Source organism: Nocardia sp. A7, assembly GCF_046549215.1.
Lineage (GTDB): Bacteria > Actinomycetota > Actinomycetes > Mycobacteriales > Mycobacteriaceae > Nocardia.
Genome location: NZ_JAJPWE010000003.1, coordinates 170492 through 227054 on the forward strand (window position 1 = coordinate 170492; position 56563 = coordinate 227054).

The 56563-nt window shown below is 68.3% G+C and carries 55 protein-coding genes and 1 riboswitch (2 of these 56 cut by a window edge); of the genes, 20 read left to right on the forward strand and 35 right to left on the reverse strand.

The features are described from left to right. From ACLJPD_RS18880 to glpK (ACLJPD_RS18895), 4 genes are all read right to left on the reverse strand, one after another. Positions 1-428: the 5' portion of a type II toxin-antitoxin system VapC family toxin gene (locus ACLJPD_RS18880; protein WP_410873672.1), read on the reverse strand. Its footprint begins 19 nt before the window's first position; the window shows 428 of its 447 coding nt (coding positions 1-428); it begins with the start codon at positions 426-428; its stop codon lies off the left edge, out of view. Beyond that, the gene (locus ACLJPD_RS18885; protein ID WP_410873674.1) at positions 425-739 is read right to left on the reverse strand and encodes a type II toxin-antitoxin system Phd/YefM family antitoxin; all 315 of its coding nucleotides are present in this window, start codon (positions 737-739) and stop codon (positions 425-427) included. The genes ACLJPD_RS18880 and ACLJPD_RS18885 overlap by 4 nt, the downstream gene beginning before the upstream one ends. Before the next feature lie 175 nt (positions 740-914). Then, on the reverse strand, positions 915-2594 hold the full coding sequence (locus ACLJPD_RS18890) for a glycerol-3-phosphate dehydrogenase/oxidase (protein WP_410873676.1): 1680 nt from the start codon (positions 2592-2594) through the stop codon (positions 915-917). 32 nt (positions 2595-2626) lie between these two features. Further along, positions 2627-4129 (reverse strand): glycerol kinase GlpK, encoded by a 1503-nt coding sequence (glpK, locus tag ACLJPD_RS18895; protein WP_410873678.1) that lies wholly within the window; start codon positions 4127-4129, stop codon positions 2627-2629. A 132-nt stretch (positions 4130-4261) separates the two neighbouring features. Here glpK (ACLJPD_RS18895) and ACLJPD_RS18900 point away from each other — a divergent pair, with 132 nt between their 5' ends. Together ACLJPD_RS18900 and glpK (ACLJPD_RS18905) are read left to right on the forward strand one after the other, a co-directional pair. Next, a complete protein-coding gene (locus ACLJPD_RS18900) occupies positions 4262-5014 on the forward strand; it encodes an IclR family transcriptional regulator (RefSeq protein WP_410873679.1) in 753 nt (250 codons plus the stop codon). A 31-nt stretch (positions 5015-5045) separates the two neighbouring features. Next, positions 5046-6536 carry a glycerol kinase GlpK gene (gene glpK, locus ACLJPD_RS18905; protein ID WP_410873681.1) on the forward strand — a complete coding sequence of 497 codons (1491 nt, stop codon included), beginning with the start codon at positions 5046-5048 and terminating at the stop codon, positions 6534-6536. A gap of 31 nt (positions 6537-6567) precedes the next feature. Here the strand turns inward: glpK (ACLJPD_RS18905) and ACLJPD_RS18910 are convergent, their stop codons facing one another. From ACLJPD_RS18910 to ACLJPD_RS18925, 4 genes are all read right to left on the reverse strand, one after another. Beyond that, positions 6568-6879, reverse strand: a complete 312-nt coding sequence (locus tag ACLJPD_RS18910; RefSeq protein ID WP_410873683.1) for a hypothetical protein — start codon at positions 6877-6879, stop codon at positions 6568-6570. Beyond that, positions 6849-7448 (reverse strand): hypothetical protein, encoded by a 600-nt coding sequence (locus ACLJPD_RS18915; RefSeq protein ID WP_410873685.1) that lies wholly within the window; start codon positions 7446-7448, stop codon positions 6849-6851. Before ACLJPD_RS18915 ends, ACLJPD_RS18910 begins: the two co-directional genes overlap by 31 nt. Positions 7449-7478: 30 nt before the next feature. Next, positions 7479-8693: an MFS transporter gene (locus tag ACLJPD_RS18920; RefSeq protein ID WP_410874489.1), complete on the reverse strand. Its 1215-nt coding sequence runs from the start codon at positions 8691-8693 to the stop codon at positions 7479-7481. Between the two features lie 177 nt (positions 8694-8870). Next, on the reverse strand, positions 8871-10088 hold the full coding sequence (locus ACLJPD_RS18925) for an NADP-dependent isocitrate dehydrogenase (RefSeq protein WP_410873687.1): 1218 nt from the start codon (positions 10086-10088) through the stop codon (positions 8871-8873). Between the two features lie 450 nt (positions 10089-10538). Then, positions 10539-10649, forward strand: a riboswitch (SAM riboswitch). A gap of 82 nt (positions 10650-10731) precedes the next feature. Between ACLJPD_RS18925 and ACLJPD_RS18930 the strand changes: the two genes are divergently transcribed. Next, on the forward strand, positions 10732-12048 hold the full coding sequence (locus ACLJPD_RS18930) for a bifunctional o-acetylhomoserine/o-acetylserine sulfhydrylase (RefSeq protein ID WP_410873689.1): 1317 nt from the start codon (positions 10732-10734) through the stop codon (positions 12046-12048). Beyond that, the gene (locus ACLJPD_RS18935) at positions 12045-13190 is read left to right on the forward strand and encodes a homoserine O-acetyltransferase (RefSeq protein WP_410873691.1); all 1146 of its coding nucleotides are present in this window, start codon (positions 12045-12047) and stop codon (positions 13188-13190) included. Before ACLJPD_RS18930 ends, ACLJPD_RS18935 begins: the two co-directional genes overlap by 4 nt. Before the next feature lie 3 nt (positions 13191-13193). Here the strand turns inward: ACLJPD_RS18935 and ACLJPD_RS18940 are convergent, their stop codons facing one another. After that, positions 13194-13721, reverse strand: a complete 528-nt coding sequence (locus ACLJPD_RS18940) for a TetR/AcrR family transcriptional regulator (protein ID WP_410873693.1) — start codon at positions 13719-13721, stop codon at positions 13194-13196. A gap of 69 nt (positions 13722-13790) precedes the next feature. On the opposite strand from ACLJPD_RS18940, the gene ACLJPD_RS18945 reads away from it, so the two are divergent. Next, the gene (locus ACLJPD_RS18945) at positions 13791-14747 is read left to right on the forward strand and encodes an oxygenase MpaB family protein (protein WP_410874491.1); all 957 of its coding nucleotides are present in this window, start codon (positions 13791-13793) and stop codon (positions 14745-14747) included. A 60-nt stretch (positions 14748-14807) separates the two neighbouring features. Here ACLJPD_RS18945 and ACLJPD_RS18950 read toward each other — a convergent pair whose 3' ends face one another. Further along, positions 14808-15134 (reverse strand): DUF3017 domain-containing protein, encoded by a 327-nt coding sequence (locus ACLJPD_RS18950; protein WP_235569656.1) that lies wholly within the window; start codon positions 15132-15134, stop codon positions 14808-14810. A gap of 46 nt (positions 15135-15180) precedes the next feature. On the opposite strand from ACLJPD_RS18950, the gene ACLJPD_RS18955 reads away from it, so the two are divergent. Then, entirely contained in the window at positions 15181-15663 is a 483-nt protein-coding gene (locus ACLJPD_RS18955) for a tRNA (cytidine(34)-2'-O)-methyltransferase (RefSeq protein WP_410873695.1), read from the forward strand. A 27-nt stretch (positions 15664-15690) separates the two neighbouring features. Here ACLJPD_RS18955 and ACLJPD_RS18960 read toward each other — a convergent pair whose 3' ends face one another. The 3 genes from ACLJPD_RS18960 to ACLJPD_RS18970 form a co-directional block, all read right to left on the reverse strand. Next, positions 15691-16638: a DUF4349 domain-containing protein gene (locus ACLJPD_RS18960; RefSeq protein ID WP_410873697.1), complete on the reverse strand. Its 948-nt coding sequence runs from the start codon at positions 16636-16638 to the stop codon at positions 15691-15693. A gap of 71 nt (positions 16639-16709) precedes the next feature. Further along, on the reverse strand, positions 16710-20177 hold the full coding sequence (locus ACLJPD_RS18965) for an error-prone DNA polymerase (protein ID WP_410873699.1): 3468 nt from the start codon (positions 20175-20177) through the stop codon (positions 16710-16712). A gap of 57 nt (positions 20178-20234) precedes the next feature. Next, on the reverse strand, positions 20235-20690 hold the full coding sequence (locus ACLJPD_RS18970) for a hypothetical protein (protein ID WP_410873700.1): 456 nt from the start codon (positions 20688-20690) through the stop codon (positions 20235-20237). Positions 20691-20822: 132 nt separating this feature from the next. On the opposite strand from ACLJPD_RS18970, the gene ACLJPD_RS18975 reads away from it, so the two are divergent. After that, on the forward strand, positions 20823-21776 hold the full coding sequence (locus tag ACLJPD_RS18975) for an SDR family NAD(P)-dependent oxidoreductase (RefSeq protein WP_410873702.1): 954 nt from the start codon (positions 20823-20825) through the stop codon (positions 21774-21776). Between the two features lie 30 nt (positions 21777-21806). Here the strand turns inward: ACLJPD_RS18975 and ACLJPD_RS18980 are convergent, their stop codons facing one another. From ACLJPD_RS18980 to ACLJPD_RS18990, 3 genes are all read right to left on the reverse strand, one after another. Next, a complete protein-coding gene (locus ACLJPD_RS18980; protein ID WP_410874492.1) occupies positions 21807-22712 on the reverse strand; it encodes a sucrase ferredoxin in 906 nt (301 codons plus the stop codon). A gap of 132 nt (positions 22713-22844) precedes the next feature. After that, positions 22845-24416, reverse strand: coding sequence for a DNA polymerase Y family protein (locus ACLJPD_RS18985; RefSeq protein WP_410873704.1), 1572 nt, complete (start codon positions 24414-24416; stop codon positions 22845-22847). A gap of 101 nt (positions 24417-24517) precedes the next feature. Then, complete coding sequence (locus ACLJPD_RS18990) at positions 24518-25258, reverse strand: hypothetical protein (protein WP_410873706.1); 741 nt, start codon at positions 25256-25258, stop codon at positions 24518-24520. A gap of 265 nt (positions 25259-25523) precedes the next feature. On the opposite strand from ACLJPD_RS18990, the gene ACLJPD_RS18995 reads away from it, so the two are divergent. Then, a complete protein-coding gene (locus ACLJPD_RS18995) occupies positions 25524-26657 on the forward strand; it encodes a serine/threonine-protein kinase (protein ID WP_410873708.1) in 1134 nt (377 codons plus the stop codon). A gap of 9 nt (positions 26658-26666) precedes the next feature. On the opposite strand, the gene ACLJPD_RS19000 is transcribed toward ACLJPD_RS18995, so the two are convergent. Both ACLJPD_RS19000 and ACLJPD_RS19005 read right to left on the reverse strand, forming a co-directional pair. After that, positions 26667-27302 carry a response regulator gene (locus ACLJPD_RS19000; RefSeq protein ID WP_410874494.1) on the reverse strand — a complete coding sequence of 212 codons (636 nt, stop codon included), beginning with the start codon at positions 27300-27302 and terminating at the stop codon, positions 26667-26669. A gap of 110 nt (positions 27303-27412) precedes the next feature. Then, on the reverse strand, positions 27413-28783 hold the full coding sequence (locus ACLJPD_RS19005; protein ID WP_410874495.1) for a PspC domain-containing protein: 1371 nt from the start codon (positions 28781-28783) through the stop codon (positions 27413-27415). Positions 28784-29497: 714 nt separating this feature from the next. Between ACLJPD_RS19005 and ACLJPD_RS19010 the strand changes: the two genes are divergently transcribed. The 4 genes from ACLJPD_RS19010 (at position 29498) to ACLJPD_RS19025 (ending at position 31821) form a co-directional block, all read left to right on the forward strand. Next, complete coding sequence (locus ACLJPD_RS19010) at positions 29498-29644, forward strand: hypothetical protein (protein WP_410873710.1); 147 nt, start codon at positions 29498-29500, stop codon at positions 29642-29644. A gap of 74 nt (positions 29645-29718) precedes the next feature. Then, on the forward strand, positions 29719-31398 hold the full coding sequence (locus tag ACLJPD_RS19015; RefSeq protein ID WP_410873712.1) for a PspC domain-containing protein: 1680 nt from the start codon (positions 29719-29721) through the stop codon (positions 31396-31398). After that, a complete protein-coding gene (locus tag ACLJPD_RS19020) occupies positions 31391-31600 on the forward strand; it encodes a hypothetical protein (protein WP_410873714.1) in 210 nt (69 codons plus the stop codon). Before ACLJPD_RS19015 ends, ACLJPD_RS19020 begins: the two co-directional genes overlap by 8 nt. An 83-nt stretch (positions 31601-31683) precedes the next feature. After that, positions 31684-31821, forward strand: coding sequence for a hypothetical protein (locus tag ACLJPD_RS19025; RefSeq protein ID WP_410873716.1), 138 nt, complete (start codon positions 31684-31686; stop codon positions 31819-31821). A 4-nt stretch (positions 31822-31825) separates the two neighbouring features. On the opposite strand, the gene guaA is transcribed toward ACLJPD_RS19025, so the two are convergent. After that, positions 31826-33394 carry a glutamine-hydrolyzing GMP synthase gene (gene guaA / locus ACLJPD_RS19030; RefSeq protein WP_410873718.1) on the reverse strand — a complete coding sequence of 523 codons (1569 nt, stop codon included), beginning with the start codon at positions 33392-33394 and terminating at the stop codon, positions 31826-31828. Positions 33395-33525: 131 nt separating this feature from the next. Between guaA and ACLJPD_RS19035 the strand changes: the two genes are divergently transcribed. After that, positions 33526-34326 (forward strand): alpha/beta fold hydrolase, encoded by an 801-nt coding sequence (locus tag ACLJPD_RS19035; RefSeq protein ID WP_410873720.1) that lies wholly within the window; start codon positions 33526-33528, stop codon positions 34324-34326. 11 nt (positions 34327-34337) lie between these two features. Here the strand turns inward: ACLJPD_RS19035 and ACLJPD_RS19040 are convergent, their stop codons facing one another. Next, on the reverse strand, positions 34338-35492 hold the full coding sequence (locus ACLJPD_RS19040) for a GuaB3 family IMP dehydrogenase-related protein (protein WP_410873721.1): 1155 nt from the start codon (positions 35490-35492) through the stop codon (positions 34338-34340). Positions 35493-35760: 268 nt separating this feature from the next. Beyond that, positions 35761-37305 (reverse strand): IMP dehydrogenase, encoded by a 1545-nt coding sequence (guaB, locus tag ACLJPD_RS19045; protein WP_410873723.1) that lies wholly within the window; start codon positions 37303-37305, stop codon positions 35761-35763. Between the two features lie 220 nt (positions 37306-37525). Here guaB and ACLJPD_RS19050 point away from each other — a divergent pair, with 220 nt between their 5' ends. Further along, the gene (locus ACLJPD_RS19050; RefSeq protein ID WP_022567296.1) at positions 37526-37939 is read left to right on the forward strand and encodes a DUF5319 domain-containing protein; all 414 of its coding nucleotides are present in this window, start codon (positions 37526-37528) and stop codon (positions 37937-37939) included. A gap of 157 nt (positions 37940-38096) precedes the next feature. Here ACLJPD_RS19050 and ACLJPD_RS19055 read toward each other — a convergent pair whose 3' ends face one another. From ACLJPD_RS19055 to ACLJPD_RS19065, 3 genes are all read right to left on the reverse strand, one after another. Next, complete coding sequence (locus ACLJPD_RS19055) at positions 38097-39191, reverse strand: anti-sigma-D factor RsdA (RefSeq protein ID WP_410873726.1); 1095 nt, start codon at positions 39189-39191, stop codon at positions 38097-38099. Then, complete coding sequence (locus tag ACLJPD_RS19060; protein ID WP_378921924.1) at positions 39184-39762, reverse strand: sigma-70 family RNA polymerase sigma factor; 579 nt, start codon at positions 39760-39762, stop codon at positions 39184-39186. Before ACLJPD_RS19060 ends, ACLJPD_RS19055 begins: the two co-directional genes overlap by 8 nt. Before the next feature lie 157 nt (positions 39763-39919). Further along, positions 39920-40753: a hypothetical protein gene (locus ACLJPD_RS19065; protein ID WP_410873728.1), complete on the reverse strand. Its 834-nt coding sequence runs from the start codon at positions 40751-40753 to the stop codon at positions 39920-39922. A gap of 621 nt (positions 40754-41374) precedes the next feature. Here ACLJPD_RS19065 and ACLJPD_RS19070 point away from each other — a divergent pair. From ACLJPD_RS19070 to ACLJPD_RS19080, 3 genes are all read left to right on the forward strand, one after another. Continuing rightward, positions 41375-41668, forward strand: coding sequence for a WhiB family transcriptional regulator (locus ACLJPD_RS19070; RefSeq protein ID WP_379241531.1), 294 nt, complete (start codon positions 41375-41377; stop codon positions 41666-41668). A 149-nt stretch (positions 41669-41817) separates the two neighbouring features. Then, positions 41818-42435, forward strand: a complete 618-nt coding sequence (locus ACLJPD_RS19075; protein WP_410873731.1) for a sigma-70 family RNA polymerase sigma factor — start codon at positions 41818-41820, stop codon at positions 42433-42435. Between the two features lies 1 nt (position 42436). After that, positions 42437-42688 (forward strand): RskA family anti-sigma factor, encoded by a 252-nt coding sequence (locus tag ACLJPD_RS19080; RefSeq protein ID WP_410873733.1) that lies wholly within the window; start codon positions 42437-42439, stop codon positions 42686-42688. 62 nt (positions 42689-42750) lie between these two features. On the opposite strand, the gene groL is transcribed toward ACLJPD_RS19080, so the two are convergent. Together groL and groES are read right to left on the reverse strand one after the other, a co-directional pair. Continuing rightward, positions 42751-44361: a chaperonin GroEL gene (groL, locus tag ACLJPD_RS19085; RefSeq protein WP_410873735.1), complete on the reverse strand. Its 1611-nt coding sequence runs from the start codon at positions 44359-44361 to the stop codon at positions 42751-42753. Between the two features lie 83 nt (positions 44362-44444). Beyond that, positions 44445-44744 (reverse strand): co-chaperone GroES, encoded by a 300-nt coding sequence (groES, locus tag ACLJPD_RS19090; RefSeq protein WP_056818214.1) that lies wholly within the window; start codon positions 44742-44744, stop codon positions 44445-44447. A 374-nt stretch (positions 44745-45118) separates the two neighbouring features. Here groES and ACLJPD_RS19095 point away from each other — a divergent pair, with 374 nt between their 5' ends. Beyond that, positions 45119-46633: an Hsp70 family protein gene (locus tag ACLJPD_RS19095; RefSeq protein WP_410873737.1), complete on the forward strand. Its 1515-nt coding sequence runs from the start codon at positions 45119-45121 to the stop codon at positions 46631-46633. A gap of 31 nt (positions 46634-46664) precedes the next feature. Here the strand turns inward: ACLJPD_RS19095 and tsaD are convergent, their stop codons facing one another. The 7 genes from tsaD to ACLJPD_RS19130 form a co-directional block, all read right to left on the reverse strand. Beyond that, positions 46665-47711, reverse strand: a complete 1047-nt coding sequence (tsaD, locus tag ACLJPD_RS19100) for a tRNA (adenosine(37)-N6)-threonylcarbamoyltransferase complex transferase subunit TsaD (RefSeq protein ID WP_410873738.1) — start codon at positions 47709-47711, stop codon at positions 46665-46667. Next, positions 47708-48202: a ribosomal protein S18-alanine N-acetyltransferase gene (gene rimI, locus ACLJPD_RS19105; RefSeq protein WP_387216822.1), complete on the reverse strand. Its 495-nt coding sequence runs from the start codon at positions 48200-48202 to the stop codon at positions 47708-47710. Before rimI ends, tsaD begins: the two co-directional genes overlap by 4 nt. Positions 48203-48231: 29 nt before the next feature. Next, positions 48232-48924 (reverse strand): tRNA (adenosine(37)-N6)-threonylcarbamoyltransferase complex dimerization subunit type 1 TsaB, encoded by a 693-nt coding sequence (gene tsaB, locus ACLJPD_RS19110; protein WP_410873740.1) that lies wholly within the window; start codon positions 48922-48924, stop codon positions 48232-48234. Between the two features lie 65 nt (positions 48925-48989). Next, a complete protein-coding gene (tsaE, locus tag ACLJPD_RS19115) occupies positions 48990-49439 on the reverse strand; it encodes a tRNA (adenosine(37)-N6)-threonylcarbamoyltransferase complex ATPase subunit type 1 TsaE (protein WP_410873742.1) in 450 nt (149 codons plus the stop codon). Continuing rightward, complete coding sequence (locus tag ACLJPD_RS19120; protein ID WP_410873743.1) at positions 49432-50505, reverse strand: alpha/beta fold hydrolase; 1074 nt, start codon at positions 50503-50505, stop codon at positions 49432-49434. The genes tsaE and ACLJPD_RS19120 overlap by 8 nt, the downstream gene beginning before the upstream one ends. Then, the gene (gene alr / locus ACLJPD_RS19125; protein WP_410873744.1) at positions 50502-51629 is read right to left on the reverse strand and encodes an alanine racemase; all 1128 of its coding nucleotides are present in this window, start codon (positions 51627-51629) and stop codon (positions 50502-50504) included. Before alr ends, ACLJPD_RS19120 begins: the two co-directional genes overlap by 4 nt. Positions 51630-51699: 70 nt before the next feature. Next, positions 51700-53154 carry a bifunctional ADP-dependent NAD(P)H-hydrate dehydratase/NAD(P)H-hydrate epimerase gene (locus tag ACLJPD_RS19130; protein ID WP_410873745.1) on the reverse strand — a complete coding sequence of 485 codons (1455 nt, stop codon included), beginning with the start codon at positions 53152-53154 and terminating at the stop codon, positions 51700-51702. A gap of 70 nt (positions 53155-53224) precedes the next feature. Between ACLJPD_RS19130 and ACLJPD_RS19135 the strand changes: the two genes are divergently transcribed. Further along, the gene (locus tag ACLJPD_RS19135; RefSeq protein WP_410873746.1) at positions 53225-53650 is read left to right on the forward strand and encodes a cupredoxin family copper-binding protein; all 426 of its coding nucleotides are present in this window, start codon (positions 53225-53227) and stop codon (positions 53648-53650) included. 33 nt (positions 53651-53683) lie between these two features. Here the strand turns inward: ACLJPD_RS19135 and glmS are convergent, their stop codons facing one another. After that, positions 53684-55564 (reverse strand): glutamine--fructose-6-phosphate transaminase (isomerizing), encoded by a 1881-nt coding sequence (glmS, locus tag ACLJPD_RS19140; protein WP_410873748.1) that lies wholly within the window; start codon positions 55562-55564, stop codon positions 53684-53686. 36 nt (positions 55565-55600) lie between these two features. On the opposite strand from glmS, the gene ACLJPD_RS19145 reads away from it, so the two are divergent. After that, positions 55601-56455 carry a dienelactone hydrolase family protein gene (locus ACLJPD_RS19145; RefSeq protein WP_410873749.1) on the forward strand — a complete coding sequence of 285 codons (855 nt, stop codon included), beginning with the start codon at positions 55601-55603 and terminating at the stop codon, positions 56453-56455. 51 nt (positions 56456-56506) lie between these two features. Here the strand turns inward: ACLJPD_RS19145 and ACLJPD_RS19150 are convergent, their stop codons facing one another. Continuing rightward, positions 56507-56563: the 3' end of a serine/threonine-protein kinase gene (locus ACLJPD_RS19150; protein ID WP_410873750.1), read on the reverse strand. It continues 1515 nt past the right edge of the window; 57 of the gene's 1572 nt are visible here — the last part of the coding sequence; its start codon lies beyond the right edge, outside the window; it ends in the stop codon at positions 56507-56509.

The following is a 56563-nucleotide window of genomic DNA, read 5'->3' on the forward strand; positions in this document are numbered from 1 at the left end:
CCTGCCATGGAACCGATCGGGTGCGTCACGGGCATCACAGCCAGCAGGTCGCTCAGACCGGCGAAGTCCTGGGGATTGACAGTGAACAACGGGAGCCGGTTGACCGAAGCGATCGAGGCGATCATCAGGTCGATCCGGCGAGGTCGCGGGTTGCGGCCGCTTGCCAGAACCGCCGCCACAACGTGCCCGAATCGGCGCGCTGCCCTGGTATCGAAGGGGATCGGCTCGAACAATGCCTCGGCATTCTGCACCCGTTCGATCCGACGAGCTCGTTCGCCCGGATCTGCGGCGTAATGCGGTCCGGCGGCGAGTTCGGCCATCGTCACCGCACTGATCATGATCTCGTCCGGCAACTCCGCCGGGTCCAGTTCATCGAGGAGGATCACCACATTCGTATCGACGATGCCTCTGACCGTAGCGGCGGTCACTCGGAGCCGTCTCCTGCGAACTCACCGCGTCGGTAGGCCCGGTCATAGGGGTCGTAGAGCGAGTCGTCGACCAGATCATCAGCCTGCGGTCGCGTGTCGGGAGCCGACAAGCCGGCAAAGGCGGCGATCACCTCCGCACGCGGCACTGCCGCTCGGCGGTGCGCGTTTCTATGCGGAACGAGGTCCGCGACGGGCGCACCGTCGACGGTGATCGTGTAGGACTGCCCGGCCCGAACCTCGCGCAGCACCCGGCTAGCGTCGTTTCGAAGTTCGCGCTGCGGAATCTCGGGCAGCTCTGCGGGGACGGCCATGTTGCTAGGTTACGCCCTGAGCTACGGAGGCGCTACGGTAGTCCTACACCGCGTTGCGGGCACCACCTATGCCTTGATCCGCCCGCGATCGTGCCATCTCCGAGCTGATTCGCCGACCGCACTGCCGTGGCGTTTCGTTCGCTCGCGTGAAAACCCGCGGCGCTGTTGGCGGAGGTCAGCGGGCCGCGACCAGCCTGGCGGCGTTGGCGGCGGCGTCGTCGCCCGCCGCGTTGGCGGCGAGCTCCGCGTGGACTCGGTCGTAATAGCGGTTGATCTCGGTGTCGGTGGTCTCCTCGTTCCAGCCGAGCAGGGGCGCGATCAGGCGGGCGACCTCCGGTGCGGCGGCGAGGCCGCGGTCGGCGATCTCGATGGAGATGCGGGTGCGGCGGGTGAGGATGTCGTCGAGGTGCAGGGCGCCCTCGTGGGTGACGGCGTAGACGATCTCGGCGGCGATGTAGTTCGAGGCTCCCGGAATCGGGTGGCGCAGGGCGGGGTCAGCGGCGATGAGGCCGAAGATGTCGGTGCTCAGCGAGCCGTAGCGGCCGAGCAGGTGTTCGACGACGTCGACGGGCAGTCGCTGCGACACCGCCAGGGTGTTCACTTCGGCGAGCATGTCGAAGTAGCCTTTCGCGCCGGCGATGGGCAGCTGCGCGGTCGACGAGGCGGGGATGTCGCCGCCGAGGCGGGCGACGGCGGCGTCGACAACATCGGCGGCCATCACCCGGTAGGTCGTGTACTTACCCCCGGCGATCACGAACAGGCCCGGCGCGGGTTCGGCGACGGCGTGCTCGCGCGAGAGCTTCGCGGTCTCCTTCGTCGCGCCGGTCATCAGCGGGCGAAGGCCCGCGTAGGTGCCGACGATGTCGGCCCTGCTCAGCGGCTCGCGCAGCAGCGAGTTGACGTGGTCGAGGATGTATTGCACGTCGGCGGCGGTAGCGGTCGGGTGGTTCTTGTCCAGTGCCCACGCGGTGTCGGTGGTGCCGATGATCCAGTGCTCGGCCCACGGGATCACGAACAGGACCGACTTCTCGGTGCGCATGATCATGCCGGTGTGCAGGTTCAGCCGCTCGCGCGGCACGAGGATGTGCACGCCCTTCGACATCTGGACGTGGAAGGGGAAGTCGACGCCGGTCATCTTGATCATGTCGTCGGTCCACACGCCGGTCGCGCTGATCACGGTGCGCGCCCGAATCGTATGTGTGCGAACGGTTTCCAGGTCTTCCACGCGCGCACCGACGACCTTCTCGCCGTCACGTTCCAGGCCGATCACCTTGGTGCGGGTCAGTACCGTGGCACCGTGTTCGGCGGCGGTCCTGGCGACCATCATCGTGTGGCGGGCATCGTCGACCTGCGCGTCGTAATAGCGGATGGCGCCGGTCATCGCGTCGTCGCGCAGTCCGGGCGCCAGTTCCAGTGCGCCGGAACGGGTCAGGTGCTTGTGCATCGGGACCGTGCGCGCGCCGCCGAGCGTGTCGTAGAGGGCGATGCCTGCGCCGATGTAGGCGCGCTCCCACACGCGGTGCCGCAGCGGGAACAGGAACGGCACCGGGTGCACCAGGTGCGGTGCGAGCGTATTCAGCAGCAGCCCACGCTCTTTGAGTGCCTCCCGGACCAACGCGAAGTCCAGCTGCTCCAGGTAACGAAGGCCGCCGTGGATCAGCTTGGACGAGCGGCTCGAGGTGCCCGCGGCGAAATCGCGTGCTTCGACCAGGGTGACGGACAGACCGCGCGACGCGGCGTCGAGCGCGGCACCGGCGCCGGTGACGCCACCACCGATGACCAGCACATCGACCTCGGCGGTGTCGAGCGTGCCGACAGCCTGCTCACGGTAGGTGGGGTCCAGTCGCACAGACACGATGATCTCCTTCTCGAAAGTAGTGGCGTGACTCAGATTTCGGCCCAGTCGAGGGTGCGCTCGACGGCTTTGAGCCAGCGACGGTAGCCGTGTTCGCGTTGCTCATCGGACCAGCTCGGGTACCAGCGGACGTCTTCGGACCAGTTGTCGAGCAGTTCGTCGGTGCCACTCCAGAAGCCGACGGCCAGTCCGGCGGCGTAGGCGGCGCCGAGCGCGGTGGTCTCGGCGACGACCGGTCGCGACACCGGGACGCCGAGCAGGTCGGCTTGGATCTGCATGGCCAGCTGGTTCACGGTGACGCCGCCGTCCACCCGCAGCGTCGCCAGTCGCACCCCGGCGTCGCGCTGCATGGCCTCGACCACGTCGCGGGTCTGGTAGGCGATGGATTCCAGTGTGGCCCTGGCCAAGTGGGCGTTGTTGCTGTAGCGCGACAGGCCGACGACCGCGCCACGCGCATCGGGTCGCCAGTACGGCGCGAACAGACCGGAGAAGGCGGGCACGAAGTACACGCCACCGGAATCCTGCACCTGACCTGCGAGATCTTCGATCTGCGCGGCGCCCGCGATGATGCCCATCTGGTCACGTAACCACTGCACCGCGGAGCCGGTGACCGCGATCGAACCCTCCAGCGCGTAGGCGGGCTTGTCGCCGCCGAACTGATACGCGACGGTGGTGATCAGCCCGTGGTTCGAACGCACGATCTCCGTGCCGGTGTTGAGCATCAGGAAATTGCCTGTGCCGTAAGTATTTTTGGCCTCGCCGGGCTGAAAGCACACCTGCCCGACGCCGGCGGCCTGCTGATCGCCGAGCACGCCCGCGATGGGCACCGAACCTTTGAAGGGGCCGTCGGGTTCGGTCGTCCCGAACAGTTCCGGGTTCGCCGATGGCGCGATGGTGGGCAGCATGGCGCGCGGGATGTCGAAGATCGCGAGGAGTTCGTCGTCCCAGGCGAGGGTTTCGAGATCCATCAGCATGGTGCGCGAGGCATTGGTCGGGTCGGTGACGTGCACACCACCGGTGAGATTCCAGATCAGCCAGCTGTCGAGGGTCCCGAACAGGGCCTCACCACGCTCGGCATCGGCGCGCACGCCCGCGATGTTGTCCAGGATCCACTTCAGCTTGCCGCCGGAGAAGTACGGCGCGGGCGGCAGGCCGGTCTTCTCGCGGATGAGCGCGCTGTGTCCGGCGGCGTCGAGGTCGGCGATGATGCGGTCGGTGCGGGTGTCCTGCCAGACGATGGCGTTGCCGTAGGGGCGGCCGGTGCGGCGGTTCCACACGACGGTGGTCTCGCGCTGGTTGGTGACGCCGATGGCGGCGAGGTCGTCGGCCGTGAGATCGGCGAGCGAGAGGGCGGTCTTGACGACGGTGCGGGTGCGTTCCCAGATCTCGTCCGGATCGTGCTCGACCCAGCCCGGGCGCGGCATGATCTGCGAGTGTTCGAGCTGATGGCGGGCCACGACGGTGCCGTGGTGGTCGAAGACCATGAATCGCGTCGAGGTGGTGCCCTGGTCGATCGCGCCCACGTACCGGTTCATGTGTCGTCCTTCCCGGACCTCAGCATCGAGTCCGCCGTCGGGCACCTCGGCCCGAAACCCACGCTAGGAACGCGCGGACGCGGACACCACACGCACCGTTCGACAATGCTGAACGGTGGTAGGTTCGGGGCCATGCCTGGCCCGATCCAGTCGATCGAACGCGCCGCCGCCGTGCTGCGTCTGCTCGCGCGCGGATCGGGACCGCTGGGTGTCGGCGAGATCGCCGCCGCGCTCGACCTGGCCAAACCCACCGCGCACGGCATCCTGCGAACGCTGCTCGGGGTCGGGTTCGTCGGCCAGGACGCGCGCACCGGCAAGTACCTGCTCGGCCCCGCCATCGGCGAACTCGGGACCGATCGGCTCGATGTGAACGAATTGCGTTCGCGGGCGATCCACCGGGCCGACGCACTCGCCTCGCGTTCGGGGGAATCGGTCCGCATCGCGGTAGCGAGGGAACACGCGATCACGGTGATCCACCACGTCTTCCGGCCTGACAACAGCGCACAGTCACTGGCGGTCGGCGAGATACTCCCCGCTCATGCGACCGCGCTGGGCAAGGTGCTACTGGCCTACGACGCCGCTGCGGAAGCCGTTGCGCTGCAAGGCTTCACCCGAAGAACGATCACCGACCGCGCCGGGCTCGACCGTGCGATCGCCGTGGTTCGGCGGCAAGGGTGGGCTGATGAGGTCGAGGAGCATCGCGCGGGCGAAGCGGGGGTCGCCGCGCCCATTCGAGCCAGAGGTGGGCTCGTCGTCGCGGCCATCGGTATCACCGGGCCGACAGATCGGTTGTGCGACAACCGTTTACAGGTGCGTCCGGCCGCGATCGAACAGGTGCGCGCCGCCGCGCTCGCCGTGCACCGTGATCTGACGGCAGCACAATGAACCGGGTACGCGCCGACAACGGGAGCAGACGATGACGCAACGTTTCGTGCTCGCCATCGATCAGGGCACCACCTCGAGCCGCTGCATCGTCTTCGACCAGCACGCACGCCTGGTGGGAATGGCGCAACGGACCCATCGCCAGCATTACCCCAGGTCGGGGTGGGTGGAGCAGGACGCGCTCGAGATCTGGCGGACGGTCGAGCGGATCGTGCCCGCGGCGCTGCGCGATGCCGGGATCACCGTCGAGCAGGTGGCCGCGATCGGGATCGCCAATCAGCGCGAGACCACCGTGGTGTGGGATCGGCACACCGGGTTGCCGGTGCGGCTGGCCATCGTCTGGCAGGACGTACGCACCGAAGAGTTGGTCGATCGAATGAAGGAATTGCCTGGAGCACAGCGCATTCCCGAGTTGAGCGGGCTGCCATTGGCCACCTACTTCGCCGCACCACGCCTGCGCTGGCTGCTCGACGATGTCGACGGCCTGCGGGCCCGCGCCGAACGCGGCGACGTCCTGTTCGGCACCATGGAATCCTGGCTCATCTGGAACCTCACCGGCGAGCACGTCACCGACGTCACCAACGCGGGCCGCACCCTGCTGATGAACCTCGCCACCCGCCAGTGGGACGCGGAACTGTTGCGGTTCTTCGACATTCCGCCCGCCATGCTCCCCCGCATCGAACCGTCGACCGGCGATTTCGGCACCGCCCGTACCGTCGTCCCCGGCGTGCGGATCGGTGCCGCCCTCGGCGACCAGCACGCGGCCCTGTTCGGCCAAACCTGCTTCGCCCCAGGCGAAACCGAATGCACCTACGGCACCGGCGGCTTTCTCATGATGAACACCGGCACCGAACTGATCCGCTCCCGACACGGCCTGCTCACCACCATCGGCTACCAGGTCGGCCCCGAACCGGTCTACGCCCTGGAAGGCCCGATCGCGGTCACCGGTTCGCTGGTCCAATGGCTGCGCGACATCGTCGGCCTGATCGCCACCGCCCCCGAAATCGAAACTCTCGCGAACACAGTCGACGACAACGGCGGCTGCTACCTGGTTCCCGCCTTCTCCGGCCTCTACGCCCCCCACTGGCGCAGCGACGCCCGAGGCCTGCTCATCGGCCTGACCTCCTACGTCACCAAAGGCCACCTGGCCCGCGCCGTCCTGGAGGCCACCGCCTGGCAGACCCGCGATGTGGTGGCAGCCATGAACGCCGACGCGGGCCTACAAGCTCAATCCCTGCGCGTAGCGGGCGGCATGGCCTCCAACAACCTGCTCATGCAAATAATCGCCGACGTCCTCGACACCCCCGTGATGCGCCCGCTGGTCACCGAAACCGTCTCCCTCGGCGCCGCCTACGCGGCAGGACTGGCCGTCGGCTACTGGCCCGACCTCCAAGGGCTACGCCGCAATTGGAAGGTAGCCGCTCAATGGACACCCTCCGCGAACCGCCGAATCCGCGACGACGAATACGAACGCTGGCAACGAGCCGTCCAACTCAGCGTCGGCTGGGCCCGCCCGGCCGACTAGAACCGCCGAGGAAGCGGTGGCTGGATACGTGTCAGCTGAAGAGCTCGTCGGTGCGAGTGGCGGTTACGGCTTGCGTCAACCATGCGTCGAGCTGACCGAGATCGGTACACGCAGCAAGCTGAGTGCGCTGTGCCGCAGACAACTCGAGTCCACGAGCGGTCAGAACCGTGAGCACCGCACGAGCTGCTTGCTCGGCGCGCCCTTCTTCTCGGCCTTCCTCTCGACCCTTGGCCACGTACTTGGTGGCAATGCGGCCGCGGTATTCAGGAGTGCTCTTCATCAGTTCCTCCAAACGTCGGCTAGCCGCGAGGGTCAACGCGTCGTCGACCAGATCCAGATACATTTCACACGTTCGTCGTCGATTTTCATCAGCCCGGCCAGGAAAGCTGGCAGGACCTCATCCATATAGGGGCCCGCCCCATGCGCGATCGCGGACAGCGTTGCCCGTTCAGGACAACAGCGAGCCTCGTCGGGATCGGTCACCAGAGGAAAGCGATCGGGACCGAGAACCAACGGATGTATCACCGAACCGCAGGGGCCCAGTTCGATCGGCTTCGCCGCCCATTCAGCGACTTGCCTGCTCGGCGTCACGACAAGCAGCACGGCTGGGCAGCCCAACCGGGATCGCAATGTCGCCACATAGACCGGCCATTTCCATCGCCGATCATCCTTCTTGTTCAGCTGCACCTCGACGCACACACCGAGAATGGGCTGATTACGATCGTCATGCGTACTCAGTGCCAGGTCCCCGCGGTATTCCTTGGGTCCCATGTCAGTGAAGTCGCACGGCTCGGCGCGCATCTCGGCCACGTCTGGTAGTGGCACGTCGAACTTCTCGACCAGCAGTGTCGGTGCCAGGGAGACCGCCGTGCGGAATAGATCAAGCAAACCTTCGTGTAGGTAGCTCGGCATGCGCTGCACCGTATGGGGGGTGCAGCGGGATCACGAATTCGGTTGCGGCGTGGCGGGGGAAACGCGGCGGGCGAGCCAAACCGTAACGGTGAACAGGAGGACGCCGGCTACGGCGAGGATCGCGCCGATCATGGCCGGGGCGGTGTAGCCCATGCCCGCGGCGATGACGAGGCCGCCCAGCCAGGCTCCCGCGGCGTTGGCCATGTTCAAGGCGGCGTGGTTGAGGGCGGCGGCGAGGGTTTGGGCGTCGGCGGCTACGTCCATCAGGCGGGTTTGGAGGCCGGGGGCCAGGGCGGCGCCGGCGGCTCCGACGAGGAAGGCGCCGATCGCGGCGGTGATGGGGTTGTGGGCGGCCAGGACGAAGCCGGCGAGGATGACGACCATCGCGATCATGGCGACGAAGATCGAGCGGTCCACGCCGCGGTCGGCGAGGATGCCGCCGCCGATATTGCCGGCGATCATGCCGAGGCCGAACAGAGCGAGCACGATCGGGACCGCGCCGATGGGCATGCCGGCGACGTCGGTCATGGTGGTGGCGATGTAGGTGTAGACGGCGAACATGCCGCCGAAGCCGATCGCGCCGACAGCCAGGGTGAGCAGTACCTGCGGACGGCGCAGCGCACCGAGTTCGGTCATCGGGTTGGTGATCTTCATGCTGGTCAGGGCGGGTACGTAGCGCCAAAGGGCGGCTACCGTCGCCATCCCGATCACGGCGACGACCACATAGGCGTCCCGCCAGCCGAAGTGCTGACCGAGCCAGGTCGCGCCCGGCACACCGACCACATTCGCCACGCTGAGCCCGAGCATCACCGCCGCCACGGCCTTGGCCCGCTGCCCAACCGGCGCGAGCGTGGCGGCGGCCAGCGAAGCGACACCGAAGTACGCGCCGTGCGGAAGCCCGGACACGAAGCGGGCGAGCACCAGCGTGCCGAAGGTCGGCGCGAGCACGGTCCCGATATTGCCGACGGTGAACGCGACCATCAACACGATGAGCAACTTCTTGCGCGCCACCCGCGCACACAACGCGGCGATCAGCGGCGCCCCGACAACGACCCCCAGCGCGTACGCCGACACCGCATGCCCGGCCGACGGCTCGGAGATATCGAAGGCCCGCGCGATATCGGGCAGCAACCCCATGGTCACGAACTCGGTGGTCCCGATCCCGAATCCACCCAGCGCCAACGCGAGCATCGCCGGGACATGCCAGCTGGTGCGTGGCTCGTCGAGGCGATCAGGGGCTGCAATGGAAGAAGTCACGCTTCCATGCAACGGGCACAGGTACCCATCCGCTACCCGAGCAGAGCGTGAGATAGCCCACCGAGGGGAACAACCGCCGGGTACATACGCAAAAGCGCTCGCATCGGATTCGATGCGAGCGCTTTCATAGCCAGGCAGGTTCGCGGTTGCGACCCCAGAGCTATCTCACTTCAGTGCGCGAGCCAGGTTCATGTCGAGCGCGCCGAGGAATTCCTCGGTGCTCAGGTAACCCTGGTCGCCGCCGACGAGCGCGGCGAGGTCCTTCGTCATCTGACCGCCCTCGACGGTCTTGATGACCACATCCTCGAGCGCCTGCGCGAAACCGATTACCTCGGGGGTGTTGTCCAGCTTGCCGCGGTGTTCGAGGCCACGGGTCCAGGCGAAGATCGACGCGATCGGGTTGGTCGAGGTCGGCTTGCCCTGCTGGTGCTGGCGGTAGTGCCGGGTGACCGTGCCGTGCGCGGCCTCGGCCTCACAGGTCTTGCCGTCCGGGGTGAGCAGCACCGAGGTCATCAGGCCGAGCGAACCGAAGCCCTGGGCCACGGTGTCGGACTGCACGTCGCCGTCGTAGTTCTTGCAGGCCCAGACGTAACCGCCCTCCCATTTCATGGAGGAGGCGACCATGTCGTCGATCAGGCGGTGCTCGTAGGTGAGGCCCGCCGCGTCGAACTCGGCCTTGAACTCGGCGTCGAAGACTTCCTGGAAGGTGTCTTTGAACATGCCGTCGTAGGCCTTGAGAATGGTGTTCTTCGTGGAGAGGTACACCGGGTAGTTCTGCTGCAGGCCGTAGTTGAACGAGGCCCGCGCGAAGTCTTCGATCGACTTCTTGAAGTTGTACATACCCATGACGACGCCGCCGTCTTCGGGCATCTTCACGACCTCGTGGATGATCGGCTCGCTGCCGTCCTCCGGGGTGAAGGTCAGCGTGACGGTGCCCGCCTCGTAGACCTTGAAGTCGGTGGCGCGATACTGGTCGCCGAAGGCGTGACGGCCGATGATGATCGGCTTGGTCCAGCCGGGCACCAGGCGGGGCACGTTGGAGATGATGATCGGCGCGCGGAAGATGGTGCCACCCAGAATGTTTCGGATGGTGCCGTTGGGCGAGCGCCACATCTTCTTGAGACCGAATTCCTTCACCCGATCTTCGTCCGGGGTGATGGTGGCGCACTTGACGCCGACGCCGTGCTTCTTGATGGCATTGGCCGCGTCGACGGTGACCTGGTCGTCAGTCTTGTCGCGGTACTCGATGCCGAGGTCGTAGTACTCGAGATTCACGTCGAGATAGGGATGAACCAGCTTGTCCTTGATGAACTGCCAGATGATCCGGGTCATCTCGTCGCCGTCGAGTTCTACAACGGTGCCTTCAACCTTGATCTTGGACATGGATCTTCGTGTCCTCCTCGGTGGGTGCCCTTATTGCACGGCTAGGCGAACACGCTTGTGAGCGGACCCCAGCAGTTCCAACAGACAACGTATATGCCCCGCGTTGTCTGCGGGACGTGTGGTGCAAACAAGACGAGCGTACTGCTGTCCCCCACCTCACCGCGACGGCAGGCCCCACTGTGCGGGACTGATCGGAGCTATCCCGCCGCTCCTGCCCCGCGGCACCCAATCGGGCCCTGACCGGCTACTGAGCAGTAACACGGCGGCGCTCGCACCCCCACAACGGCGGCGCGGGCCCGGACGACCAGTTCAGACCGCGACCGGATCACGACACATCCGCGACGCGCGACGACACGCCGAGGCCTGCCACACCGCCGACGGAGTGATCTTCGGCGGGAAATGCGGGGGAAGTTTCCGCGGGAGAGAGATCTCCGGTTAACATGACGACAAGGTCATGAGTACCAGCGCCAAGCCCCGGCTCGCTGGTCGGCAACCCTCCAGCTGCGGTGGGGTGCTCCGGGTGATGACCGGGCTCTCGAAAGTCGAGAGCAAGCGCGCATTGCAGGAGGCCCCCATGTGTTGTTACCCGTCGATCCGACCCAGTTGACGAGATCCCCCGGCTGACACCCCTCTGGAGCACGACATGACCGACTCTTCCCTGCCCGAGAACTGGTCCTTCGAGACCAAGCAGGTCCACGCGGGCCAGGCCCCCGACGCCGCCACCGGCGCGCGGGCACTGCCGATCTACCAGACCACCTCCTACGCATTCCGCGACACCGATCACGCCGCCGCGCTGTTCGGTCTCGCCGAACCGGGCAACATCTACACCCGGATCATGAACCCCACCCAGGACGCGGTGGAGCAGCGCGTAGCCGCCCTCGAAGGTGGTGTCGCGGCACTGCTGCTGGCCTCGGGCCAGGCCGCGGAGACCTACGCCATCCTGAACCTGGCAAGCGCGGGCGACCACATCGTGTCCAGCCCGCACCTCTACGGCGGCACCTACAACCTCTTCCACTACTCGCTGCCCAAGTTGGGCATCACGGTCTCGTTCGTCGAGGATCCCGATGACCTCGCGCAGTGGGCAGCGGCGATCGGGCCCAACACCAAGGCGTTCTACGGCGAGACCATCGCCAACCCGAGCAGCGCGGTGTTCGACATTCCCGGCATCGCCGGTGTCGCGCACGCGAACGGCCTTCCGCTGATCGTCGACAACACCGTCGCCACCCCCTACCTGATCCAGCCGCTGGCCCACGGCGCCGACATCGTCGTGCATTCGGCGACGAAGTACCTGGGTGGGCACGGCACGGCCGTGGCGGGCGTGATCGTCGACGGCGGCACCTTCGACTGGACCGTGCGCGACGCCGACGGCAACGCGCGCTTCCCCGGTTTCACCGAGCCCGATCCCAGCTACCACGGTGCGGTGTTCGCCGATCTGGGTGCGCCCGCGTTCGCTTTGAAGGCGCGCGTGCAGTTGCTGCGCGATCTGGGCGCGGCGGTGTCGCCGTTCAACGCCTTCCTCATCGCCCAGGGCATCGAAACGCTCAGCTTGCGCGTCGAACGCCACGTCAGCAATGCCGAGACGGTCGCGAAGTTCGTCGCCGAGCAGCCGGGTGTCGACGCCGTGTTCTACGCGGGCCTCGAGTCCTCACCCTGGTACGCGCGGGCCAAGCAGCTGGCGCCAAAGGGCGTGGGCGCGATCGTGTCGTTCGAACTGGCAGGTGGTGTCGATGCGGGCAAGAAGTTCGTGGACGCGCTCAGCCTGCACAGCCATGTAGCTAACATCGGTGATGTGCGTTCTCTCGTGATCCACCCGGCGTCGACCACGCACTCGCAGTTGACGCCCGACGAGCAGTTGGCGGCCGGCGTCACTCCCGGCCTGGTCCGGCTCGCGGTGGGCATCGAGGGAATCGACGACATTCTGGCCGATCTGCGGGCCGGGTTCGCGGCGGCGACGACGTGACTGTGAGCACCGAATCGCCGATCGCCCGACCCGGAACCGGGGTGGCCCTGCTGCCACCGCCGGACGGGCGAGTCGGTCTGGTCGCCATCGGGGATGTGGCGCTGGAGAACGGCGCCGTGGTCGAGGATGTGCGGCTGGCGGTGCAACGCTGGGGCGAGCTCTCGCCCGCGCTGGACAATGTGGTGCTCGTCGAACACGCGCTCACCGGCGACTCCCATGTCGTCGGTGGGCCCGACGGGGCGCCCGGCTGGTGGGAAGGCATGGTCGGGCCCGGCGCGCCGATCGACACCGACGAGTGGTGCGTGATCGCCACCAATGTGCTCGGCGGCTGCAAGGGCAGTACCGGGCCTTCCTCTCTCGGGCCCGACGGAAAGCCTTGGGGCGCACGCTTTCCCGAGCTGACCATCCGCGATCAGGTCACCGCCGAGGCGCGGTTGTTCGACGTGCTCGGCATCGAGCGGCTCGGCGCGGTGGTCGGTGGCTCGATGGGTGGCATGCGGGTGCTCGAGTGGATGATCGGCCTGCCCGAGCGGGTTTCGGCCGCGCTCGTGCTGGCCGTCGGGGCCAGGGCCACCGCCGACCAGATCGGCACCCAGACCACCCAGATGGCCGTGATCACCGCCGATCCCGACTGGCAGGGCGGCAACTATCACGGCACCGGTCGCGCGCCGATGACCGGCATGGGGCTGGCCCGGCGCATCGCGCACCTGACCTACCGCACCGACGGCGAACTCGACCACCGGTTCGCCAACAGGGCCCAGGATGACGAGAACCCGTGGACCGGTGGACGGTACGCGGTGCAGAGCTACCTCGAGCACCAGGCCGACAAGCTCTGTCAGCGCTTCGATCCAGCCACCTATGTGCTGCTCAGCGAGGCCATGAACCGCCACGATGTGGGGCGTGGGCGCGGTGGGATCGCGGCCGCGCTCGCGTCGACGCCGGTGCCGTGCGTGGTCGGCGGGGTCGACTCGGATCGCCTGTACCCGTTGAACACTCAGGCCGAACTGGCCGAGGGTCTGCCGGGCTGCGCGGGTCTCGAGATCGTGCATTCGCGCGACGGGCACGACGGGTTCCTCACCGAGGCCGCCGACGTGTCGAAGTTGCTCACCGAGACGATGCGCCTGGCGCGGGAGAACCGCTGAGCGTCACGACCCGGTGAGCAGAGTGACGATCGAGCGAACGTAAGCCTGAAGTCGTTCGCGCGGATACTCTTTCGGCTCGCTGACGGCCAGTCGGCCGAGCATTTCCGCGACGGTGAGGGTCGAGTTCGCGAGCAGCTGGGCATCCATGTCCGACCAGCGTGGCGACAGTGAGATGCCCATGCGGACAAGCGATTCCGCGCGCTCCAAGATGTCGGTTCGCGAAGCACGAAGGGCCGCGCGGTATTCGTCGGGGGCGCTGGCGGGCGTGGCGAGGATCAGTCGCCAGCGAGTCGGGTTCTCCAGTGCCACACCGACGAACGCTTCGACAGTCGCCGAGGCGGCGGTCAACGGATCGGTGTCGAGCAGGTCCCGCGGCAGCGTGTCGGCGATCTGCTCGAGTCCGCGTTCGCGTTCGCGTTCCAGCAGCGCTTCGACGAGTTCGGCGCGTGTCTTGAACACGGTGTACAGCACCGGTTTTCCGACACCGGCCGCCTGCGCGACGGCCTCCATGCTCAACTCGTGCAGTTCCATCCGGCCCAGCACGGCGAACGCGGCGTCGAGCAGCTGCGCGCGCCGCTCCTGTGGCGGCAGGCGCGGGGCATAGCGGCGTCGCGGTCGTTCACCCTGCGCCGCGACGACTACGGCTTCTTCGGGCCAGGTTCCCCCAGCTGGAAGGTGTGGGGGTCGCCGACCGCGCTGATCGGCTTCCAGCGCGCCGTCACCCTCGAACACTTCGATCCGTTCCTGACCGCCGCGGTCGCCGATTCGCAGGGCATCTACGACAACCCGGCGGTCCGGCTGGACCACACGCTGGCCTATTTCGTGCTGGTCGCGCTCGGTGACGGCCGCACCGCCATCCAGGCCTCCGAGCACCTGATGACGGTGCACGCGCCGATGACGGGCATCGAGCCGGTCAGCGGCAAGCGCTACAGCGCCAACAGCCCCGATGCACAGCTGTGGATCCACGTCACCGGGTGGCATTCGGTACTGAAGGCCTACGAGATGTACGGCCCCGGTCCGCTGAGCCCGGCCGAGGAGGATCGGTACTGGGCCGAGTGCGTGATCGCCGCCGAACTACAGACCTGCAAACCGTCGGACGTGCCGCGCGATCGCGAGGAAGTGCGTGCCTACTTCGCACGGGTCCGGCCTCAGTTGTGCGTCACCGAGCGGGCGGTGCAGGCCATGCACTACCTGCTGTGGACACCGCCGAACAAGGGCTTGGCGTTCGCGATCGGCGCCAGGCTGCTGTCACTGGCGACGATTCCCACCCTGCCCAGGTGGATGCGCAAGCTCGGCCGGTTCGACCTGCCGCGCATTGTCGATGTGTCGGTACGCATTCCCGCGAAGATGATCGCCTGGGCCGCCGCCCGCCGGGACAACTGGGCGCTCATCCACGCGGCGCCGTTCATCGCGCCGATGACCGGACAGATCTTCGCCGCACATGCCGATTCCACGCCGCCGCAACAGCTTTCGACCATCACCCCGCACGCGGCCCGCGAGCTCTACGGCAGCCGCGGCAGTCGCAGCCTGTGGGACGCCGTCACCGAAACCGCCTGAACGACACCGTGATCGAGGGTGTGCGACCGGCCGCGTCAACGGCGCCGCGGCCGGTTCTCCTCAGCTGACACCGAGGGTGTTGATGGTGGCGGCCAGGAAAACGATGGCGCTGCCGAGCGCGGTCAGCGCGGCCACGTCGAACGGGCGGCTGCGCACGGCGAGCAACCCCACCTGCACGGTCGGCAGACACAACCGGAACGCGGCGGCCACCAGCGCGGCGCTGCCGAAGATCAGCGCGCCGCGACGCCACCGATCCCACGCGACGAAGCCGACCGCGATCACGATCAGCGCGGTCACCACGGTCATCGGCAGATGACTGCGCAGGTACTGCTCCCCCGCGCTCAACCGCGCGACCCGGTGCTTGCCGGTCGTCTCCGCCTCGTTCACGAGCCCGATTGTTCCAGATACCACCTGCGCGCGGACAGGGCGCCGCATGACAGAGTGGTCGGCTGTGCTGCACCTGATCTTTCACGAGCCCGTGATTCCGCCCAATACCGGCAATGCGATCCGGTTGGCCGCGGGGACCGGCTGCGCGCTACACCTGGTCGAACCGCTCGGCTTCGACCTCTCGGAAGCCAAGCTGCGCCGGGCCGGACTGGACTATCACGACCTCGCGGTGGTGACGGTGCATCCCGATCTGGCGACGGCGTTCGCGGCGATCCAGCCGGGGCGCGTGTTCGCCTTCACCACGCAGGCGACCACCCGCTTCACCGATGTCGCCTATCAGGACAACGACGCGCTGCTGTTCGGCACCGAGCCAACGGGGCTGCCGGCGGAAGTGCTGGCCGATCCGCAGATCACCGAGCAGGTGCGCATCCCGATGCTGCCGGGGCGGCGTTCGATGAACCTGTCGAACGCCGCGGCGGTGTCGGTGTACGAGGCGTGGCGGCAGCTGGGTTTTCCGGGCGCGGTCTGACCCTGCGCCGTCTTCGACCAGTGGGCCTTACCGTTGTTCGGTTTGGTCGTCGCCCGCGGTGGTTGCTGGTGCGGCGGGCGGAGTCGTGGCTGCCGGTGCCGTGGTCGCGTGCGCTCCGGTGCGACGCCTGCGCAGCAATCGCAGTGCGGCGTACAGCAATCCGCCGATCACCGCGAGGAAGCCGAGCCACGGGAGGGCCTTGCCGACGAAGACGATCGCGTCCTGCAGCCAGTCGATCAGCGAATGCCAGCCCGCGGCGATGCCGTCCCAGAAGTTGTCCGGGTCGCCTGGCGCGCTCTCGTCGTCGGCGGTGAGGGTGATGGTCAGCGTCGACAGCGCGACCTGATCGTCGAGGCTGCGTTTCTGCGCGGTGAGGCTGTCGAGTTCACCCTGCCTGCTCGACAGCGCCTCCTCCGCGTCGATCAGATCGGCGGTGTTGGTCGCGGCCGTGATCAGTGCTTTGAGCCGGTCGACGGAGGCTTGCAGGGCGCGGATGCGGGCGTCGAGGTCCTGCCACTGCATGGTGACATCGTCACGGTTGGTGCTGACCCGGGTGACCGTGCCGACCCCACCGAGCCCGGTGATGAAGGCGTCGGTCCTGTCGGCGGGCACCCGAACGCTGAGCACGGCGCGCGCGGTCCGCTTGTCGGTGCCGGGCTGTTCGGTGCGGCTGTCGATGCGGCCGTCCACGGCGCGGACCTGCTCGGTGACAGTCCCGGCGGCGGCGATCGGATCGCCCGAGGTGACATCCACCGACCCGGTGATCACCTCTTTACGATTCGACTGTTCCGTCGGCGCCGGACTGTCCCGCTCCGGCGCACCCTCCCGGAACCCGGGCGCCACAGCGGGGGCTGGCCCGCCCATGACGGTGGGCGCGGACGCCTTACCGGCCTGGTCCTCGCTGTTGTCGGCGCCGCACCCGACCAGAAACACGAGTCCGAGCAACGCGATCATCACCACGACAAGCTTGCGCATGTTCGCAGCGTAGTGCGTGAGTGCGGTCAAGGCCCGCGTTCTACTCGGAGCCGGTCGGTTCGGGGCGCTGGTCAGCGGAAGTCGCGGGAGCGGGCGACGATGGTCAGGTCGAGGTGTTCGAGGTGGTCGGCGACGACACTGGCCGCGCCCTCGGCGTTTTGGATGCGGCCGCGGATGAGCAGGGCGGTGGCGCTCTGGGCGAGGCGGCGGTAGCGGGTCCACAGGCCGACCGAGCAGACGACGTTGACCATGCCGGTTTCGTCTTCGAGATTGAGGAAGGTGACGCCCGCGGCGGTGGCGGGTCGCTGACGGTGGGTGACGGCACCTGCCACCAGGATGCGGGCACCGTCTTCGACGAGCAGGAGATTGCCCGCGGGGACCACGCCGAGCGAATTCAGATGGGCGCGAAGGAATTCGGTGGGATAGGAGCCCGGTGAGATGCCGGTGGCCCAGACATCGGCGGCGGCGAGTTCGAGTGCGCTCATGCCGGGCAGGGACGGGGCGACGGTCGCAGGCCCGGTGCCGGGCAGTCGGTCATGGCGCTCCACGGCCGCCGCTCCCGCTGCCCATAATGCAGCCCTGCGCACGCTGCTACCGCGCGAATCCCGTTGCGGATCAACAGACTCCGACCTTTCGGTATCGACCAGGACATCGAGGGCACCTGCGGTGGCCAGCGATTCCGATTGGGCGACAGTGAGTTCCACGCGACCGGTGAGGTCGAGCATCGAGGTGAAGGGGCCGTGTTCGGTGCGGGTGGCGACGATGCGGTCGGCGAGGTCGGTGCCGATGTGGCGCACACCCGACAGGCCGAGCCGGATCTCGGTGCCCGTGTTCTCGAGGGTGGGTTCGGCGCGGCTGGCGTTGATATCGGGGGCGTGCACCCGCACGCCGTGGCGGCGGGCGTCGGCGACCAACGACTGCGGTGAGTAGAAACCCATCGGCTGCGCGCGCAACAACCCGGCGCAGAACGCGGCCGGATGGTGCAGCTTGAACCACGACGAATAGAACACGATCGAGGCGAAACTCTGCGAATGGCTTTCGGGGAAACCAAAATTGGCGAAGGCGTAGAGCTTCTCGTAGATACGGTCGGCGACCTCGTCGGTGATGCCGTGTAGCTCCCGCATCCCCTCGTAGAGCCTGGCCTTCAACCGTTCCATCTTCTCCGGCGAACGTTTGGACCCCATCGCACGGCGCAGTTGATCGGCTTCGGCCGCACTGAAACCGGCGACATCGACCGCTACCTGCATCAGCTGTTCCTGGAACAGCGGGATGCCGAGCGTGCGAGTGAGCGAGCGCTCCAGCGAGGGATGGTCGAACACCACCGGCTCCTTGCCGTTACGCCTGCGGATATAGGGGTGCACCGAGCCACCCTGAATCGGTCCGGGGCGGATCAGCGCCACCTCGACGACCAGATCGTAGAAATTACGCGGCTTGAGCCGGGGCAGCGTCGCCATCTGCGCGCGCGACTCCACCTGGAACACCCCGATCGAGTCCGCACGTTGCAGCATCTCGTAGACGCCCGCTTCGGTGAGGTCGAGCGCGTGTAGTTCCACTGCCTCGCCCTTGTGCTCGCGCACCAGGTCGATCATGTAGTGCAGTGCCGAGAGCATGCCGAGACCGAGCAGGTCGAACTTCACCAAACCGACCGCGGCGCAGTCGTCTTTGTCCCACTGCAGCACGCTGCGCCCGGCCATTCGCGCCCACTCCACCGGACACACGTCAGCGATCGGCCGATCACAGATCACCATGCCGCCGGAGTGAATGCCCAGATGCCGTGGCAGACCGTCGAGTTCGCCGGCGAGTTCGAGCACCGCGTCCGGGATGTCGGTGCCCGTCTCGGCGGCCACGCCGGACCAGCGGCTCACCTGCTTGCTCCACGCGTCCTGCTGTCCTGGTGAAAAGCCAAGCGCCCGTGCGGCATCGCGCACCGAGGACTTACCGCGATAGGTGATCACGTTCGCCACCTGCGCGGCATAGTCGCGACCGTACTTGGCGTAGACGTGCTGGATGGCCTCCTCGCGCCGGTCGGATTCGATGTCGACATCGATATCGGGCGGCCCGTCCCGCTCGGGCGAGAGGAACCGTTCGAACAGCAATTCGTTGCCGACCGGATCGACATTGGTGATGCCGATGGCGTAGCAGACCGCTGAGTTGGCGGCCGAACCTCTGCCCTGGCACAGGATATCGCTCTGCTTGCAGAACTCGACGATGTCGTGCACCACCAGGAAGTAACCGGGGAACTCCATCTTCTCGATCACCGCGAGCTCGTGCTCGATCTGCCGGTGCGCCTTCGGGTTTCGTTCCGGTGGGCCGTAGCGCTCGGCGGCACCGCGCAGCGCGAGGTGGCGCAGCCACGAGTTCTCGTCATGGCCTGCCGGCACGTCGAACGGAGGGAGCTTCGGGGCGATCAACCGCAGGTCGAACGCGCATTCGCGAGCCAGCACCGCCGCGTTCGCCACCGCATGCGGGTACTCGGCGAACAGCTGCGCCATCTCCGCCCCCGACCGCAGATGCGCACCACCGGTGGGCGCGAGCCAGCCCGCCATCTCGTCGAGACTGCTCCTGGCACGGATCGCGGCCAGCGCCATCGCCCGACGACGCTGCGCCGGGGAGGCGAAATGCGCGCCGGTGGTGGCGAGTACGGGCACATCGAGGCGATCGGCCAGTGTGACCAGCAGTGCGTTGCGCTCGTCATCGGTGGCGATGCCGTGATGGGTGAGCTCCACACTCACCCGGCCGTCGCCGAAGCGCTCGATCAGCTCTCGCAGTGCCGCTTCAGCTTTCGGTAACCTCGTGTCGCCCGCACTCAGGTCGTGCTCGAGCGCGGTGCGCAGGTGCCCTTTTCGGCAACCGGTGAGCACATGCCAGTGCCCACCCGCCGCCGCGGCGAGCGTATCCAGGTCGTACCGCAGCACCCCCTTCTCCCCCGCGGCCATGTGCGCCGCCGCCATCTGCCTCGACAGCCGCCGATACCCCTCCTGCCCCCTGGCGAGGATCAGCAGGTGCGGGCCGTTCGGGTCGGGAGAACCCGTGCGCGGCACCGAGTCCGGTGCGGACACATGCCCTCGCTCCGGCGTGAAACGCACTCCGCCCCGAGGTACAGAACGGCGCCGGACCGCATCCCCTCGGCCCGGCGCCGCCTCCGCATCGGTTCCCAGTGACAGTTCGGCACCGAAAACCGTTGGCATTCCCCATTCCCTGGCCGCCTCGGCGAACCGGACCGTCCCGTAGAACCCGTTGTGGTCGGTGAGCGCGAGCGCTTCCAGACCGAGCCGCACCGCCTCCTCCACCAGCTCCTCCGGCTGACTCGCGCCGTCGAGGAAGCTGTAGGCGGAGTGGGTGTGCAGCTCCGCGTAGGGCACCGTCGGGCCGGTCGGCCGGTCGAGCTCGGCGGCGTGATACTCGCCGCGTTTGCGTGACCAGGCCGGACTGTCGCCGCCGTCGCCGGGGTGCATGTCGTGCGCGGGCCTGCCGCTCGGCTTGCCCGAAAGCACTCGTTCCAGCTCCGACCAGGTCGGCGGACCGTTGCTCCAGCCCATGCACCCACTCCTCTCACGACCCCCGCATCACCACACCCTTTTCTGTCGGTAGACAACTCAACTCGCGGGCAAGCGCTCCATCGACCGCGACTCCAACGCGGCCTCCACATGCCCCAGACCCGAGCGGATCACCGCGCCGTAGGCATCGTTGGCGAGCACATCCAGGTGCCCGCGCGCGATGGCCAACTGCATCCGCGCCATCTCGAAGTCACCGACGCGGCGATGACTGTCGGCCAGGTTCAGATACAGCGAGGGCAGGAACCCGCGCAGCCCCTCATCGAGCGGAATGCCCGGCCCGAACACCGCGGCCAGCGCCCGCTGGTCCCAGAGCAACGCGCCCTCCGGCAACTCCTGCACATCCGCCAGGTGGTGTGCCACCACGCAGCGATGCAACGGGTCGCCGCCTTCCCCTATTTCGCTCCACAGCCTGGTCAGCGCCGCGCGCGCCGCATCCGGGTCGCCACCGCCGAGCCGCACCGCGGCATAGATGTCCGCCATCCGATCGTCCGCCATGCGCACCAGTATCGCACATACGTTCGAATAATGGCGAGAGGTATTCGAACATATTTTCGAGTTCCTCGAAGAGCCTGGCTCCCGAACTTACTTTGGAGTAAGTTAGACGGAACGAACTGCAAAGGAGCAGTGATGTCTCAGGTTTCTCCAGGCGAAAAGGGCCGTCGACGGCGCGATCTCACCGGCAGGCAGGTCGTGATCACCGGCGCGTCGTCCGGGATCGGGCGGGCCGCCGCGCTCGCGGTCGCCGACAAGGGCGGTGTCGTGTTCCTGCTCGCGCGCCGCGCCGACGAACTGGCCGAGGTGGTCGCCGAGATCGTCGACGCCGGCGGTCAGGCCTACGGCTATCCGTGCGATGTCACCGATTCCGAGTCCGTGGATGCGGCCGTCAAGGCCATTCTCGAACAGCACGGCCACGTCGACATGCTGGTCAACAACGCGGGCCGGTCCATCCGTCGCGCCATCCACCGCTCCACCGACCGCCTGCACGACTTCGAACGCACCATGGCGGTCAACTACTTCGGCGCACTGCGGATGACCCTCGCGCTGCTGCCGCAGATGCGCGAACGCGGTTTCGGCCACATCGTCAACATCTCCAGCGCCGGCGTGCAGGTGGCCACCCCCCGCTTCGCCGCCTACCTCGCCAGCAAGGCGGCCCTGGACAAGTTCACGGAGGTCGCCTCGGTCGAAACCCTGGCCGACGGCGTCACTTTCACCACCATCCACATGCCGTTGGTGCGCACCCCGATGATCGCCCCCAGCGGCGACCAGGGCCCCTCCGAATCCCCCGAGTGGGCCGCGGGCACGATCGTGCGAGCCCTCGCCGAACGCCCCAAACGCATCGACGTCCCCCTCGGCACCCTCGCCGAATACGGCGGCATCCTCACCCCCAAACTCCGCGACCGCATCCTGCACCGCTACTACCGCGCGCTGCCGGATTCCCCTGCGGCCAAAGGGGAATCGGTCGAGCCCACCGAGGCACCGGCTCCGACTCCGGCTACCCCGAAGACTCCGTCAGCCGCCCGCAAAGCCACCGGCACTGCCTTACGCCGCGCGGCCCGCTGGGTTCCAGGCACCCACTGGTAACCCGGCGACATCGGGGTCACCATCGTTCGGCTAAACCACTGTGGACAATGCGGGGAGTTGTTCTACCGCAGCGGGTTCCAGGTAGGTAGCCGGTTTGGGGGCGGCGCCGCAGCTGGCTTGGCGGGAGGCGGCGGGGACGGTGCGGGCGGTGACGCGCCAGCGGCGGCCGTCGCGGTGGGTGACGATGGCGGCGCCCGCTATTGTCTGGTCGGGTGTGGGAACCGGGTCGGGGTGGACGGTGAGGTCGGTGGCGTTCGCCGGGATCTGTTCACGCACAGCCACTTCGGCGAGCTGGGAGATCGGGGGGTAGCAGCTGCGTCCGCGGAGACCGGTCAGGGAGACCTCGCCGGCGTCGGCCGCTTCGAGCATCGCATCGGCGGCAGCGGCGTCGACGCGGCCATAGGTGAGGCCGGAGGGAAGCAGGACCACCGCGGGGGCGAAGCGGTGACCACCGGTGTGCGAGGCCTCCCACACCCGGCCCGGGTGATCGGCGGCCATCGCAGCGGCGATCGGGCGACCCAACCGGGCACAGCACTGGTCGCGCTTGCCGTGGGCGCAGACCAGGACCACCGGATCATCCACTCGCACACCGATTCCCGGGGCCGGGCCGTCGACGAGACGCAGGTCTATGTCGAAGAGCCGGCGCAGGTCGGTGATCTCGAACCGCTCACACCAGGAACCCTCGGGTCGCGAACTGACCAGCAGCACAGTGCGGGTACCGGTGAACTCGTTGCGGCCGGGGCGGCGGATCAGTGTCGGCCGCACCCGCGCCGCCGACGTACGCGCCGCCAGTTCGGCGGTGATCTCCGGACCGAGCACCTCGTCACCGATCACATCACCGCCCCACGCGCCGGGATGCTCGATACACAGCCATCCGGTGAAGTGTCCCGCGGTACCGAGAAGCGGAATGTCGGCAGCGGCCGCCGTACACAACATGCCCTCGAATGGGTTCACAGCGCTCCTCCCGCGACCGCGCCGTCCGGGGCCGTCCCGGACAAGCGTCGTTTCACTCTAGGACCGGGCGCGCGAACCGCGTCGACGCGCACCCGCGCCGCCGATCGCGGCGGGCTACTCGTAGACGCCCTCGGCGTGCCACAGCGTCGCGTCGTAGACGAGCAGGACGGCGCGGATCTCGGTGGGGTCGGCATCGAGTTGGACCTGGACGCGCACGGCCAGGGAGGTGGGTTCGGCGGTGGACCACCATCGTTCGATGACCGGCCAAGGGCCCGCCCAGCCGAGCAGGGCCCATTCCCTGCGACCCCAGCGCAGGCGGGTGGGGGTGGCGGTGAACAGGCCGCGGTCGGTGATCAGGACGTGGGCGCCGTCGGCGGCGGTCAGGTCGACGACCGGGCGGTGCAGCAGGAGCAGGGTGGGGGCGGGTTCGGGGAGGCGGCCGGGCCAGGGCTGGGTGGGGTCGGTGGCGGGGGTGAGTTCGTCGCCGAGGGCGATCATCGTGATGCGTTCGGCGGGGCCGCGGCCGCCGCTGAGCACACCGATGCGGACCGCTTCGCCGCCGAGCAGTCCCTGCACGCGAACGAGAGCGCGGCGGGCACGTTCGGTTTCCTCGCCCTCGCCGCCCCACAGACCCAGTTGCAGGGCACCGGCGGCGACCACCTCGACCGGTTCCAGCGTGAGCGCGACGATCGGGCCGGTGGGGCGGGCTCGACGGGTGAGCCAGCCGTCGAGTTGCCAGCGGACACGGTCGGCGGTGTCGGCGGGGGTGAGCGGGCGGGCGCAGCGCCAGATCCTGGTCAGCTCCTCGCCCGCCTCGGTGCGCGCGGTCACGGCCAGCCGGGTGCAGGCCACGCCCGCCGCCGACAGCACCGCGTGCAGCCGAGTGGACAGCTGCCTGCCCGCGAACGCGGCCGCGTCGACCCGGTCGATGGGTGGATCGCAGGCCAGTTCGACGGTCAGTTCCGGAGCGGGGCGCCGTGCCGACGGCGGACGTTCCTGGAGTGCGCGGGCGGTGCGATGGGCGAGCACGGCGTCTGCGCCGAACCGGGAGGCCACCTCGGCGGGAGACAGCCGCGCGAAATCACCGATGCGGCGTAAACCCAAGCGGCGCAGCAGGTCTACCAGTTCCTTGCGCTCGGGTGCGGCCAGGCTCGGTTCCATCGCGAGTTCGGAGACCCGGAGCGGAGCAAGGTAGCGCGCACCCTCCCCCGGCAGCACGATCGCGCCGCGCTTGGCCGCGATCACCGCCGTCGACATGGCGTCGGCGATCCCGATCTGCGCCTCTGCTCCCGCCGCGGCGACCGCATCGATCAACCGCACCACCGCGGCCTCCTCGGAACCGAAATACCGTGCGGCACCACGCGCCCCGAGCACGACGAGGCCGGGCCGCAACACCTCCACCCCCGGCACCGTCGCGTCGACAGCGCCGACCACCGGCTCGAACAATCGCGCGTCCCGATCCGGATCATCCTGCACGACGACAAGTCCCGGGCAACGCCCCTGCGCATCCCGTCTACGCATCCCCCGCCGCACCCCCTCGGCCCGCGCGATCGCCGAACACGCCACCACCGAACTCCCCCGCAACACCGCGACAGGCCGATCCGCTCCCACCCCCTCCACCGCGGCCGCCGCCACCGCGGGCCAGTCCGGACACCACACCGCCAGCACCCGATCAACGCGCGCCACGACACCCACCCCGACTGCGATGTGCGCCCGGCCGCGCGGACGCCGGGCGGACGGTGGACTCACTCACGTCCATCGAACAGAACCGGATAACGGACCGGCGGTCACGACACAGCCCCGTGCAAGGCGGTGACTTCGGTTGTGCGGGTGATGGTTTCGCGGGGCAGCCATTCGGTGCGGCCTGCCTTGGCGCACAGGTCCATGTGGCCGTGTCGGGTCTGGCCAGCTTTGGCGCTGACCCGCACGTCGAGGCAGACCGAGCGCAGGCGGCCGCGGCCGGGGCCGAGGCCGCGGTAGCCGGTGACCCGGGAGTCGAGGCGCAGGGTGGGGTTGGCCCATTCGCCCGCGACGACCAGGGTGGCGCCGCGGTTGCGGGCGCGGGCGGCGAGGACGCGGCAGCGGGCGGGCGGGACGGCGAGACCGCCCAGACCGAGGACCACCAGGTCGAGGCCGTCGAGCAGAACCGCGGCCACTTCGGCAGGGTCGGGGCCGGGGTCGGCGATCACCGCCAGGCGGGACAGCTGGGCACCCATTTCCGCGGCGGCCAGCAAACCCAGCCGGGGCAGACCGACCACCGCCGCGTGACCGCCGTTTCCGGTGACCGCGGCGAGCAGCCCGGTCAGCAGGGAGTGCGCGCCGGTATAGGCGACCACCGCGCCCTTGGGCAACCCACCATCGGGCAGCAGATCGGCCAGTGGCGGCGGCACCGGCAAAAGATCACGACGTAATGGCTGCTCACGCGGTATATGCCCGGTCGCGGACTCACCACGCCCCGGCACTGCGGCCATTTGCCTGCGCAGCTCGTCGAGCATGCCCGGATCGGGCGACAACGCTTCCGAACCCATCAACACCACCTACTTCCACGATGGACCCGCGAGCGGAAAACCGCCCTGCGCTGAAACGGCAGCACCGTTTCAGCTATCGATCGTATTCGAATATACGTTCGATAGCGACCAGCGTGACACCCACCCCTACCCATGTCCACCGCGGGTACGGCCGAACCCGCCCGGCTCCGGCGACACCCCGCGAAGAGGGTTCCAGCTACTCCCGCCGACGAACTGTGGCCAGGATCCCGGCCAGTCAGCGCCATATTCGGCTACCCTCGCACCCGTGACCGAACGTGCTCGTCCCCATATCGGCCCCGACTACCTGGTCGCGGGTCGCTACCGCCTGCAGTCCAAGCTGGGCGGGGGTGGCATGGGCGCGGTCTGGCTCGCGACCGATCGATTGCTGAACCGCGAAGTCGCGATCAAGCAGGTGCTGTCCACCGCGGGACTGAGCGCGGCCGAGGCCGAACAGGTTCGCAGCAGCATCGTGCACGAGGGCCGGGTGGCCGCCAAGCTGTCGCACATGCACGCCGTGGCCGTGCACGACGTGGTGATCGAAGCGGGCGAGCCCTGGCTCGTCATGGAGTACTTACCCTCGCGCAGCCTGGCCAAGGCGCTCGCGCTGGTCGACACGCTGCCCGCGGTAGAGGTCGCCCAGATCGGCGCGCAGGTGGCCGACGCGCTCGCCGCCGCGCATGCCGCGGGCATCGTGCACCGCGATATCAAGCCGGGCAACATCCTCGTCGCCGACCGCGGCAACAGTGTGGGCCTGGCCAAACTCAGCGACTTCGGCATCTCGCGCGGCGCAGGCGACACGCACGGTGACGAACCCGACGGTGTGATCACCGGCACCCCCGCCTACCTCCCGCCCGAGGTCGCGCGCGGCGCCCGGCCCACCGAGGCCAGCGACGTGTTCTCTCTCGGCGCCACCCTCTACACCGCGCTGGAGGGCCAGCCGCCGTTCGGTTTCGAGTCCGACGAGAACGACGTCGTCGCCAAGGCCGCGATGGGCCGGATCATCCCGCCCACCCGCAGCGGCGTCCTCACCCAGCCGCTGCTGCACATGCTCGAGCCCGCTCCCCAGCGTCGCCCGACCATGGCCGAGGCCCGCGACGAAATCCTCACCGCCGCCTTCGGGCCTGGCACCGGCGCCTACATCCTCGGTGTGCCGCTACGCACCGAGGACAGCACCATTCCCGCCTGGTCCACCCGAAACTCCGCCAGCGGCCTGCGCAGCGCCAATTCCGCCCCGCTGCCGCGCCCGCACCGCGCTCCCCTCGCCGCCACCGCCGCCGCACCCCAACAGCGCACCGGCAGCTTCATCGACAACCTCCCCAACGGCGCCCCCCTCGCCATCGGCGCTGGCGTGCTGATCGGCCTGGTCATCCTGATCGCGATCATCATCGCCGTGATGTAGAGCCGAGCTTCACTCGATGCGCCGGCGATGAGCCCATCGAGTCAGCGCGTTCCGGTTCGACTGTTGTGTCTTACGAAGCACATTCGACGCGTGCGTCTCCACGGTCTTCACCGAGATGAACAAGGATTCGGCGATCTCCCGATAGGTGTAACCACGCGCCAGCAAGCGCAACACCTCCAGCTCGCGCGGGGTGAGTGAGTCCAATTCGGGATCGAGCGGCGGCTCGGGGACCGGCGAGCGCCCGGTGAACGAGTCGAGCACGAACCCGGCCAACCGCGGACTGAACACCGCGTCACCGCCCGCGACCCGGCGGATACCGTCGGCCAGCTCGGCACCGGAAATCGTCTTGGTCACGTATCCGCGCGCCCCCGCCCGGATCACCGCGATCACGTCCTCGGCCGCATCGGACACGCTCAACGCCAAACACACCGGCCCGGTGGCGATCCCGGCCAGCACCGCCACCCCACCGCCATCGGGCATGTGCACATCCAGCAGCACCACGTCCGGCTTCGCGGCATCGATCCCGGCGACCGCCTCGGCCACCGCACCGGCCTCACCGACGACCTCCATATCGGTCTCGCGGCTCAGCTCCGCCCGCACCCCCGACCGGAAGACCGCATGGTCGTCGACCAGGAAAACCCGCACACTCACTACAAGACTCCTCATTCGAACCGTGTCGATCGACCTGCTGTCATCGGTACCACACCGCGGTGTCCCGGCGCCGAAATCGGCTCGGGTTCGCCGCGATCGCGCGCTCAGCGATCGGTGGGCTGGTCTCGCGTCGTCGGCGCGTCGACGGGAGGGTCGATCCGGGTCTCGGAGTCGACAGGACCCGCACCACCCGCTGTGACGTCGTCGCTCTCGGCCTGGTCCGGCTCGGAGGATCCTGAGTCGGTGCGTGGCATCACGATGCGCACCTCGGTGCCGCGCCCGATGGTCGAGTCGATCTCGGCGGTGCCGCCGCGGCGCTCGATTCTGGCGCAGATGGACTTCGCCACCCCGCGGCGGTCGGCAGGGACCGCGGACACGTCGAAACCGGCGCCGCGGTCGCGGACGAAGATGCTCACCTGGTGGGGTTCGGTTTCGGCGAACAGGTCGATCTCGGGGACGTCGGCGTGCTTGGCGGCGTTGACCAGTGCCTCGCGGGTGGCGCCGAGCAGGGCGGTGAAATGTTCCTTGGGCAGACCGGCGCCGGTGTCGCCGGGGTCCATCGCGACATCGCCGACGACGACCGGGGTGACCTTCACGCCGTGCTGGTCCTCCACCTCGCCCGCGATGGTGCGCAGTGCGGTGGCCAGGCTGGACTGGGCGGGTGCGGTGTCGTCGAAGAGCCACTTGCGCAGTTCGCGCTCCTGGCTGCGGGCCAGGCGAAGCACCTCCTGGGGGTCTTCGGCCTGACGTTGGATCAGCGCGAGCGTCTGCAGCACCGAATCGTGCAGGTGGGAGGCGATCTCCTCGCGTTCCTCGTTGCGGATGCGGGCGCCGCGCTCGGCATTGAGCGCACGGACCATGCGCAACCACAGCGGCACCGTGAGCAGACCAGCGCCGACGAGCGTGACGGCCACCGCGATCAGCGCCGACCCGAGCGAACTGAGATCGATCCTGGCCAGCACCACCACACCGAGCCCGACCACGATCAGCGTCGCCCCGGCCACGATGCGCGACCAGGTCACCACCGAGGGTCGTGCGGGCAGCCCGAACAGGGCCCGTGGGCCCGGCGCGGCGACGTCGTATTCGCGCCACACCAGTGCGGCGCCGACCGCGACCACCACGATCGGCACGATCACCTGCGCCGCGGTCCCCTGGAACAGCCACCCCACCGTCACCGTGAGCCCGAGCCCGAGCAAGGCCAGCCCGATCGCCTGCCTGCGCTCGTCACCGGTCGGTTTCACGGCATCCGCGCCGCCGGGGGTGAAGATCCAGAGCAACCCGTACGCCACCAGACCCGCACCGACCAGCGCGGACAGCAGCACGAACGCCAACCGCACCTTGACCACGTCGACACCGAGATGATCGGCCAGACCACCCGCGACACCACCGACCACCCGCCCACCGCTGCGGCGGACCAACCGCGGAGTCTCGGGCACCGGCGCACCCATCGGCTCCGGGCCGGGAGTCGGCAGCATGGGGCGATAACCGCGAGGCACGCCGTAGCCCTGTGGATACTGCTGGTAACCCGGCGCGGTCCGGTACTGCTGCGGCGGCAGGTATCGCTGCGGCGGAATGTAGGGCTGCGGTGCCCCATAGACGACCGGCTCACGCCCTACGAAACGGTCGCGCAGCCGATGCCCCCCGAACCGCGGATTCGCCGCAGCCCCCGGCCCATCGGACGATCCCGCCGACCCATGCGGCCGATTCGCAGCCATCGGCGCATGCCCGACAGCGGCCGCCCCCGTGCCGATCCCGGGCTGATGACCCGGCGCGGAGTTGCGGGGGGCGCCCGGGCTGTGGGCGGTACTCGCGCCATAGGGCACGGCACCGTTGCCGACGTTCGCTCGGTTGCCGCCCGCAGGCCGGTAGCCGGGCGCGGAGGTCGGGTAGTCGGGAGCGTTGTTTCCGGCGGCGCCGCCGGACCCGGGTGGCGTGGCAGGCCCCTCGGCGGCAGTGCGGGCGGAAACAGACGGATCCATGCTCTCGATAGTGGCACGCGGGGCGGGGTGCTGACATCAGGTAAGCCCCTGATCTCCCACCCGGATGTCGGCGATCCGGCGGAAACTCGGCCGCGCAGGCCTCAGCAGGCCTTTAAGCCGATGCGTAGTCACGCCGAAAGCCCGGCCACAGAGGCTTTCCAACGTTGATGGCAGGCCGGAACTGCGGCCGCCGCTTCAGCGGAGGAATACGTGAACATCTTCACCCCTGTCGGTCGGGCTCGACAGCGGCATCTCGGTCGACGCGGAGCCACCGTCGGGTTCGGCTCATCCAATCCGGATGTGCCTGCCGATATCGGTCCGTCGATCTCGGTCTTCGGCGACACCATGTTCCTGTGAGCCGCGTGAACCCGGGACATTCTCAGGGTTACCCCCGATGTGCGAAAGGGGTGGCTCGGCACACCATGGATGGCATGAGCAGAACGAGCTTCGCCGACCAGGTTCACCAGATGTGGCAGACGCGGCCCGTCCGGCTGCCTCGGCAGGGGCCGATCGCCGGGGTGGCGGCGGGTTTCGGGTTGCGGTACGGGGTGGACCCGGTGCTCGTGCGGGTGGCCTTCGTCGTGTCGACCATCTTCGGCGGGGCCGGGATCGTGCTGTACCTGCTGGCCTGGCTGGTGCTGGGGTCGGCGGGCAACGAGGTGTCGGCGGCGCAGGCCCTGTCGGCCCACGATCGGGGGTCGCATTCGCAGACCAAGACGATCGTGTTGATCGTCGCGCTGGCGATCGCCGTGTCGACCATGGGGCCGATCGGGCTGGGGATGGGCGGGGGCGGGGTGGTCAGCCTGGGGCTGATGCTCGCGGGCTGGTGGATGCTGTATCTGCGTCATCCCGAACTGCCCGCGGGTTTCGATGCCTACCGCTCGCCCCTCGGCACCACCGGCTACCCGGGAGCGGGCTACCCGACCGGTGTCCCGGTGCGTGGCTATCCGTACAACCCGGAGGTGCCACCGACGGGGATGTACACGCCCTACACCAAACTCCCCGACGCCTACGTCCCCGATCCGGCGCGCACCCGCACGGCCACAGCGGAATCCACCCCGCTGCTCCGTGTCGACGCGACCGAGACGGTCGTCCTGCGCAAGGACATCGACGAAACAGGCAGCACCACTACGGATTCGGTCGACACTGTGCGGATCAGCGTGACCGCGGCCGAGCCGGACCCCGCCACACCCGAAGCCGCCGAGCAAGCGCAGTCGAGCGAGCAAACGGCGGATTCGGTTCGTCCGGTAGCTGATTCGGACTCACCCGTAAATCTCGACAAGCGGGCGAACAGCTCGAAAGCCGAGGTGCTGCCGGCCGCGACAACCTCGCTCGTCGAGCAACGCCATGCGGCGGAGACCACCGCGGTGCTGCACAAGACCCTCCCCGGCACGATATCTCCCGCACCGGAGCCCCCGCGCATCAACGCGCAGGTACCCAACGGCTGGGACCCGCTCGCCGTCGCGCCGCTGGCCTGGGAATTCCCGGAGGCGGCACCCCGCTTCGCGCCGGTGGCGCCCCCAGTACCCAAACGTCCACGCTCCCGGCTCACTCCGGTCACCATCGGCCTGGCGATCCTCGCCGCGGCGCTGGCGGGTGCCGCGGCGGCATCGGGTGTGGAATGGATGACCCCCGCCCGGATCGCGGCCTTCGCGTTGGCAGTGGTCGGCCTCGGACTCGTCGTCGGCGCGTTCCTGCGGCGCGGATACGGCCTGCTGGTACTCGCCGCTCCCCTGGCCGGATTCGTGATACTGGCCTCGCTGATCGGGCCGATCGACTTCGACGAAACCGCCATCGGCGAGCGTGTCTGGGCACCGACCTCGGTGACCGAGTTGCAGCCCCGCTACGCCCTCGACATCGGTTCGGGCACGCTGGATCTGCGCGGTCTGGACCTCACCGAGTCGCGCAGCGTCGAAGTCGCGGTGAACGTCGGTGAGGTGCAAGTGCAACTGCCCGAAGGGATGACAGTGAAAACGACATGTGACATCCGCGTGGCCGATTCCAACTCGGCCTGCCAGGACGGGCTGAGCGGACCGAACGCTCCCGGCGCACCGGTCCTCGACCTGCGCATCACGATGCACCTGGGTGACGCGGTGGTGTCCCGTGGCTGATCCGACCAGCACCGAGCCCGCGCGCCGGCCGGCCTTCACCCTGCTGACCACCGGCCTGATCGCACTCGCCGTGAGCGTCTGGGCCCTGCTCGGCGCGCCCACCCCCGACGACGGCATCCTGCCCATCGGCTGGGGCGTGGTGATCGCGGCCATCGTCATCGGCCTGCTGCTCACGCTGGCACCGAGCCGCAAACACCACTGACGCCAGGGACCACCCGAGAAACCAGCAATGGCCCGTCATCGTGACGGGCCATTGCTGTCGGAACCAGTTGAAAGACAAGGGCAATGGACGAATCCGAGAAGCGACCGGAAACCCCACTGGCGAAAGTCCTACCACCGGCCATCCACCGACCGCGCACCGGCGGCTTCCTCCTCGGCAGGCTCCTGCTCACCCAGTCGGCGCTGCCACCGCGACCGGCTTAACGCATCACTCCCACTCGATGGTGCCCGGCGGCTTGCTCGTCACGTCGAGCACCACGCGGTTGACCTCGGCCACCTCGTTGGTGATGCGCGTGGAGATCCGCTCCAGCACGTCGTAGGGCAGGCGCGTCCAGTCCGCGGTCATCGCGTCCTCGCTCGACACCGGACGCAGCACGATCGGATGACCGTAGGTGCGGCCGTCGCCCTGCACACCGACCGAGCGCACGTCGGCCAACAGCACGACCGGGCACTGCCAGATCTGCTTGTCCAGACCGGCAGCGGTGAGTTCTTCGCGGGCGATGGCGTCGGCCTGGCGGAGCAGCTCGAGCCGGTCGGCGGTCACCTCGCCGACGATGCGAATCGCGAGCCCGGGACCCGGGAAGGGCTGGCGCGCAACGATTTCCTCGGGCAGGCCGAGTTCGCGACCGACCGCGCGGACCTCGTCCTTGAACAGCAGGCGCAGCGGCTCGACCAGGTCGAACTCGAGGTCGTCGGGCAGGCCACCGACATTGTGGTGGCTCTTGATGTTCGCGGTACCGGTGCCGCCGCCGGATTCGACGACGTCCGGGTACAGGGTGCCCTGGACCAGGAACTCGACCTTCGGAGCGACACCGTCGCCCTGTTCGACAACGATGCCGGCCACCGCGTCCTCGAAGGAGCGGATGAACTCGCGGCCGATGATCTTGCGCTTCTCCTCGGGATCGGAGACGCCCTTCAGCTCACCGAGGAACTTGTCCACCGCGTCCACAGTCACCAGCTTGGCACCGGTCGCGGCGACGAAGTCGTGCTGGACCTGCTCGCGTTCACCGGCCCGCAGCAGACCGTGGTCGACGAACACACAGGTGAGCTTGTCACCGATCGCGCGCTGCACCAGCGCGGCAGCCACCGCGGAGTCGACACCGCCGGACAGACCACAGATGGCGTGCCCGTCACCGATCTGCTCGCGCACACTCTCGATCAGCGACTCGGCGATATTGGCCGGAGTCCACTGCGGCGGAATGCCGGCGAGCTCGTGCAGGAAGCGGCTGAGCACCTGCTGGCCGTGCGGGGAATGCAGCACCTCGGGGTGGTACTGGACACCGGCCAGGCGACGCGCGCGATCCTCGAACGCGGCGACGGGGGCGCCCGCGGTGGTACCGGTGACCTCGAAGCCCGCGGGGGCATCGGTCACCGCGTCACCGTGCGACATCCACACCGGCTGGATGGTCGGCAGGCCGCCGTGCAGCACACCGCCGTCGATGTTCAGTTCGGTGCGGCCGTATTCGCGGGTTCCGGTGTGTGAGACCGTGCCGCCCAGCGCCTGCGCCATCGCCTGGAAGCCGTAGCAGATGCCGAAAACGGGGATACCGAGATCGAACAGCCGCGCGTCGAGTTGCGGTGCGCCCTCGGCATATACGCTCGACGGACCACCGGACAGGATCACGGCCAGCGGCTGCTTGTCGGCGATCTCTTCCACTGTCATCGTGTGGGGAATCACCTCGGAGAACACCCGCGCCTCCCGCACCCGTCGGGCGATCAGCTGGGCGTACTGCGCGCCGAAGTCGACGACGAGGACCGGTCTCTGAGTATCTGCCACCGCCACAGTTTAGTGACGGTGTACGACGAGCAAGCAGCGGGCATCGCCAGAGCCGGACGCGCCGTAGTGACCGAGCACGACGCGCCCTCGTTTTTGGGCGTGGCGCGGTGGGGCTGGCTATCCTCGTGCTCGTGCCATTCGCCCGCGCGATCGATGCCGAAATCTACTACGAGGACAGCGGTGGCACGGGTCCGGTGGTGTTGCTCGCCCACGAATTCTTCATGGACCGCACGATGTTCGCCTCGCAACAGGCCGCACTCGCACCCGAACTCAGGATCGTCGCCTGGGACGCGCGCGGCCACGGCCGCACCCGAGATCAGCGGTTGCCGTTCACCTACTGGACCGCGGCCCGCGACGCGCTGACCGTGCTCGACTCGATCGGCGTCGAGCGCGCCATCGTCGGTGGCACCGCGCAAGGGGGCTTCACAGCTTTGCGGACCGCGTTGGTGGCACCGGAACGGGTCGCCGCGTTGATCTTGATCAGCACCGAGGCGCACGGGCCGACCCTTGGCCAGTCCACCGCCACCCAACGATTCCTCGACGAGTGGCACGACCACAGCTCCCGTGAGGAAGCCGCGGGCCGCCTGGCGGACTGGCTCATCGGCGACGACACCTGGTACCGCGACATCTGGACCCGCCGCTGGGTCGGCGACGCGCACAGCGGCCTCGACGCCGCCGTCGGCTGCCTGCTCGGGCGCGATTCGGTACTCGACCGGTTGCGCGAGATCACCTGCCCGGCGCTGATCATCCACGCCAATCGCAGCGGCATCGCGGGCGATCGGGCCCGGACGCTGGCCGACGGGCTCACCGCCTCCACCTTCGTGGAGATCGATGGCGCCCGCCTGGCCGTCACGATGACCCACCCGGAACCGGTCAATACCGCTATCTCGCGGTTCCTGCGGGATCGGGTCTCACTGACCCACGTGCGTTAGCGAACCGCTTTTCAGCGAACGCTGAGCCCGACCTTCTGGAATTCCTTGAGGTCGGAGTAACCGGCCTTGGCCATCGAACGACGAAGGCCACCGACCAGGTTCAGCGAGCCGAACGGGTCGTCGGAGGGGCCGTAGAGCACCCGCTCGAGGCTCGGGCGGGCCACCGCGCCGTCGGGGCCGTCGAGCCAGGCCTCGTCGACCGGCAGGAACGAACCGCGCGGCACCGAGGGGTGCGCGGTCGCCGAGGGCCAGTACCAGCCGCGACCGGGCGCCTGCGCCGAGGCCGACAGCGGCACACCGAGCATCACGGCGTCGGCGCCACAGGCGATGGCCTTGGCCAGCTGACCCGAGGTGGCCACGTCACCGTCGGCGATCACGTGCACGTACCGGCCGCCGGTCTCGTCGAGGTAGTCGCGACGGGCCGCGGCGGCGTCGGCGATCGCGGTGGCCATCGGGACACCGATGCCGAGCACCTCGCCGGTGGTGGTGGCACCGGGGAACGAGCCGTAGCCGACGATGACGCCGGCCGCACCGGTGCGCATCAGGTGCAGCGCGGTGCGGTGATCGCTCACGCCACCGGCCACTACCGGCACATCCAGTTCGGAGATGAAGGTCTTGAGGTTGAGCGGCTCATCGCCACCGACGTGCTCGGCGGAGATGATGGTGCCCTGCACGACCAGCAGGTCGATGCCCGCCTGCACCAGCGCGGGAGTGAACACGCGGGCGTTCTGCGGGCTCAGGCGCACCGAGGTGGTCACCCCGGCCGCCCGGACCTGGGCGACGGCGGCGGCGAGGAGGTCGGGCTGCATCGGCGCGGCGTGCAGTTCCTGCAGCAGCGAGATGGCCTTTTCGTAACCCCCCTTGTCAACCAGATCGATCAGCTGGTCGATCTTGGACTGCACGTCGGTGTGGCGGGCCCAGAGGCCTTCGCCGTTGATCACCCCGAGGCCACCCTGGCGACCCAGCTCGATCGCGAACTCGGGCGAGACCAGCGCGTCGGTGGGGTGTGCGAGCACCGGGATCTCGAAACGGTAGGCGTCGAGCTGCCAGGCCAACGAGACCAGCTTCGACGAGCGCGTCCGCCGCGAGGGGACGATATCGACGTCATCGAGCTCATAGGTCCGACGGGCGACCCGTCCCATACCGATTTCGACCATGTCACGCACAGTTGCTCCTGTGTTTTTGGAGCGCTGGCGCGCTCGAGTTCGCGGCCACCACGGGCCGCCGGTCAGTCACCGCTGCTTGCTCCTTCGTCGCCTACGCAGCGGCGCCTGACCGGCGACCCGGCCGCGAACCGCCGCTTCGCGGCGGGACCCTCCTCGAGGTCGGGTCGTGCGGGGCTGGGAGTGCGGTTACGGCGAGACTCGGGGCCAAGCCTGCGTTGCCTTGTGCTCCGGGAGCTTATCTCCCGGAGCGCAAACGCTTCTATTGTACTCAGCCGCGCCCGGTGTAGTTCGGGGCCTCGACGGTCATCGTGATGTCGTGCGGGTGGCTCTCCTTGAGGCCCGCCGCGGTGATCTGCACGAACTGCGCGCCCTGGAGGTGCTCGATGTTCTGCGAACCGGTGTAGCCCATCGCGGCGCGCAGGCCACCCACGAGCTGGTGGATCACCTGGTTGACCGGGCCGCGGAACGGGACGCGGCCTTCGATGCCTTCGGGGACGAGCTTGTCCTCGGCGAGCACGTCGTCCTGGAAGTAGCGGTCCTTCGAGTACGACTTGGCCTGCCCGCGACCCTGCATGGCACCGAGCGAGCCCATGCCCCGGTAGGCCTTGAACTGCTTGCCGTTGACCAGCACCAGGTCGCCGGGCGACTCGGCGGTGCCCGCGAGCAGCGAGCCGAGCATCACGGTGGACGCGCCCGCGGCGATGGCCTTGGCGACGTCGCCGGAGTACTGCACGCCACCGTCGGCGATCACCGGCACACCGGCGGCCTTGCAGGCGGCGACGGCCTCGAGGATCGCGGTGATCTGCGGCGCGCCGACACCGGCGACGACACGGGTGGTGCAGATGGAGCCGGGGCCCACACCCACCTTCACCGCGTCGACGCCCGCCTCGACGAGCGCGGCGGCACCCGCACGCGTGGCGACATTGCCGCCGACGATCTGGATCCGGTCACCGACCTCGGCCTTGACCTTGGCGACCATCTGCAGCACCTGCGACTGGTGGCCGTGCGCGGTGTCGACGATCAGCACGTCGACCCCGGCCTCGCCCAGCGTCATCGCCCGCGACCAGGAGTCCTCGCCGACACCGATCGCGGCACCGACCAGCAGGCGGCCGTCGCGGTCCTTGGTGGCGTTGGGGTACTGATCGGTCTTGACGAAGTCCTTGACCGTGATCAGTCCGCGCAGCCTGCCGTTGCCGTCGACGATGGGTAGCTTCTCGATCTTGTGGCGGCGCAGAAGGCCCAGCGCGGCCTCGGCGGTGACACCCTCACGCGCGGTGATCAGCGGCGCCTTGGTCATCACCTCGTCCACGCGACGATCCTGATCGACCTCGAAGCGCATGTCGCGGTTGGTGATGATGCCGACCAGCGCACCGGTCTCGTCCACCACCGGCAGACCCGAGATGCGGAAGCGGGCGCACATGGCGTCGACCTCGGCGAGGGTATCGGTGGGACGACAGGTGACCGGGTCGGTCACCATGCCCGCCTCGGAGCGCTTCACCGTCTCCACCTGGGCGGCCTGATCGACGGCCGAGAGGTTGCGGTGCAGCACACCCATACCGCCCGCACGCGCCATGGCGATGGCCATACGCGCCTCGGTGACGGTGTCCATGGCCGAGCTCACCAGCGGCGTGCGCAGGGTTATGTCGCGGGTCAGTCGGCTGGATGTCTCGACAGAGCTGGGGATGAGATCCGAAGCGGCAGGCAGCAACAGCACGTCGTCGAACGTGAGGCCGAGCATGGCGATCTTGGTCGGATCGTCGCCCCCCGTAGGAGGGCGCACCGCGATTCGTTCGCCCGACACGGGATTACTCATTCGGATCGACCCCTCCTGGTCGTCATAGCAACCGACGCAGTGACACGGCGCATCGGTGCTCGAGCGGAAAAAGCTTTCGGATGGTCGGCAAGAACAAAGTCGCCGACGCCTGTATTCCATGGTATCCGGCGCCCGGAGACGGCTGTGAAGTGAGCCCTTCGGCAAAACTTGCCCGGTGCATCGCTGGCGCGATGCACCAAGTACTGCGTACCGTGGGGATGTGCGTGACCATCTACCACCTGGCCTGCCGCCGGATCCCTTCGCCGGAGACCCCTCCGACCCGTCTGCCGCGCTCGATGCGATCGAGCCCGGTGAGCCGTTGGATCCTCATGAGCGCCTCGCGGTCGAGGAAGATCTCGCCGACCTCGCCGTATACGAAGCCCTGCTGGCTCACCGCGGAATTCGCGGACTGGTCGTCAGCTGTGAGGATTGTCGGCAAGATCACTACCACGACTGGGACATGCTGCGGGCGAACCTCCTACAGCTACTCGTCGACGGCACCGTCCGTCCACACGAGCCCGCCTACGATCCCACCCCCGAGGCTTACGTCACGTGGGACTACTGCCGCGGCTATGCGGACGCGTCGATGAACGAGGCGTTCCACGGCGACGGGTTCGACGGGTTCGACAACTGAGTTCAGCCCAGCTGAGCCTGTCGCGAGACCCCGCTCCCTTCGCGCACACGCACGCGTAGGGGCGGTCGGACAGCGCCCACACCAATGACGAAGGCCCCGAACCTGTTCGGGGCCTTCGTCATTGGTTCACATTCAACGTTGCGCGGTAAATCACCACTCAGGGCGACGGCACCACCTGTGTGGGCAGGAACGTCGCAGCGGGCGGCGCCTGCAGCGTGGGCGGCAGCTGACGCGTAGTCGGAACCACCGTCGGAACGGTCACGACCGGCGGTGGTTCGGCGATGGTTGTCGGCGGAGTCGTCGGGTCGACGATGACCGGCGGTTCCTGAGTCACCGGCGGGGTGGTCACGGACGGTTGTGTCGGCTCGACCGGCGGAACCAGCGGCTTGGTCTCCGGACCGGGCGACTGCATGATGACCGGCGGCTCGGACGACGGATCGGTGGTGCCCGCCCCCGGACCGGTCGGCGCCACCGGAGCGGTGGTGCCCGGGTTCGTCGTCGGGGCGACCTGCACGGGCGAACTCGGCTTGGTCGTCGGATTGGTCGTCGTCGGCGCCAGCTGCGCGCCGATTTCAGGCGCGACCTTGAGCAGCTGATCCCGCAGCAGGTTCCAGCGCGCGATCAGATCTTCGCGCTTGGCCGGATCGTCGACCTGGCCCGCGTTGGCCGAGGCCTGTTCCAGCCTGGCCTTCGCCTGTTCCGGATTGCCCGCGGTGAGCAGATTCTGCGCGGCCAGTAGATCTTCGTCGGCGTACTGCACTACGGTCGATTGGGCCTGCTCGCTGAACACGACCTCCTTGACCCGCCACAGCGGATCGCCGGGGGCCGCGCTGTACGCGAAAGCCGTGATACCACCGAACACCAGCGACAAGGCCGCTGCTGCTCCGAAGATCGGGCGGACCAGTCGCAGACGTCCGCGCGAGGAAGCTCCGACTCGAACCTGCCGAGCGCCGATCTCCTGATTGACCGCCGCGAACACGGTGTCCAGATCAGGTCCCGCCGGCATCGGCTCGGCCAGTAGGTCGGCCCGCCAATCCGCGAGTAACGACGCCAGCTGGAACTCTTCAGGGCTGTCGGTACGTACCGGACCATCGCTGGAGATCGCGTCGATCAGCGCATCATCGCTGCGCACCGCCGCGATGTCGACCGGTCCGGAGTCACCGGCATCCTCGGCGGCGTAGGGACCGCTGTTGTGCGATCCGCGTTGCCACGCTTTCCGGTCGCCTGGACCGCGCTCGCCATCCCTAGCCATACATTTCACCTGCCCTCGCCACTTGTGACTTCAGTTTCGCGAGTGCCCTGTGCTGGGCAACCCGTATCGCCCCCGCCGTGCTGCCCACGGCGACTGCGGTTTCCTCTGCTGACAGACCCATGACCAAACGCAGGATCAGGATTTCTCGATGCTTCTCGGGGAGCGTTGCCAGCAGAGTGTTCATCTGCCTGCTCGTCTCCGAGTCGAGAGCCCGCTGTTCCGGACCTTGGTCGGTGGATATGACATCTGGTACTTCGGCCATCGCCTCCGCCTTGTTACGGGCGGCGTTGCGATGGGCGTCGGCGACCTTGTGTGAAGCGATCCCGTACACGAAGGCCATGAAGGGCCGACCCTGATCCTGATAGCGGGGCAGGGCGGTCATCACAGCCATACAGACCTCTTGCGCAACGTCGTCCGCGGAGAGCTGTCCGCGCTCCGCGGCTCCGATCCGCGCCCTGCAGTAGCGAACTACCAAGGGACGGACCAGTTCCAATACCCGAGCTAAAGCGGTCCTGTCGCCCTGCGCAGCCGCAGCGACGGCGAGGTCCAACTCTTCGCCCATATGCGTCATCGTCAGAGATTTTCCTGGCGTTACGAGTGGCGCGGTCGAATGTGACCGAGCTTCCACCGAAAAGGCGGAACGGGACTAACAATAGCGACCCCCGGATCGGCCGCCAGCGGGCATGGTCGCTTCTAACCGTGCTCACAGAAAGATCATCCGGAGCGAATCAGGCACCCAGCGGGGCGATGTCCCCGCCCCAGGCCCGGAGCCGGGCGCCATGATCTGCGGCTTCGTCCGCCGCGGCGCGCGCCCGAGCCGGTGCGGCGACACCCGCGAGCAGCATCGCGGTGGCCCATCGCAGTGGGAGAAGGGCGTTTTCGCGGCAGTCCACGTCGACTCGGCGGGCCAGTTCCGCGGACTTCGCCAGGTCACCGTTCGCGGCTGTCGCGGCCGCGAGGAGCAGCGCCGATTTCACCCGGTGGCGCACTGACGGAAGGGCCGCGGCGAGCTCGACAGCTCTGCCCGCGTCGCGCAGCGCTTCGCTTGCCCGGCCGCCGGCGAGCGCGGTCTCGGCACGCACCCAATGCCAGCGCACCTCGGCACGCGGGGGTGCGTCGGTGAGCAGTGGTCGCACGCGGTCGAGCAGGGTGCGGGCCAGGGCCAGTCGACCGGTGCCGAGCGCGTCAGCGGCCAGACCCGTGTACGCGTCGGCGAGCGCCTCGGCGCGGGCCACTCCCGTCGCGCCGAGTGCCAGCGTCGCGGCGCGTCCGTCGAACGCCGCCGCGGCCGCGTGGCTGCCGAGCTGGCGCAGCAATGAACCCCGGGTGCTCTCGACGAGGGATCTCAGGCCGGGATCCGTCGCGGTTCGGGCCGATATCCGCAGGTCGGAACGGGCGGCGGCGTAGCGACCCTGGCCAGCGAGCGCAACCGCGCGGTACCACCGCGACACCGGGTCCGACGGCTCCGGCAACTCCGTAGCGGCGCGGCCCGGAGTGGGCCCGAAAGCAGTCGAAGCGAGTATTTCGAAACCGATATCCGCGGGTGAAGGCGTTGTCTGCACGGCGAGACTCTAGCCGCCACCGGTCCTCGGCAGTTCGCGTGTTATGGCCCGTCGAGCACCATTCAGCAAACAGTCAGCATTTCCCTCGAGCACCGATGTTGCCATCAGGTAAATCTCCGCTCCCCGATGCCGCAACTGGAAAGTCTCGAATTCACATGCGTTTCGCGCAATTAACCTTCGCGCCCCGTTTTCGCCATCTACACGCACTTCGCCCGTGGAGGTCGTTGTGATCCAGCACACCCACCCACCCTCGGTGGCACCTACCCGAACCGGGCCTCTACCGGCGCGACCTGGGAAAACATGGGATGCTTCGGAGACAAGAAGACACCCGATCCATAGCCAACCAAACAGTATGGAGGGATCGGGTGTGAAATGTAAATAGTGAGTAGGTTAAATTTCAGCGTTGCAGATTTACCGAACTCATGCGCCGAACTATTGACGTAAATTCCCGCCTGCACCTAACGTAGCTCATCGCCACGGTTGGCGCCGCGCGAAATCGCAGCGACCTCCGAGCGGCACCGTCAGGCACCGTCGAGCCGGCCACCCCACAGCGGGTGGCGCGAAGACCTGCCGCACCACTCGCTCGACAACGCTGACGAGCTCGCGCCACAAGGAGTTCTTATGCCCATGCCCACCCACCTCCCCGGACCGAACGCCGATGTCTGGGACTGGCAGATGCGTGGCCTGTGCCGCGGTCAGGACTCCGCGGTCTTCTTCCATCCCGACGGCGAACGCGGCCGTGCCCGCACGGCGCGCGAGATGCGCGCCAAGGAGATCTGCCGGGCCTGCCCCGTCCTCATGCAGTGCCGTACCCATGCCCTCAAGGTCAGCGAGCCCTACGGCATCTGGGGCGGCATGTCCGAGACCGAACGCGAGATGCACGCCCGCCGCAACCGGCGCCGGATGGCCGTCTGAAACGCAGCCGAGCCCCGTCTGGCCCGGTTGGCAAATCTATTCCAATCCGCTGGCCGTGGCGCGCCGAATCCCTAGCAAACAGCTGGCACCCGAATCAAAGGCACCCCCGGTCACGGGGAGGTCATAGCCTCGGGCTACATTCGTGACCGATGACACAGAATGGGTTCCGAAGCGAAGCCTTTCCACCGATCGTGGATTCTGCGGTTACCGCACGCGCGGCCGAAGGAGTCGAGCTAGCTGCACTGCTGCAACGATGTGCGCTGTCCGACCAGCAGGCCTTTGCCGAACTGTACGACCGAACATCGGCGCGCGTTTATGGCCTGGTCCTGCGGGTGCTCCACGACCCCGGGTACGCCGAGGAGACCACTCAGGAGGTCTACCTCCAGATCTGGCGCACCGCCACGAGTTTCGACTCCGCCAAGGGGTCGGCGGTGACCTGGCTCATGACGCTGGCCCACCGGCGCGCGGTCGACCGAGTTCGCGCCGAGCAAGCCCACACCCAGCGCGAGGTCGCGTACGGGATCCGGGTGCTCGGCCACGAATTCGACGAGGTCACCGAGGAGGTGGAACGCAGACTGGAACAACAGGCCGTCCGGCGCGGGCTCTCGACACTCACCGAGACCCAACGCGAGGCGATCTCGCTCGCCTACTACGGCGGGCGGACCTACGCGGAGGTGGCACAACACCTCGGCATCGGGTTACCGACCGTTAAGTCCCGAATTCGGGACGGATTGACACGACTGAAGAAAAGTTTGGGGGTGACGTGAGATGAACGAAGCCCAGATCGATCTCGCGCACGCCGTCGCGCTCGGATTGATCGACGACGAAGACCATCACGCGATCCAGACCATCATCGATACCGAAGATCCAACCCTGTGTACCGAGTTCCTGCGAGAGCTTCGCTGTACCCGCGAAGCGCTCGCCCAGCTCGCGTCCGCAACCCCCACCGCACCGCCCCCGTCGCTACGCGACCGTTTACTGGCCGCGCTCGATGCCGAAGATCCGCCGGTAGCCAGCTAGCTAGCGGACAACGAAAGGCCCCTAGACCGCGTCAGCGATCCGGGGGCCTTCGTTTGTCTATCTCAGTGCGCGTGACCGTGATGGCCGTGGTCGTTGTCGGCGTCGGCCGGCTTCTCCACGATGGCACTCTCGGTGGTCAGGATCATCCGCGCGACCGAGGCGGCGTTCACCACGGCGGAGCGGGTCACCTTGACCGGGTCGACGACACCGTCGGCGAGCAGGTCGCCGTAGGTCAGGGTGGCGGCGTTGAAGCCGTCCTTGCCCTCGGAGACCTTGGCGACGACAACCGCACCGTCGAGACCGGCGTTGCTGGCGATCCAGTACAGCGGCGCCTCGAGGCCCTTGCGAACCACCTCGACACCGACGGCCTTGTCGCCGGTGAACGAGTCACGCAGCTCGACCAGCGCGGCAGCGGCGATCACGAGCGCCGAACCACCACCGGGGACGATGCCCTCCTCGACCGCGGCCTTGGCGGCGGCGACCGCGTCGTCGACGCGGTACTTGCGCTCCTTGAGCGCGGTCTCGGTGGCAGCGCCGACCTTGATCACCGCGACGCCACCGGCCAGCTTCGCCAGGCGCTCTTCGAGCTTCTCGCGATCCCAGTCGGAGTCCGAGGCCTCGATCTCGCGACGCAGCTGCGCGCTACGGCCCTTGATGTCCTCGTCGGAGCCCGCGCCGTCGATCAGCACGGTCTCGTCCTTGGTGACGACGACGCGACGCGCCTGACCCAGCTGCTCGATGGTGGCCTCGCGCAGGGTGACGCCGAGATCGGGGTTGATCACGGTGCCACCGGTGACGACGGCCAGGTCGTCGAGGAACGCCTTGCGACGGTCACCGAAGAACGGCGCCTTGACCGCGACGGCCTTGATGGTCTTGCGGATCGAGTTCACGACCAGGGTCGACAGCGCTTCGCCGTCGACGTCCTCGGCCACGATCAGCACGCTCTTGCCGGACTCGGCGATCTTCTCCAGCAGCGGCAGCAGATCGGGCAGCGAGCTGATCTTGTCGCGGTGCAGCAGGACGTAGGTGTCCTCGAGCACGGCCTGCTGGGTCTCGGGATCGGTCTGGAAGTAGGGCGAGAGGTAGCCCTTGTCGAACTGCACGCCCTCGGTGATGACGAGTTCGGTGTTCGTGGTCGAGGATTCCTCGACAGTCACGACGCCGTCCTTGCCGACCGTGGTGAGTGCCTTGCCGACCATCTCGCCGATTTCCTCATCACGCGAGGAAACGGTGGCGACCTGAGCGATGGCCTTCTCGCCGGAGACGGGGGTGGCCAGCGCGAGCAGCACCTCCGACACCTTCTCGGCGGCAGCGGCGATGCCCTGGCCGAGGGTGATCGGGTTGGCGCCCGCGGCAACGTTTTTCAGGCCGGCGCGCACGAACGCCTGGGCCAGCACGGTGGCGGTGGTCGTACCGTCGCCCGCGACATCGTTGGTCTTGGTGGCGACGCTCTTGACGAGCTGTGCGCCAAGGTTCTCGAAGGGGTCCTCGAGGTCGATCTCACGCGCGATGGTGACACCGTCGTTGGTGACGGTCGGGCCACCGAAAGCCTTGGCCAGCACCACATGCCGGCCACGGGGGCCGAGGGTCACCTTGACGGCGTCGGCCAGCTTGTCGACACCGCGTTCCAGAGCCCGGCGAGCCTTTTCGTCGAACTCGATCTGCTTGGGCATAGAGGATTCAGCTCCTGTTTGTGAACGCAATCCGCCCCGGGCCTGTGAAGACGCCGGGGCGGAACGCTGATGCGGCGTTGGCCTTACTTGGTGACGACGGCCAGGATGTCGCGCGCCGAGAGGATGAGGTATTCCCCACCCTGGTACTTGATCTCGGTGCCGCCGTACTTGCTGTAGATGACGACGTCGCCTTCTTTGACATCGACCGGGATGCGGTCACCCTTGTCGGTGACGCGACCCGCGCCGACGGCGATGACGGTGCCCTCCTGGGGCTTCTCCTTGGCCGTGTCCGGGATGACCAGGCCGGAGGCCGTCGTCGTCTCGGCCTCGTTGGCCTGGACGAGGATCTTGTCCTCGAGCGGCTTGATGTTCACGCTCGCCACGTTGAGCCCTCCACTTTCAGGGGAAATTTCAGTTGTCCGGAACTGGTGTTCCGGACCGGGTTTCGGTCAGCTCGCGACCCTGCGCGCAGCCCCGTCGTCGCGGGTGCCGGAGCCAAGCTCAGAAGTCGGCTGGCACGAGTAGCTGAGCAATGCCCAACCGGTAGTGCCAACTAGCACTCTATACGCGAGAGTGCCAGCACTCAAGGTCGGGTTCTGCCGATGTCGCATTCTCGACACGCCCACACTGGCCAGTGATCTTCACATCGCCTGCAACAATCTGTAACGTTCGCATAACAGGCTGTGACATAGCACAAGGAAGGCGCTATTCGCTCGGAGAGAACCATCGAGAACCATCGGCGTGAAGGGAGGTGAACATGCGAACATCCCTCGGCATCTCGGCCGGGAACGAGGTGGTGTGCTCGGCACTGGTCGCGACCGGTTCGGCGGGCGAGCAGAATTTCGACTACCGGGTCGTTTCCGCCGATGAGGCACATTCCGACCTCGGTGATCTCGTGTCGTCCTCGATCGAGTTGATGACCACCCAGCTACCCGTGTCGACCCAGCTGCCGGTGTCGGCGGGGATGATGGGCGAACCTTTCGGGCGCTATTCCGGTGGGTACAGTCGCGCCGAATCCCGTTCGCGCCCGTCGAGTGTCGCCGTCGCCTACCGCAACAAGGAACAGGCACAGGCCATTCGGGCCGCCACCTCCCGCCATCGCGATCTGCGGTTGGTCACCGAGGGCGCCGCCGCCCTCGCCTTCCTGCACCACACCGGCCTGCTCGACCGCTACGCCACCGTGGCCGTGATCGACCTCGGCGCCACCGGACTCACCGTCACCGTGGCCGACTACGCCGACAGCGTGGTCTTACACACCGAACGCACACCGACGCTGAGCGGCAACGCGATCGACGAGTTGATCTACCACCACCTCGTCGACCTGCACTACGCCCGTCGCGGCACCCGCCCCAACCGCACCACCCTGACCAACCGCGGCCGCGCCGCCAAGGAACACCTGTCGCTGGCGCCCGTGGTCACCATCGATCATGTTGCGGGACAAGGGCTCGAGCTCACCCGTCCCGATTTCGAGGAGCTCATCGGCGGCCTGCTGCGCAATATCGCGCTGTTCTCGTCGTCGGTGTTCACCCGCGCGCCGAAGTACCCCGACGCGGTCGCCGTGATCGGCGGCTGTGCCAATATCCCGTGCGTCGTCGACATTCTCGACACCCGCCTCGACGTGCCCGTGCTGACCGTGCCCGACCCCGAAGCCGTGATCGCCAAGGGTGCCGCACTGGTCGCCGATGCCGAGGCACCCGCCGGGTCGGCGGGCGGCGTGCACACCGACGCACCGAGCGCCACCTTCGCCAAGGTGGTCGGCACCCTGGTCGGCGCGGTGGTCGTCGTCGGCCTGGTGATCGGCTACGGCGTGCAGGCGGTCACCCCCGACTCCCCCGATGTCACCCCGGCGGGCACGAGCAGCACCGTTCGTCAATCCCCCTTACCGTTGGGGCCAGGCCCGGCACCCACCCCCGTCGGCCGCGAGAGCACCGGCGCCACCGTCGCCCCACCCGCGTCCGAGTCCCCCGCGGCCACCACCAATCAACAGCCTGCCAACACGCCGACGACAAGCCCCAGTGCCCCCGCAGCGCCCGCCTCGACAACGGCACCCACCCTGCGCCCCGATCCGAACCTCCCGCAGATCCCCTACCCCGAGTCCCCCCTCGGCCCCATGGACAGCGGCTCCGGCGCCGGCAGACAACAACGCCCCAGCACCCCCAACACCTCCCCCACCCAGGCCCCCGCCAACAGCACCCTCCCGATCCCCCCGGCCACCGCAACGGACGGCGTCCCGCGACAACCAGCCGGTCAGCTGCCGACACCGCAGGGCTAGCCGGGTCCCCACCCAGCCCCCGCCGGAGCCGCTAACCCCGCAGCGCGCTCACCGAAACCGGCAACCCCGGATCCGTGGCGACAGTCAACGCCGCAGGCTGAGCCCCCGCCGCGATCACATGCGCCCCCAACGCCGCGATCATCACCCCGTTGTCCGTACACAGCCGGGGCTTGGGCACACGCAACGTCAAACCCGCTGCGGTACAACGTTCTTCGGCCAGCGACCGAATCCGAGAGTTGGCAGTGGCACCCCCGCCGAGCACGATCGTGTCGACCCCGACGTCTTGCGCTGCCCGCACGGCTTTCATGGTCAGCACGTCGGCGACAGCCTCTTGAAAAGAGGCGGCGATATCAGGAATGGGTAGCTGATCAGCGGTGATCCCCTGACGCTGAGCAGCCTCGACATAGCGAGCCACCGCGGTCTTGAGGCCCGAGAACGAGAAGTCGTAGCGCGCGTCACGAGGCCCCGTCATACCGCGCGGAAAAGCGATCGCCCGCGGATCACCGTCGGCGGCAGCCGCATCCAGGTAGGGCCCACCGGGATACCCGAGACCGAGCAACCGCGCGACCTTGTCGAACGCCTCCCCCGCGGCATCATCGACGGTGCTACCGAGCTCGGTGATCGGCTCGCCCAGATCCGTCACCTGCAACAGATGCGTATGCCCGCCGGAAACCAGCAGCGCCACCGCGGGCGGCATCGGCCCGTGCTCGAGCGTATCGACCGCCACATGCCCACCGAGGTGGTTGAGCGCGTAGAACGACACATCCCAGGCCGCCGCATAAGCCTTCGCCGCGGCCACCCCCACCAGCAGCGCGCCGGCCAGCCCCGGCCCGATGGTGACGGCGAGCGCGTCGGGCTTGCTGATCCCCGCGGTCGCCAGCGCACGACGCATCGCGGGCACGATCGCCTCGAGATGCGCCCGCGAGGCGATCTCGGGCACCACGCCACCGAACCGCGCGTGCTGATCGACGCTCGAGGCCACCTCATCGGCGAGCAGTTCGACAGACCCGTCGGCATGTCGGCGCACGATGCCGACTCCCGTTTCGTCGCACGAGCTCTCGATCCCCATGACGATCACGACAGCACCTCGTCCTGCCGTCCACGCGCCGCCCACTCGTCGGCCGCGGCGGTCAGTTCGGGGCGTCGCATCGTGTACGCGTCGGCACCGCTGGGGTGGTAGTAGTTCTTGCGCAGTCCGATGATGTGAAACCCGTGCTTGGCGTACATCGCGATCGCGGGCGCGTTGTCGGTGCGCACCTCGAGGAACACCGGCCCACCGCGTTCGGCCGCCGTGGCCAGCAGCGCTTCGAGCAGCAGCGTCCCGATACCGCCCCGATGACATTGGGGGTCGACGCCGATCGTGTGCACCTCGGCCTCGGGATGCGCGTCGTCACCGAGCAGCGCGATGCCCGCGTAGCCGACCATCACCCCGTCGGCATCGCGAGCGGTGATGTAGCGGTTGTGCCCACCGGCCAGCTCGGACCGGAACGACACCGCCTGCCACGGGTCGTCCTCAGGGAACAGCAGGTGCTCGAGTTCGACGCAGCGGTCGATATCGGGCAGCGTCATGGGAGCAATCAGGTACTCGGTCACGGCACTCACGCCCCGGTCCGGTCGAGGGTGCGGAAGCTGTTCTCCACCGCATCGGGCCTGCGCAGATACAACGGCACCAGCGCCGCCGGCACCTCCCCGGCCAGCAGCGCCGACGCGGCGACGGCGACCAGCCCGGCGGGCGAGGGCGTCTCGGCGGGCAGCACCGGCAGATCGAAATAATCCACGTGCGCGGCCGACCCGGCGACCGCCGCGGCATCACCGACCGGCACGTCGACAGCCTTGTTCACCTCGGGACCGGCGACCCGCGCCCCGTTCAGATACTTGGCCCAGTACACCTCGCGCCTGCGCGCATCGGTGACCACCAGCAGTTCGCCGGGATCGCGCTGCTCACCGACGGTGTCGGCGGCGATCGCGTCCAGGCTGCACACCCCGTGCACGGGTAACCCGAGCGCGTCACCGAAGGCGGCCGCGGTGGCCATCCCGACGCGCAGCCCCGTGAACGGTCCCGGTCCGAGCCCGACGACGACCGCGTCGAGTTCGCCGCGACTCACCCCCGCTTCGGCCAGGCATTCCAGGATCTGCGGGGTGAGGACCTCGGCGTGCGCGCGGGCGTCGACCTTCACGCGGGCAGCGAGCGTCGCCACGGCGGGCCGGGTGCCGGATTCACCGGCAGGTGACAGGTGCACCAATCCCGCTGTAACGGCGGGTGTCGCGGTGTCGACTGCTAGTACGAGCATGATTGTCTCAACAATACCGGGTGGTTTCGCCGCTCGGCGCGCACCGGTGCGCGGGTGATCGCGCGTTATTCGATCCATTCCCAGATCGCCGTGCGCACATCGGATTCCGGCTCCCGGGCGAGTTGCACGCGCAAATGCCGGTCGGCGAGGTGTTCGACCACCCCCTTGCCCCATTCCACGACGACGACCGCGTGGTGCAGGTCGGTGTCGAGGTCGAGGGAGTCCAGTTCGTCGAGGTCGCCAGCGAGTCGGTAGGCGTCGACATGCACCATCGCCACCCCGGGCGTGCCGTCCGGCCGCACCCCGGCTTTGTGAGCTCGCGCGATGATGAACGTCGGCGAGCTGACCCGGCCCGCGACACCGAGGCCGGCGGCGATCCCTCTGGTCAACGCGGTTTTGCCGGCACCGAGCGGTCCGTCGAGGACGACCAGGTCGCCCGGGCGCAGGGTGGCCGCCAGCTCGCGGCCGAAGGCTTCGGTGTCCTCGACGGTCGCCAGGACGCGTTGTTCAGCCACCGACGGCCTCCTCGCCCCGTGCGGTGATCCCCGCGCGCGCCAGCAGCCGGTCGAGCGCGGCCAAGCTCACCTCAGGGAACTGCAGGTGCGGCATGTGCGCCGCCGCACGCACCCGGACCAGCTCGCTGCTCGGCAGTGCGGCCGCCAGTGCGCGGGAGTTGCGGAACGGGATCACCACATCGTGAGCACCGCCGAGGATCAGGACCGGCATTGCGTCCAGGACCGCCAGCGCGGCCGATTCATCGTGCAACTCAATCGCTTTCAGGAACTTCTCGATGGTGCCGACCGGTGTGCGGTCGATCATCATCGTGGTGAACCGCGACAGCGTCGGACTCACCGTGCCGTGGAACGAGCTGACGTGCAGGATCGGCGTGACCACCTGCTTGCTCGCGCTGCGGCTGAACTGCACCAGCGTCGGCGCCGTCCGCGCCGCCAGCCGGAACCCGTCGACCGCGGGGTGGCGAATCAATTGCGAGATCCCGGTGGCGGTCACTTCCGCGGCCGCCGTGCTGAACAGGCCGACCGCGCGCACCCGCGTCGCGAACAGTTCGGGGAACTGCGCGGCCGCCGCGAGCACACCCATTCCGCCGAGCGAATGCCCGACCAGCACCACCGGTCCCGTTGGCGCGCACTCCCGGATCACGCCGGCGATGTCGCGGCCCAGCTGTGCGACCGTGCAGCTCTCGGTGCTCGGCGTGCCGGAACGTCCGTGCCCGCGCAGATCGAAGAACACCAGCCGGATCCGCGAACCCCACTCCTGCGCGAGATCGCGGCGCTGGAAATGGAAGGACTCCATGCTGTTGCAGAATCCGTGCACGAAAACGACCGTGACCTCGGCGGAGTCGTCGCCGAAGGTACGGGTGGCCAGCGATACGCCGTCGTCGGCCAGTACCGAGCCCGGCTCGTCGGTGTCGATGAGGGCGAAGTTCTCTTCGCGATATTCGTCGCGTTCGGCGGGCCACATCACGCGCGCGCCGATCTGGCGCAAGGTGTGGGCGATGGCGAGTCCGGCGAGCAGCCCCGCGGTCGCGAGGCCGCCGCGGCGGATCACCGTGCGCCGGGTCATCGGCCGGTGCCTACGTAGCGGCGGACCACACGACCACGCGGCGCGCAGACGACCTCGTAGTCGATCGTGTCCAGCGCCCGCGCCCAGTCGAGCGCGTGTGGCTGTCCCGCGCCGCCGCCGAACAGGACCGCGCGATCACCTTCGCGCACACCACCCGCGTTGTCGCCGAGGTCAACCATGAACTGGTCCATGCACACCCGCCCGACATTACGGTGTCGAGCCCCGCCCAACCACACCTCGAAACGTCCACTGAGCGACCGGAACACCCCGTCGGCGTACCCCGCGGGCACCAGCGCGATCGTGGTGTCGCGCGGTGCCACCCAGCGATGCCCGTACGACACGCCCTCCCCCGCCGCCACCTTTTTCACCAGTGCGACCTCCGCCTGGAACGTCATCGCGGGCTTCAACCCGAATTGCCCGAGCTCCGGAATGGGCGAGTGCCCGTACACCGAGATGCCGGGCCGAACCATGTCGAAATGCAGATCGGGCCTGGTCAAAGTGGCCGCCGAGTTCGACAGATGCACGAGCTCGGGTTCGAGTCCGTACTCCTTGGCCAAGGCGATCGCCTCGATGAACCGCTCCCGCTGCCGATCCAGCATCGGATGCCCCGGCTCGTCGGCATGCGCGAGGTGGGAAAAGATCGCCCGCAGCCGCGTCACCTGCCCGTCGACGAGCCCCCGTAAGGCCTTCAGGACCTGCGGGTACTCCGTCACCGACACCCCGTTGCGATTGAGTCCTGTGTCAACCTTCACCGTCACCGTCGCGGTCTGCCCCATCGCCACCGCGGCCCGCTCCACCGCCCGCAACTGCGCCAGCGAAGACACCCCGATCTCGAGATCTCCCGCGACGGCACCCGCGTAATCAGCGTCAACGGTATTGAGCCAGCAGAGAATCGGCGCGGTGATCCCCGCCGCGCGCAACGCAAGTCCCTCCCCGACAGTGGTCACCCCCAGCTCCCGAGCCCCCGCCCCCAATGCCGCCCGAGCCACCTCCACCGCCCCATGGTTGTACCCGTCAGCCTTGACCACTGCCATCACAGCGGCCCCCTGCGCGTACTCCCGCAACACCCGCACGTTATGAGCAATGGCATCCAAGTCGACGACCGTCTCCACTTGCGCATTCACACCCCCGATCGTGCCAGGGCCGCGAGAATTCGCGCGACCTGGGGCGCATCGCACCCGACCTGAGTCGCGACTACCGACCCTGCGCTGCGTTCCCACCCATCTCCCGCAACATCCGCACAGCACCCCGAACATGCCCCAGCAAAGGCGTCGCTGAAATCGGCGCCCCCGCATCCTGCCCCGCGTAGGCAGCCGAATTCGCCGCCAACGCGTGCACCCGAGCGCCGGCCGCAGCAGCCCACCCCGGCTCGCGCCCCGCGGCGAGCAACGCCCCGATGATCCCCGACAGCACGTCCCCCGACCCCGGCGTAGCGGCCCAATCCCCGCCGGCGTCATTGACCAGCGTGGCCTCTCCCGGCGAAGCGATAACCGTCGCCCGCCCCTTGAGCAGAACGGTCACACCCCACTGCTCGGCCAGCCCCCGCACCGCCCGCACCCGATCACCCCCCACCGCCGCCCCCGTCAATCGAGCGAACTCCCCCGCGTGCGGCGTGAGCACCGTCGCAGCCGGACGCCCCCGAACCAACCCTGGTTCCTCGGCGAGAATCGTCAAGCCATCAGCATCGACGAGCACCGGCAGATCGGTGGCCAGCACCTCGGCCAACCGATCCCGAGCCGCCGAATCAGTCCCGCCCCCCGGCCCGACCACCCAGGCCTGCACCCGCCCGGTCTCCGAAATCGATGCACTGGCAACAATTTCGGGGAATTTCTCCAGCACCTCGGTATCGGAACCCACATAACGAACCATCCCCGACGTCGCCGCCACCGCCCCACCCGTGCACAAAACTCCCGCCCCCGGATACTTCGCGCTCCCAGCGCAAACTCCGGTCACGCCCTGACTGTATTTGTCATCCGTTGGCCCCGGCACCGGCCACCCGGCCCCCACCGCCGCGGGCTCGAGTTGCGCCAATCCGGGCTCGCCCAACCGTAACCCGATCGGCACCAACACGATTCGTCCACAGCGCGGCACAGCCAGTGCGTGCACCGGCTTGTACGCACCGAACGCCACCGTCACATCCGCCGTGACCGCGGGCCCGTCCACCGAACCCGTATCAGGATCAACCCCACTGGGCAGGTCAACCGAAACGATCGGAACACGCACGGCAGCAACCAGTTCCGCGGCCTCCGCCCGCAACGGCCCCCGCCCGGAAATGCCCACGATCCCGTCGATCACCAGGTCGACCGCCGCGAGCCGATCAACCACCCGCCCACCGGCCGCCCGCAACGCGGCGAGCCCCTCCCTATGCGCCCGTTCAGGATTCAACAGAACCGCCGATACCCGCACCCCTCGCCGCCGCAGAAACACCCCCGCCCACAACGCATCCCCACCGTTATCCCCAGACCCCACAAGCAAACCCACCGTTCGCCCGACCACTCCCCCAGTCCGCGAACGCAATTCGTTGACAACCACCCCCGCCAGCCCGAAAGCGGCACGTCGCATCGGCATTCCCGCAGGCACCCGCGTGAACAGCTCGGCTTCCGCAGCCCGAACCTCGTCGACGGTGTAGTAGCCACGCCGATCCGACATAGTCGCCTCCCAGCCACCCGAACGGGCCGCCGACCGGCCCGGGATCGCTCGCAGACTACGCTCCACACCCATGTCGATGGTTCGTCACCGCGCCGCATCCGCCCGGTTTATCGCCGGATCAGTCGTGGCCGCCGCCCTGTTCTCCGCCGGCTGTTCCGGCGACTCGGGAAACGCCGCCACCACCACAACCCGCAAACCCCGCCCGGTCACCACCACGACCACCACCCAGCAGCACCCCCCGACCAACCTCACGGTCGAGGTCGGCAGCATGAAATACGCCCCCGCCGACGCCACCGTCAAGGTCGGCGAAACCGTCACCTGGAAGTTCTCCGACAAGGTCCCGCACAACGTGCAGGGCATCGGCGACAAGGCGATGGGCCTCAACAGCCCCATCATCGACAAGGGTGAATGGTCCTACACCTTCACCCAACCCGGCACCTACCGCTACATGTGCACCCTGCACCCGGAAATGCGCGGATCCATCACGGTCAAGTGAGCGCCGACCTCGTAGCGAGGCCGGCGTCGAGCCCTATTCGACGGTGACCGATTTGGCCAGGTTGCGGGGCTTGTCCACGTCGTAGCCCAGCGTCTGCGCCACCTCGGCGGCGAAGATCTGCAGCGGCACCGTCGACAGCAACGGCTGGTAGAGCGTCGGGGCGACCGGGATCTCGATCAGGTCGTCGGCGAACGGGCGCACCGTGTCGTCGCCCTCTTCGGCGATCACGATCGTGCGGGCCCCGCGCGCCTGGATCTCGCGAATGTTGCTGAGCAGCTTGGAATGCAGCACCGCGCGCCCCTTCGGCGATGGCATCACCACGATCACCGGCAGACCTTCTTCGATCAGCGCGATCGGCCCGTGCTTGAGCTCGCCCGCGGCGAAGCCCTCGGCGTGCATGTAGGCAAGTTCCTTGAGCTTGAGCGCACCTTCCAGCGCCACCGGGTAGCCCACGTGGCGACCGAGGAACAGCACCGTCGGCACATGGGCCAGCTCACGCGCGATGGCCCGCACCTGCGGCGCCGTCTCGAGCACCCGCGAGATCAGCTTCGGCATCGACTCGAGTTCGGCGAACTCACGAGCCACCTCGTCGGGGTACTTGGTCCCGCGCGCCTGGGCCAGCGCCAGACCGACCAGGTAATTGGCAGCCACCTGCGCGAGGAAGGCCTTGGTCGACGCGACACCGATCTCGGGCCCGGTCCGCGTGTAGATCACCGCGTCGGATTCGCGCGGGATCTGCGCCCCGTTGGTGTTGCAGATGGCGAGCACGCGCGCCTTCTGCTCCTTGGCGTGCCGCACCGCTTCCAAGGTGTCGGCGGTTTCACCGGACTGTGAGATCGCGACGACCAGCGTCGACCGGTCGAGAACCGGGTCGCGGTAACGGAATTCGCTGGCGAGCTCCACCTCCACCGGCACCCGGGTCCAGTGCTCGATCGCGTACTTGGCGAGCAGCCCCGCGTGATACGAACTGCCGCAGGCGACGACGAACACCTTGTCGAATTCGCGCAGCTCCTGATCGGCGAGGCGCTGTTCGTCGAGGACGATCCGGCCGCCGTTCTCGTCGATGACGAAATGCCCCATCAGGGTGTCGGCGACGGCGGTCGGCTGCTCCTCGATCTCCTTGAGCATGAAGTAGTCGTGGCCACCCTTCTCGGCGGCGGCGAGGTCCCAGTCGATGGTGAACGGCCTGCTCACCACCCCCTCGGTGTTGCCCGCGAAGTCGGTGACGGTGTACCCGTCCTTGGTGATCACGACGGCCTGGTCCTGACCGAGCTCCACCGCCTCGCGGGTGTGCTCGATGAACGCGGTGACATCGGAGGCGATGAACATCTCGCCTTCGCCGACCCCGACGACCAGCGGCGTCGACCGGCGAGCCGCCACGATCGTGCCGGGATGATCGGCATGGGTGAACACCAGCGTGAACGCGCCCTCCAGCCGCTGCACCACGGCCAGCGCACTCGCGGTGAAGTCACCCGCGGTGGGCCCTTCGGCGTACGCACGCGACACCAGATGCACCGTGACCTCGGTATCGGTGTCGCTGAGCAGCTCCACACCCACGTCCTCGAGCTCGCGGCGCAGCGGGGCGAAGTTCTCGATGATGCCGTTGTGAACGACAGCGAGCTTGCCGGAAATATCGCGATGCGGGTGCGCGTTGCGGTCGGTCGGCGCACCGTGGGTGGCCCAGCGGGTGTGCCCCATCCCGGTCGACCCGGCGAACCGCTCGGTCCCCTTCTCGCCCAGTTCGGCTTCGAGATTGGCCAGCCGCCCGGCCTTCCGTTCGACCGCGAGAGCACCGTTTCCGTCGAGGATCGCGACCCCCGCCGAGTCGTATCCGCGATACTCCATGCGTCGCAGCGCGTCGACGACAACGCCGAGCGCATCCCGGTATCCGACGTACCCCACGATTCCGCACATGGTCCACCACCCTACTGATCGGATAGTGTTCTGGCCGTGTCGGCCACTGTGAAATCGCTCCTGAGCGCCCTGTCCATTCGCGGCCCCCACCGGGTGTTGCGCGGGAATCTGGGGATCGCGGGGCAGCCGGGTGTGGTGTACACGCCCGAGTCCGGACTGAACCTGCCTGCTGTCGCGTTCGCGCACGGCTGGCTGACCAGCGCCGAGAACTACAAGAGCCTGCTCGAACACCTCGCGTCGTGGGGTTTCGTGGTCGCCGCGCCCGACACCGAACGCGGCCCGATCCCGTCACATCTCGACCTCGGCACCGACTTGCTCACCACGCTCGACATCGTCAGCAAGGTTCGCCTCGGCGACGGCACCATCAGCGTCCACCCCGACCGCCTCGCCCTCGCCGGCCACGGCATGGGCGCCGGTGCCGCCGTGATCGCCGCAGCCCAACGCCGCGTAGCCGCCATCGCCGCCCTCTTCCCCGCCCCCACCTCCCCCACCGCGGAGAGCCTCGCCCCCGAACTCGATACTCCCGGCCTGATCCTGACCGGCGACGACCTCGACTCGGTCAGCTCCAACGCCCGCCCCCTCGCCGCCGCCTGGTCGGGCCCCTCGATCCTGCGCACCATCGACGGCGCCTCCCACAACGGCATCATCGAAGGCCGTCGCCTCTTCGCCGCCCTCGGCGCAGGCCGCTACGAACACAAAACCGACAAGAACACCCGAGCACTGGTCACCGGCTACCTCCTCGCCACGCTCCTCGCCGACAAGAAGTACGCGGCCTTCGCCGACCCGACAGCCGAGATCCCCCACACGAAGGTGGTCGACCCGCACGCCGAGATCGAAGTCGAAGCACCAAAACTGTCCATCGGCACAGTCGCCAAACTCATCCGCGGCTGAGTCCCGACAGGTCGCAACTGCGGTGATCAGCGCGACTTCCCACGGACGGTTTCAGCTGCACAGGGGCGCGTTCGCCCACCAATCCGCTTGGAATTCTTCGACCTGCCG

Excerpts from the sequence above, each read along its gene's own strand:
- ACLJPD_RS18885 (WP_410873674.1), bottom strand. The coding sequence starts at position 739 with ATGGCCGTCCCCGCAGAGCTGCCCGAGATTCCGCAGCGCGAACTTCGA.
- ACLJPD_RS18975 (WP_410873702.1), top strand. The coding sequence starts at position 20,823 with ATGTCTCAGGTTTCTCCAGGCGAAAAGGGCCGTCGACGGCGCGATCTC.
- ACLJPD_RS19075 (WP_410873731.1), top strand. The coding sequence starts at position 41,818 with ATGACACAGAATGGGTTCCGAAGCGAAGCCTTTCCACCGATCGTGGAT.
- ACLJPD_RS19120 (WP_410873743.1), bottom strand. The coding sequence starts at position 50,505 with ATGACCCGGCGCACGGTGATCCGCCGCGGCGGCCTCGCGACCGCGGGG.
- ACLJPD_RS19095 (WP_410873737.1), top strand. The coding sequence starts at position 45,119 with ATGCGAACATCCCTCGGCATCTCGGCCGGGAACGAGGTGGTGTGCTCG.
- ACLJPD_RS19070 (WP_379241531.1), top strand. The coding sequence starts at position 41,375 with ATGCCCATGCCCACCCACCTCCCCGGACCGAACGCCGATGTCTGGGAC.
- ACLJPD_RS18910 (WP_410873683.1), bottom strand. The coding sequence starts at position 6,879 with ATGTATCTGGATCTGGTCGACGACGCGTTGACCCTCGCGGCTAGCCGA.
- ACLJPD_RS18940 (WP_410873693.1), bottom strand. The coding sequence starts at position 13,721 with ATGGAACTGCACGAGTTGAGCATGGAGGCCGTCGCGCAGGCGGCCGGT.
- ACLJPD_RS19055 (WP_410873726.1), bottom strand. The coding sequence starts at position 39,191 with ATGGCTAGGGATGGCGAGCGCGGTCCAGGCGACCGGAAAGCGTGGCAA.
- ACLJPD_RS18955 (WP_410873695.1), top strand. The coding sequence starts at position 15,181 with ATGACAGAGTGGTCGGCTGTGCTGCACCTGATCTTTCACGAGCCCGTG.
- ACLJPD_RS18925 (WP_410873687.1), bottom strand. The coding sequence starts at position 10,088 with ATGTCCAAGATCAAGGTTGAAGGCACCGTTGTAGAACTCGACGGCGAC.
- glpK (WP_410873681.1), top strand. The coding sequence starts at position 5,046 with ATGACGCAACGTTTCGTGCTCGCCATCGATCAGGGCACCACCTCGAGC.
- ACLJPD_RS18970 (WP_410873700.1), bottom strand. The coding sequence starts at position 20,690 with ATGGCGGACGATCGGATGGCGGACATCTATGCCGCGGTGCGGCTCGGC.
- ACLJPD_RS18990 (WP_410873706.1), bottom strand. The coding sequence starts at position 25,258 with ATGGGTTCGGAAGCGTTGTCGCCCGATCCGGGCATGCTCGACGAGCTG.
- ACLJPD_RS18930 (WP_410873689.1), top strand. The coding sequence starts at position 10,732 with ATGACCGACTCTTCCCTGCCCGAGAACTGGTCCTTCGAGACCAAGCAG.
- ACLJPD_RS18965 (WP_410873699.1), bottom strand. The coding sequence starts at position 20,177 with ATGGGCTGGAGCAACGGTCCGCCGACCTGGTCGGAGCTGGAACGAGTG.
- tsaB (WP_410873740.1), bottom strand. The coding sequence starts at position 48,924 with ATGCTCGTACTAGCAGTCGACACCGCGACACCCGCCGTTACAGCGGGA.
- guaB (WP_410873723.1), bottom strand. The coding sequence starts at position 37,305 with ATGAGTAATCCCGTGTCGGGCGAACGAATCGCGGTGCGCCCTCCTACG.
- ACLJPD_RS19025 (WP_410873716.1), top strand. The coding sequence starts at position 31,684 with ATGGACGAATCCGAGAAGCGACCGGAAACCCCACTGGCGAAAGTCCTA.
- ACLJPD_RS19060 (WP_378921924.1), bottom strand. The coding sequence starts at position 39,762 with ATGACGCATATGGGCGAAGAGTTGGACCTCGCCGTCGCTGCGGCTGCG.
- groL (WP_410873735.1), bottom strand. The coding sequence starts at position 44,361 with ATGCCCAAGCAGATCGAGTTCGACGAAAAGGCTCGCCGGGCTCTGGAA.
- rimI (WP_387216822.1), bottom strand. The coding sequence starts at position 48,202 with ATGACGCTGCCCGATATCGACCGCTGCGTCGAACTCGAGCACCTGCTG.
- ACLJPD_RS18980 (WP_410874492.1), bottom strand. The coding sequence starts at position 22,712 with ATGTTGTGTACGGCGGCCGCTGCCGACATTCCGCTTCTCGGTACCGCG.
- ACLJPD_RS19015 (WP_410873712.1), top strand. The coding sequence starts at position 29,719 with ATGAGCAGAACGAGCTTCGCCGACCAGGTTCACCAGATGTGGCAGACG.
- ACLJPD_RS18915 (WP_410873685.1), bottom strand. The coding sequence starts at position 7,448 with ATGCCGAGCTACCTACACGAAGGTTTGCTTGATCTATTCCGCACGGCG.
- ACLJPD_RS18960 (WP_410873697.1), bottom strand. The coding sequence starts at position 16,638 with ATGCGCAAGCTTGTCGTGGTGATGATCGCGTTGCTCGGACTCGTGTTT.
- ACLJPD_RS19135 (WP_410873746.1), top strand. The coding sequence starts at position 53,225 with ATGTCGATGGTTCGTCACCGCGCCGCATCCGCCCGGTTTATCGCCGGA.
- ACLJPD_RS18900 (WP_410873679.1), top strand. The coding sequence starts at position 4,262 with ATGCCTGGCCCGATCCAGTCGATCGAACGCGCCGCCGCCGTGCTGCGT.
- ACLJPD_RS19130 (WP_410873745.1), bottom strand. The coding sequence starts at position 53,154 with ATGTCGGATCGGCGTGGCTACTACACCGTCGACGAGGTTCGGGCTGCG.
- glpK (WP_410873678.1), bottom strand. The coding sequence starts at position 4,129 with ATGAACCGGTACGTGGGCGCGATCGACCAGGGCACCACCTCGACGCGA.
- ACLJPD_RS19080 (WP_410873733.1), top strand. The coding sequence starts at position 42,437 with ATGAACGAAGCCCAGATCGATCTCGCGCACGCCGTCGCGCTCGGATTG.
- glmS (WP_410873748.1), bottom strand. The coding sequence starts at position 55,564 with ATGTGCGGAATCGTGGGGTACGTCGGATACCGGGATGCGCTCGGCGTT.
- ACLJPD_RS19005 (WP_410874495.1), bottom strand. The coding sequence starts at position 28,783 with ATGCTGCCGACTCCCGGCCCGGAGCCGATGGGTGCGCCGGTGCCCGAG.